This is a genomic window from Cryobacterium sp. TMB1-7 (assembly GCF_004402435.1).
Classification (GTDB): Bacteria; Actinomycetota; Actinomycetes; order Actinomycetales; family Microbacteriaceae; genus Cryobacterium; species Cryobacterium zongtaii.
Genome location: NZ_SOFZ01000034.1, coordinates 54453 through 109629, shown reverse-complemented (window position 1 = coordinate 109629; position 55177 = coordinate 54453). Strand labels below are relative to the sequence as shown.

At 69.4% G+C, this 55177-nt stretch carries 54 protein-coding genes (2 of these 54 only partly in view); 30 read left to right on the top strand and 24 right to left on the bottom strand.

Annotated elements, in window-relative coordinates; all coding sequences use genetic code 11:
- Together E3O60_RS18330 and E3O60_RS18325 are read left to right on the top strand one after the other, a co-directional pair.
- On the top strand, positions 1-283 hold the final stretch of the coding sequence (locus E3O60_RS18330; protein WP_088455325.1) for an SAF domain-containing protein. The gene continues 374 nt to the left of window position 1, outside the view; only the last 283 of its 657 coding nucleotides appear in the window; its start codon lies off the left edge, out of view; it ends in the stop codon at positions 281-283.
- Between the two features lie 2 nt (positions 284-285).
- Positions 286-1764, top strand: coding sequence for a septum formation inhibitor-activating ATPase (locus E3O60_RS18325; RefSeq protein WP_134498908.1), 1479 nt, complete (start codon positions 286-288; stop codon positions 1762-1764).
- Here the strand turns inward: E3O60_RS18325 and E3O60_RS18320 are convergent.
- Complete coding sequence (locus E3O60_RS18320) at positions 1752-3434, bottom strand: DUF5671 domain-containing protein (RefSeq protein WP_166789030.1); 1683 nt, start codon at positions 3432-3434, stop codon at positions 1752-1754. The two genes, E3O60_RS18325 and E3O60_RS18320, sit on opposite strands and share 13 nt — an antisense overlap.
- 5 nt (positions 3435-3439) lie before the next feature.
- Positions 3440-3943, bottom strand: coding sequence for a hypothetical protein (locus E3O60_RS18315; RefSeq protein ID WP_134498904.1), 504 nt, complete (start codon positions 3941-3943; stop codon positions 3440-3442).
- A 49-nt stretch (positions 3944-3992) separates the two neighbouring features.
- Between E3O60_RS18315 and E3O60_RS18310 the strand changes: the two genes are divergently transcribed.
- The gene (locus tag E3O60_RS18310; RefSeq protein ID WP_088455328.1) at positions 3993-5486 is read left to right on the top strand and encodes a sensor histidine kinase; all 1494 of its coding nucleotides are present in this window, start codon (positions 3993-3995) and stop codon (positions 5484-5486) included.
- Positions 5487-5575: 89 nt separating this feature from the next.
- On the opposite strand, the gene E3O60_RS18305 is transcribed toward E3O60_RS18310, so the two are convergent.
- Positions 5576-5824: a WhiB family transcriptional regulator gene (locus tag E3O60_RS18305; RefSeq protein WP_035837005.1), complete on the bottom strand. Its 249-nt coding sequence runs from the start codon at positions 5822-5824 to the stop codon at positions 5576-5578.
- A gap of 182 nt (positions 5825-6006) precedes the next feature.
- Between E3O60_RS18305 and E3O60_RS18300 the strand changes: the two genes are divergently transcribed.
- Entirely contained in the window at positions 6007-6444 is a 438-nt protein-coding gene (locus E3O60_RS18300) for a hypothetical protein (RefSeq protein ID WP_241993312.1), read from the top strand.
- Here the strand turns inward: E3O60_RS18300 and bcp are convergent, their stop codons facing one another.
- From bcp to aroA, 3 genes are read right to left on the bottom strand one after another with little or no spacing between them, the layout of a single operon-like run.
- Positions 6445-6918 (bottom strand): thioredoxin-dependent thiol peroxidase, encoded by a 474-nt coding sequence (gene bcp, locus E3O60_RS18295; RefSeq protein ID WP_134407779.1) that lies wholly within the window; start codon positions 6916-6918, stop codon positions 6445-6447.
- A gap of 17 nt (positions 6919-6935) precedes the next feature.
- The gene (gene rsgA, locus E3O60_RS18290; RefSeq protein ID WP_088455330.1) at positions 6936-8000 is read right to left on the bottom strand and encodes a ribosome small subunit-dependent GTPase A; all 1065 of its coding nucleotides are present in this window, start codon (positions 7998-8000) and stop codon (positions 6936-6938) included.
- A 10-nt stretch (positions 8001-8010) separates the two neighbouring features.
- Positions 8011-9372 (bottom strand): 3-phosphoshikimate 1-carboxyvinyltransferase, encoded by a 1362-nt coding sequence (gene aroA / locus E3O60_RS18285; RefSeq protein WP_134498902.1) that lies wholly within the window; start codon positions 9370-9372, stop codon positions 8011-8013.
- Positions 9373-9497: 125 nt separating this feature from the next.
- On the opposite strand from aroA, the gene E3O60_RS18280 reads away from it, so the two are divergent.
- Together E3O60_RS18280 and E3O60_RS18275 are read left to right on the top strand one after the other, a co-directional pair.
- The gene (locus tag E3O60_RS18280) at positions 9498-10112 is read left to right on the top strand and encodes a sigma-70 family RNA polymerase sigma factor (RefSeq protein ID WP_240632378.1); all 615 of its coding nucleotides are present in this window, start codon (positions 9498-9500) and stop codon (positions 10110-10112) included.
- Positions 10109-10351 carry a zf-HC2 domain-containing protein gene (locus E3O60_RS18275; protein ID WP_088455333.1) on the top strand — a complete coding sequence of 81 codons (243 nt, stop codon included), beginning with the start codon at positions 10109-10111 and terminating at the stop codon, positions 10349-10351. Before E3O60_RS18280 ends, E3O60_RS18275 begins: the two co-directional genes overlap by 4 nt.
- 11 nt (positions 10352-10362) lie before the next feature.
- Here the strand turns inward: E3O60_RS18275 and E3O60_RS18270 are convergent, their stop codons facing one another.
- The gene (locus E3O60_RS18270; RefSeq protein WP_088455334.1) at positions 10363-10692 is read right to left on the bottom strand and encodes a hypothetical protein; all 330 of its coding nucleotides are present in this window, start codon (positions 10690-10692) and stop codon (positions 10363-10365) included.
- A gap of 160 nt (positions 10693-10852) precedes the next feature.
- Here E3O60_RS18270 and E3O60_RS18265 point away from each other — a divergent pair, with 160 nt between their 5' ends.
- The 3 genes from E3O60_RS18265 (at position 10853) to E3O60_RS18255 (ending at position 14022) form a co-directional block, all read left to right on the top strand.
- Complete coding sequence (locus tag E3O60_RS18265; RefSeq protein WP_088455335.1) at positions 10853-11308, top strand: Asp23/Gls24 family envelope stress response protein; 456 nt, start codon at positions 10853-10855, stop codon at positions 11306-11308.
- Between the two features lie 103 nt (positions 11309-11411).
- Entirely contained in the window at positions 11412-11675 is a 264-nt protein-coding gene (locus E3O60_RS18260; protein WP_088455336.1) for a GlsB/YeaQ/YmgE family stress response membrane protein, read from the top strand.
- A 142-nt stretch (positions 11676-11817) separates the two neighbouring features.
- The gene (locus E3O60_RS18255; RefSeq protein ID WP_134498921.1) at positions 11818-14022 is read left to right on the top strand and encodes an MMPL family transporter; all 2205 of its coding nucleotides are present in this window, start codon (positions 11818-11820) and stop codon (positions 14020-14022) included.
- A gap of 61 nt (positions 14023-14083) precedes the next feature.
- On the opposite strand, the gene E3O60_RS18250 is transcribed toward E3O60_RS18255, so the two are convergent.
- Positions 14084-17887: a multifunctional oxoglutarate decarboxylase/oxoglutarate dehydrogenase thiamine pyrophosphate-binding subunit/dihydrolipoyllysine-residue succinyltransferase subunit gene (locus E3O60_RS18250; RefSeq protein WP_088455338.1), complete on the bottom strand. Its 3804-nt coding sequence runs from the start codon at positions 17885-17887 to the stop codon at positions 14084-14086.
- 134 nt (positions 17888-18021) lie between these two features.
- Here E3O60_RS18250 and E3O60_RS18245 point away from each other — a divergent pair, with 134 nt between their 5' ends.
- The 3 genes from E3O60_RS18245 (at position 18022) to E3O60_RS18235 (ending at position 22046) form a co-directional block, all read left to right on the top strand.
- Positions 18022-19461: a GuaB1 family IMP dehydrogenase-related protein gene (locus E3O60_RS18245; RefSeq protein ID WP_134498900.1), complete on the top strand. Its 1440-nt coding sequence runs from the start codon at positions 18022-18024 to the stop codon at positions 19459-19461.
- Positions 19462-19611: 150 nt separating this feature from the next.
- Positions 19612-20982 (top strand): hemolysin family protein, encoded by a 1371-nt coding sequence (locus tag E3O60_RS18240; RefSeq protein ID WP_134498919.1) that lies wholly within the window; start codon positions 19612-19614, stop codon positions 20980-20982.
- Complete coding sequence (locus E3O60_RS18235; RefSeq protein ID WP_103430718.1) at positions 20979-22046, top strand: hemolysin family protein; 1068 nt, start codon at positions 20979-20981, stop codon at positions 22044-22046. The genes E3O60_RS18240 and E3O60_RS18235 overlap by 4 nt, the downstream gene beginning before the upstream one ends.
- A 3-nt stretch (positions 22047-22049) precedes the next feature.
- On the opposite strand, the gene E3O60_RS18230 is transcribed toward E3O60_RS18235, so the two are convergent.
- On the bottom strand, positions 22050-22901 hold the full coding sequence (locus tag E3O60_RS18230; RefSeq protein WP_088455341.1) for a Cof-type HAD-IIB family hydrolase: 852 nt from the start codon (positions 22899-22901) through the stop codon (positions 22050-22052).
- 105 nt (positions 22902-23006) lie between these two features.
- Here E3O60_RS18230 and E3O60_RS18225 point away from each other — a divergent pair, with 105 nt between their 5' ends.
- Positions 23007-23384 (top strand): VOC family protein, encoded by a 378-nt coding sequence (locus tag E3O60_RS18225; RefSeq protein ID WP_088455342.1) that lies wholly within the window; start codon positions 23007-23009, stop codon positions 23382-23384.
- Positions 23385-23388: 4 nt separating this feature from the next.
- Here the strand turns inward: E3O60_RS18225 and E3O60_RS18220 are convergent, their stop codons facing one another.
- Positions 23389-24525: an NADH:flavin oxidoreductase/NADH oxidase gene (locus E3O60_RS18220; RefSeq protein WP_241979874.1), complete on the bottom strand. Its 1137-nt coding sequence runs from the start codon at positions 24523-24525 to the stop codon at positions 23389-23391.
- A 22-nt stretch (positions 24526-24547) separates the two neighbouring features.
- On the opposite strand from E3O60_RS18220, the gene E3O60_RS18215 reads away from it, so the two are divergent.
- Genes E3O60_RS18215 through E3O60_RS18200 form a run of 4 tightly spaced genes read left to right on the top strand, consistent with a single transcriptional unit; the run spans position 24548 to position 28334 of the window.
- Entirely contained in the window at positions 24548-25390 is an 843-nt protein-coding gene (locus E3O60_RS18215; RefSeq protein ID WP_088455343.1) for an ADP/ATP-dependent (S)-NAD(P)H-hydrate dehydratase, read from the top strand.
- A gap of 31 nt (positions 25391-25421) precedes the next feature.
- Positions 25422-26684: a glycosyltransferase 87 family protein gene (locus E3O60_RS18210; protein ID WP_088455344.1), complete on the top strand. Its 1263-nt coding sequence runs from the start codon at positions 25422-25424 to the stop codon at positions 26682-26684.
- Positions 26685-26686: 2 nt separating this feature from the next.
- Positions 26687-26998, top strand: a complete 312-nt coding sequence (locus E3O60_RS18205; RefSeq protein WP_088455345.1) for a thiamine-binding protein — start codon at positions 26687-26689, stop codon at positions 26996-26998.
- Between the two features lie 58 nt (positions 26999-27056).
- Entirely contained in the window at positions 27057-28334 is a 1278-nt protein-coding gene (locus E3O60_RS18200) for an MFS transporter (protein WP_088455346.1), read from the top strand.
- 28 nt (positions 28335-28362) lie between these two features.
- Here the strand turns inward: E3O60_RS18200 and E3O60_RS18195 are convergent, their stop codons facing one another.
- The 8 genes from E3O60_RS18195 to E3O60_RS18160 form a co-directional block, all read right to left on the bottom strand.
- Entirely contained in the window at positions 28363-29034 is a 672-nt protein-coding gene (locus tag E3O60_RS18195) for a response regulator transcription factor (RefSeq protein WP_255416771.1), read from the bottom strand.
- Between the two features lie 55 nt (positions 29035-29089).
- On the bottom strand, positions 29090-30370 hold the full coding sequence (locus tag E3O60_RS18190) for a hypothetical protein (RefSeq protein WP_134498899.1): 1281 nt from the start codon (positions 30368-30370) through the stop codon (positions 29090-29092).
- A complete protein-coding gene (locus E3O60_RS18185) occupies positions 30367-31536 on the bottom strand; it encodes a sensor histidine kinase (protein WP_088455349.1) in 1170 nt (389 codons plus the stop codon). The genes E3O60_RS18190 and E3O60_RS18185 overlap by 4 nt, the downstream gene beginning before the upstream one ends.
- Positions 31537-31594: 58 nt before the next feature.
- The gene (locus tag E3O60_RS18180; RefSeq protein ID WP_198415737.1) at positions 31595-32272 is read right to left on the bottom strand and encodes a hypothetical protein; all 678 of its coding nucleotides are present in this window, start codon (positions 32270-32272) and stop codon (positions 31595-31597) included.
- Complete coding sequence (locus tag E3O60_RS18175; protein ID WP_134498897.1) at positions 32259-33731, bottom strand: DUF4389 domain-containing protein; 1473 nt, start codon at positions 33729-33731, stop codon at positions 32259-32261. Before E3O60_RS18175 ends, E3O60_RS18180 begins: the two co-directional genes overlap by 14 nt.
- Before the next feature lie 47 nt (positions 33732-33778).
- Positions 33779-34972, bottom strand: coding sequence for a homoserine O-acetyltransferase (locus E3O60_RS18170; protein ID WP_134407775.1), 1194 nt, complete (start codon positions 34970-34972; stop codon positions 33779-33781).
- Positions 34973-35047: 75 nt separating this feature from the next.
- Positions 35048-36376: a bifunctional o-acetylhomoserine/o-acetylserine sulfhydrylase gene (locus E3O60_RS18165; protein ID WP_088455352.1), complete on the bottom strand. Its 1329-nt coding sequence runs from the start codon at positions 36374-36376 to the stop codon at positions 35048-35050.
- Positions 36377-36508: 132 nt separating this feature from the next.
- Positions 36509-37624 (bottom strand): acyltransferase family protein, encoded by a 1116-nt coding sequence (locus tag E3O60_RS18160; RefSeq protein ID WP_088457879.1) that lies wholly within the window; start codon positions 37622-37624, stop codon positions 36509-36511.
- 29 nt (positions 37625-37653) lie between these two features.
- Here E3O60_RS18160 and E3O60_RS18155 point away from each other — a divergent pair, with 29 nt between their 5' ends.
- Positions 37654-38457: an SDR family NAD(P)-dependent oxidoreductase gene (locus E3O60_RS18155; protein ID WP_088455353.1), complete on the top strand. Its 804-nt coding sequence runs from the start codon at positions 37654-37656 to the stop codon at positions 38455-38457.
- 116 nt (positions 38458-38573) lie between these two features.
- On the opposite strand, the gene E3O60_RS18150 is transcribed toward E3O60_RS18155, so the two are convergent.
- From E3O60_RS18150 to E3O60_RS18140, 3 genes are read right to left on the bottom strand one after another with little or no spacing between them, the layout of a single operon-like run.
- Entirely contained in the window at positions 38574-40208 is a 1635-nt protein-coding gene (locus tag E3O60_RS18150; RefSeq protein ID WP_241993311.1) for a cation acetate symporter, read from the bottom strand.
- Positions 40205-40552 (bottom strand): DUF485 domain-containing protein, encoded by a 348-nt coding sequence (locus E3O60_RS18145; protein WP_088455355.1) that lies wholly within the window; start codon positions 40550-40552, stop codon positions 40205-40207. Before E3O60_RS18145 ends, E3O60_RS18150 begins: the two co-directional genes overlap by 4 nt.
- Before the next feature lie 33 nt (positions 40553-40585).
- Positions 40586-42541 carry an AMP-binding protein gene (locus tag E3O60_RS18140; protein WP_134480457.1) on the bottom strand — a complete coding sequence of 652 codons (1956 nt, stop codon included), beginning with the start codon at positions 42539-42541 and terminating at the stop codon, positions 40586-40588.
- A gap of 89 nt (positions 42542-42630) precedes the next feature.
- Between E3O60_RS18140 and E3O60_RS18135 the strand changes: the two genes are divergently transcribed.
- The 5 genes from E3O60_RS18135 (at position 42631) to E3O60_RS18115 (ending at position 47920) form a co-directional block, all read left to right on the top strand.
- Entirely contained in the window at positions 42631-43314 is a 684-nt protein-coding gene (locus E3O60_RS18135) for a GntR family transcriptional regulator (RefSeq protein WP_240632381.1), read from the top strand.
- Between the two features lie 27 nt (positions 43315-43341).
- The gene (locus E3O60_RS18130; RefSeq protein WP_103479673.1) at positions 43342-44877 is read left to right on the top strand and encodes an MmgE/PrpD family protein; all 1536 of its coding nucleotides are present in this window, start codon (positions 43342-43344) and stop codon (positions 44875-44877) included.
- Positions 44877-45785 (top strand): methylisocitrate lyase, encoded by a 909-nt coding sequence (gene prpB, locus E3O60_RS18125; RefSeq protein ID WP_088455358.1) that lies wholly within the window; start codon positions 44877-44879, stop codon positions 45783-45785. The genes E3O60_RS18130 and prpB overlap by 1 nt, the downstream gene beginning before the upstream one ends.
- Positions 45786-45854: 69 nt before the next feature.
- Positions 45855-47045, top strand: a complete 1191-nt coding sequence (locus E3O60_RS18120) for a bifunctional 2-methylcitrate synthase/citrate synthase (RefSeq protein WP_088455359.1) — start codon at positions 45855-45857, stop codon at positions 47043-47045.
- A 29-nt stretch (positions 47046-47074) separates the two neighbouring features.
- Entirely contained in the window at positions 47075-47920 is an 846-nt protein-coding gene (locus tag E3O60_RS18115) for an NAD-dependent epimerase/dehydratase family protein (RefSeq protein ID WP_088455360.1), read from the top strand.
- On the opposite strand, the gene E3O60_RS18110 is transcribed toward E3O60_RS18115, so the two are convergent.
- Positions 47853-48461 (bottom strand): MOSC domain-containing protein, encoded by a 609-nt coding sequence (locus tag E3O60_RS18110; protein WP_241993310.1) that lies wholly within the window; start codon positions 48459-48461, stop codon positions 47853-47855. The two genes, E3O60_RS18115 and E3O60_RS18110, sit on opposite strands and share 68 nt — an antisense overlap.
- Positions 48462-48468: 7 nt before the next feature.
- A complete protein-coding gene (locus tag E3O60_RS18105) occupies positions 48469-48735 on the bottom strand; it encodes a hypothetical protein (protein WP_088455361.1) in 267 nt (88 codons plus the stop codon).
- Between the two features lie 88 nt (positions 48736-48823).
- Between E3O60_RS18105 and E3O60_RS18100 the strand changes: the two genes are divergently transcribed.
- Genes E3O60_RS18100 through E3O60_RS18085 form a run of 4 tightly spaced genes read left to right on the top strand, consistent with a single transcriptional unit; the run spans position 48824 to position 51418 of the window.
- A complete protein-coding gene (locus tag E3O60_RS18100; RefSeq protein WP_088455362.1) occupies positions 48824-49363 on the top strand; it encodes a phosphoribosyltransferase in 540 nt (179 codons plus the stop codon).
- Entirely contained in the window at positions 49360-50091 is a 732-nt protein-coding gene (locus tag E3O60_RS18095; RefSeq protein ID WP_088455363.1) for a Type 1 glutamine amidotransferase-like domain-containing protein, read from the top strand. The genes E3O60_RS18100 and E3O60_RS18095 overlap by 4 nt, the downstream gene beginning before the upstream one ends.
- 3 nt (positions 50092-50094) lie before the next feature.
- Positions 50095-50814, top strand: a complete 720-nt coding sequence (locus E3O60_RS18090) for a uracil-DNA glycosylase (protein ID WP_134498895.1) — start codon at positions 50095-50097, stop codon at positions 50812-50814.
- A gap of 25 nt (positions 50815-50839) precedes the next feature.
- Positions 50840-51418 (top strand): GNAT family N-acetyltransferase, encoded by a 579-nt coding sequence (locus tag E3O60_RS18085; protein ID WP_088455365.1) that lies wholly within the window; start codon positions 50840-50842, stop codon positions 51416-51418.
- A 14-nt stretch (positions 51419-51432) separates the two neighbouring features.
- Here the strand turns inward: E3O60_RS18085 and E3O60_RS18080 are convergent, their stop codons facing one another.
- Positions 51433-52257, bottom strand: a complete 825-nt coding sequence (locus E3O60_RS18080; RefSeq protein WP_241993309.1) for an SDR family oxidoreductase — start codon at positions 52255-52257, stop codon at positions 51433-51435.
- Positions 52258-52312: 55 nt separating this feature from the next.
- Here E3O60_RS18080 and E3O60_RS18075 point away from each other — a divergent pair, with 55 nt between their 5' ends.
- The 3 genes from E3O60_RS18075 to E3O60_RS18065 all read left to right on the top strand — a co-directional run.
- Entirely contained in the window at positions 52313-53740 is a 1428-nt protein-coding gene (locus E3O60_RS18075) for an amidase (protein ID WP_134498893.1), read from the top strand.
- Between the two features lie 64 nt (positions 53741-53804).
- Positions 53805-54284, top strand: a complete 480-nt coding sequence (locus tag E3O60_RS18070) for a Fur family transcriptional regulator (protein ID WP_103479667.1) — start codon at positions 53805-53807, stop codon at positions 54282-54284.
- Positions 54285-54322: 38 nt separating this feature from the next.
- Positions 54323-55177, top strand: partial view of a catalase gene (locus tag E3O60_RS18065; RefSeq protein ID WP_103479666.1) — the 5' portion only. 648 nt of this gene lie beyond the right edge of the window; 855 of the gene's 1503 nt are visible here — the first part of the coding sequence; it begins with the start codon at positions 54323-54325; its stop codon lies off the right edge, out of view.

Here is a 55177-nt window from a genome sequence, read left to right as displayed (position 1 = left end):
CCTCGACCTGCGCGGGAGGCTGTCGACGAGCCTGGCGGCCGGGTCCGTCGTGGATGTGTGGTCAGCCGGCGAGGTCGAGAGCGGCCTGTTCGGCCCTCCGGCCGTCCTCGTCGGTCGGGCGGCCATCGTGCGCATCCTGGAGCCGTCCGGACTGATCCAGTCCGGTGACGGCCGAGCCGTGGAGGTGCTGGTGCCCAAGGACAAGGTCGCGGCGGTGCTGGAGGCGATTGCCAACGACGAGGCGCTGTCCCTCGTGGCCGTGAACGCCCCGATCGGAGGCTGACGATGACGCTGCTAGCCCTGGCCCTGGACCGGGAGACCGAGGACCGGCTGCTCGCCGACATCATCGAGCACGGGCACGTTATCGTCGCCCGGCCGGCGAACGTGCGCGAACTGCTCGCCGCGATCGACCGGCACGACCCAGAGGCGCTGATAGTGGGAGCAACGGCCGGCACCCTGACCATCGAGGTGCTCGCGGCCAGCGACGCGAACGGCATCCGCGTCGTCGCCCTCGCCGCGACGGAAGCGGAGCGCCGCTACGCCGCCGAGCTCGGCCTGCACGAGGTCGTCGACGCCGAGGCCGCCTGGGCCGAAATCGAACGCGTGCTGACGGAGGGCGGCGATATCCCGCTGCGCATCGACGATGGCCCACCGCCCGACGCCGTCCCTCCCGTACTGCCCCGACGGTCCGGCTCCGGACGACGGGCGAAAGAGGGCCGGCGAGCCGATCGGCCGGAGGCGCGTCGGGCCCGCCGCCGACCCAGGGCCGAGACCCCCACCGCCGACTCCGCGGCCGGCGACCCGTACGCATCCGACCCGTACGCATCCGACGCATTCGAGTCGGACCCGCACGCGTTCACCGACGACGTCACCGCGGGACTCACCGGATCGGGCACCGTGATCGCTGTGTGGGGTCCGGCCGGGGCTCCCGGCCGCACCACCCTGGCCATCAACATCGCGGCCGAGATCGCGGCCGCGGGTCACACCGTGGTGCTGGCGGACGTCGACACCTACAGCGGTTCGATAGCGCCGAGCCTGGGCCTCCTCGATGAGGCGCCTGGATTCGCGGCGGCCTGCCGACTGTCCGGTTCCGACACCCTCACGCCGGTCGAACTGGAACGCATCGCCCACCGCTACAACTCGCCACGGGGTGCCTTCTGGGTGTTGACCGGGATCGGACGACCGTCCAGGTGGCCCGAGTTGTCGGCGGAACGGGTCAGCGGCACGATCTCGGCGTTGCGGCGCTGGGCCGACTACGTGGTGCTCGACACGGGGTTCAGTCTGGAGAGCGACGAGGAGATCTCGAGCGACCTGTTCGCGCCCCGCCGCAACGCGGCGACACTGGCCGCCCTGGGGATCGCCGACCGGGTGGTGGCCTGCGGTCTGGCCGACCCTGTGGGCATGGCCAGGTTCCTGCGCGCCTGGAGCGATCTCACCGACGTGATCAGCACCCATCGGGTGTACGTCGTGATGAACAGGGTGCGCTCCAGCGCCGTCGGCCCGGCTCCCGCCGCCCAGGTGAGCAGTGCGCTGCGGCGGTTCGGCGGCATCGATGCGGCCGTTCTGGTGCCGCATGACCAGGCCGGGGTTGATGCCGCTGTGCTGTCCGGGCGCACCCTGCGGGACGCGGCGCCGCGGTCACCGGCCAGGTTGGGCATCCTCGCCCTCGTCCGCGACGAACTGCTGCCGGCCCCGGATGCCCACCCCGCCCGGCGGCCGTGGCGCCGGGTCTTCGCCTGGCGGCGAACGGCTCAGGCCACCTGAGCCGCCGCCACCGGGATCACCGTGAGTGTGCCGTCGACGCCGACTATCAACAGGACCCTGTCGCCGCTGACGCCGTGCAGGGCCTGCTCGACGTGCGCCGGATTCGGCAACACCGCGGTCCCGCCGGCCCGCTGCCAATAGACCACGGGTGCGCCGGTGAGTCGGCGCAGATGCGTCACGACGGGCTCCGCGCCGGGACCCATGACCAGCACCAGCTCGCCGACCACCCCGGCCGGCGGGGCGGCCGGGGCGCTGGCAGGCGGAGCCGGGGGAGCGGTTGCGGCGGTCGCGGCTCGGTCCTGGCGCCAGACCGTGAAGTGATATCCCGCCACCAGAGCGGTGGCCGCGAGCAATCCGAGGGGCGCTCGGATACGGTCCAGGAGTCCGGGGTCGCCGGCCAGAACGGTGTCGAAGAGCCGGAAGCCGATGACCAGGAGTGTGATCAGGGCGACGATGGCGCTGATGCCGAATACCACCACGAGATAGACGCTGCGGCCGGCGGAACGGCGAGGGTCGGCCGCCGGCCCGGTGGCCGGCCGCCAGGTGAGCCACCACACCGGCCCGCCGACCAGCAGCGAGCTGATGCCGCCGAGCAGCAGGGTGCGGGGGTCCGACCCGGACAGCGGAGTGGTCGCGGTGGCCAGGAGCGCGTTCACGATGACTCCGAGCCCGGTCGCGGCGGCGACCAGCGAGATTCCGCTGGTCACGAGGGTGCTCGCCTGGCGCACAGCGGCGGTCCGCCGACGCACCACCCCGCGGTGATAGACCCAGATCAGGCCGCCGACGAGGGCTGCAGCAATCGCCGGCCCCAGCGGCTCACACACCACCGCAACAGCGTCGGTGCGGTCGACGGCCAGCCGTAGCAGCACGAACACGACGGTGCCGGTACCGGTCAGGGTCAGCAGGGCACCACCCAGGATGCCGACGCCGACCAGGGCCACCCCGGCCAGGGTGGTCCCGGCGGTGCGGCCACCGTCGCGGCGCCAGTGCCACCACCAGACCAGAGCGCCGCCGGCCGCCCAGACCAGGGCCTGCACGGCACCGGTCCACCAGGGCGACCCCACTGACCCGGCCGCACCATCCGTGCCCAGCCCGACGGCGAGGGCCTCGTCCACGAGCATCGTGAGCGCAGTCACCGCGCCGCCGGCCCCGATCACCAGCCCGAACGTGCCGCCGAGCACCGCGGCGGTGCCGGGCAACCGAGTGGGCCGCCGGTCGGTTCGGCGCAGCACAAACCCGTGCCCGGCCCACACGCCCGCCCAGACCAGACCCGTCGCCGTCTCGGCTGTGACGGCCTCAGCGGTCACGGCGGCGGCGACGGCGCTCAGCAGCGCCGTGGCTGAAACGACCAGGGCGAGGGTGCCCATGCCCACCAGGTACAACGCCCAGGCCAGCGACGCCCGCTCCGGCGGATCGGCCAGGCGGCGCCAGGCGAACCAGCCCAGAACCGCCGCCAACGGTCCAGCGATCAGGGTGAAGGTCAGCGACACCGCGAGGCCGACGGTGTCGGTGCCGGCGAGCTGCTCACCGGTGACCACGTCGAACAGCCGGCCCAACAGGTCGCTCACACCGCTCGCCGTGAGCACCACCAGCACGAAGAGGATCGTGTACACCACGACCCTGCGCACGATCGGTGCGGCACCTGGACGCGGCGAGGTCGCCGCCGTCATCGCGGTCACGGGGTGTCTCCCTGGCTGCGGGGCGGGCACACGGTGAGTCGCCACGGCGCCTCGTCGATGAGCCAGTCTTCGTCGACCCGCACCAGCTCGAAGGCCTCCTCTGCTTCATACTCCGACGACCCGAACGGGCCGCTGCCGTACGAGGTGATGATCAGCACCCGCACGTCGGCGGTCGAGCCTCGTTCGGTGGTGTCGACGAGGTTGATCCGGATGTCGTCGGTGGCCGACGAGTCCGCCGCGGTCTCCCCGCTGTCGCAGTCCGCCAGTGCGGCAGCGCTCAGGTAGCGGGCCGCGCTCGTCTCATCGCCGTCCAACACCGCCGTCGAATATCGCTGCACCACCCCGCCGGGCGTGCCGGCGTCGAGGAGGGCGGGCTCGCTCCGGGTGAACACCACGACGAGAGCCACCGCGACGAGAAGGATGATCAGGCCCAGGACCACCCAGAGCGCCGGGTCTCGCCGGGCGGGCGATGCGGGAGTCGGAGGAACAGCAGAGGTCATATCGAGAGCATGGCGTATCCGCCGCTGCGGCACCACATAGGCTGGTCACGTGTCGACGCTCAGTGATCTCGTACTTGCCCAAGGCCGCAACAGCGCGGAGGACGTCGATTGGCTGCACATGCTGGTCTCCGACGGCCAGCTGCTGGCCGACCTCGCCTTCGCCGACATCGTCGTGTGGGTGCCGACGCTCGGTGGCAGCTTCGTCGCCGTCGCCCACGCCCGGCCGTCCAGCGCCGCCACCCTGTTCTACCGGGACTTCGTGGGCCAGGAGATCAAGGCCGAATGGCGCAAGCAGGTGACCGAGGCCTTCGACACCGCGAAGATCATCGACACCACGGCGCCGGACTGGTACGAGGAGACCCCCACCAGGGTGAGGGCCATCCCGGTGCGCCGCCGCATCAGTTCCAGCGGCGCCGAGATCACTCCGGAGCCCATCGCCGTACTCACCCGGCACACCAACCTCAGCGAGACGCGCACCCCCGGCCGTCAGGAGCTGACCTTCAACGACTGCGCGAACGACCTGTTCGCCATGATCGCTTCCGGCGACTTCCCCGACCTGGGTGCCCCGACCGGTCCTCGGCGCGGCGCCCCCCGGGCGTCGGATGGCCTGATCCGGCTGGATCTGGACGGCGTCACCACTTTCGCCAGCCCCAACGCGCTCTCCGCGTTCAACCGGATGGGCTTCGCCGACGAACTCGAGGGCGAGTCGCTGGCCGAGGTGACGACGAGCCTGCTCTCCGGCAAGGCCGTGGTCGACGAGTCCCTGCCCCTGGTTGTGACCGGCCGGGCCCCGTGGCGCACCGACATCGAGGCCCGAGGGGTGACGGTGTCGCTGCGCGCCATCCCGATCCGCAACCGGGGCGAACGGATCGGCGCCATCGTGCTCTCCCGCGATGTGACCGAGCTGCGGCACCAGGAGCGCGAGCTGATCACCAAGGATGCCACCATCCGGGAGATCCACCACCGGGTCAAGAACAACCTGCAGACCGTGGCGTCGCTGCTGCGCATCCAGGCGCGGCGCACCCACTCCGACACCGCCCGCGAGGCCCTCAACCAGGCCATGCGCCGGGTGGCGGCCATCGCCGTCGTGCACGACACCCTGTCCTCGGGCCTGAGCCAGAACGTGGACTTCGACGCCGTGTTCGACAGGGTACTGCTGCTGATCGCCGAAGTGGCCTCCGCGCACAACACCACGGCGCACCCGAAGTCGTCCGGCAGCTTCGGCATCCTGCCCAGCGCCTACGCCACCCCGCTGGCCCTGGCACTGACCGAGCTCGTCACCAACGCCGTCGAGCACGGACTCGCCGGCCGGGAGGGCGAGGTCGCCATCGAGGCCGAGCGCAACGAGGAGACCCTCACCGTGCGCGTCCGTGACAACGGTTCGGGGATGCCGGAGGGCAAGGTCGGATCCGGGCTCGGCACCCAGATCGTCCGCACGCTCATTCAGGGTGAGCTCAGCGGCACGATCGACTGGCACACCATGATGGACAGCGGCACAGAAGTCACCATCGAGATCCCGCTGCGCTTCATGGAATTCGACTGATCGAATCAACCGGCGGCACCGCGTCGCGATACAACAAAACGGGCGAGCAGCCGAAGCTGCTCGCCCGTTCAGAAGCTAGAGGAGAGGCTCTAAGAGGCGCGGCGTGCGCGGGCGGCGCGGCGCTTGAGGGCGCGGCGCTCGTCTTCGCTGAGGCCGCCCCAGACGCCGGAATCCTGCCCGGTCTCGAGAGCGTACTGAAGGCAAACCTCCGTGACGTTGCAGCGGGCACAAACGGATTTGGCCTTCTCGATCTGGTCGACTGCGGGACCAGTGTTACCGACCGGGAAGAAAAGTTCCGGGTCAGCGGTAAGGCAGGCTGCTTTATCGCGCCAATCCATAGGGGTGCTCCTTTATTGCGGGGGGATGCCTGGCCGATCGGCCGAAGATGCGGGGATGCCCAGGTTGCAGGAAGGTCAGATCTGCGAAGAGATCTGCTCACCACCCTGTGAGCGTCAACCGGGCCTTAAATATGGTCCCATAATAGGGATGTCAAATCAATAGTTTTGTATGGGATATCGCTGTGAGACAACCGTTCGACCCCAGCCAGGACGGCCTGGACGCGCCCAGGCCGGCCCGTCGGTCCCGCGCGCTCATCGCGCTGGTGCTGCTCCTGGCCGCCGAAGCCGCCCTGCTCTGGGCGGCCGTGCTGTGGCTGATCCTGGAGCTGCTGACCGATCAGCCCGCCTCCTTCGCCAGCGCACTGGCGATTCTGGTGCTCACCATCGTCGCCGCGGTCTGGGTGTCGGCCATCACCGTCGGCGCGCTCCGCGGGCGTTCCTGGATCCGGGCGGCGGCCGTGACCTGGCAGCTGGTTCAGGTCTTCGTCGCCATCGGCTGTTTTCAGGGCCTGTACGCCAGGCCGGACCTCGGCTGGGCGCTGCTCATCCCGTCGGTGCTCGTGATCGTGCTGCTGTTGACCCGCAGCGTGGTCGAGGCCACGAGGCGCCGCGAGCCCTAGTTAGATCCCGAGCTTCTTGCGCAGGCTGGCAACGTGGCCGGTGGCCTTCACGTTGTAGAGGGCCAGTGTCACCAGACCGGCTTCATCGATCACGAAGGTCGAGCGCAGCACGCCCGTGACGATTTTGCCGTAGAGGTTCTTCTCTCCCCAGGCGCCGTAGGCGCGGTGAACGGCGAGGTCCTCGTCGCTGAGCAGCGGGAAGGTGAGGTGATCCTTTTCGGCGAAGGTCGCCAGCTTCGCCATGGTGTCCTTGGACAGGCCGAGCACCTGGTAGCCGGCTGCGGCGAGCGAGCCCAGGCTGTCGCGGAAGTCGCAGGCCTGGGTGGTGCAGCCCGGGGTCATGGCGGCCGGGTAGAAGTACACCACGACCTTCTGGCCGCGGTAGGAGGCCAGGCTGACCGAGGCGCCGTCCTGGTCGGTGAGGGTGAAGTCTGGGGCCGTGTCGCCGGCTGCGAGCCGCGTGGAATCCGTCATGGAACCCACGCTACCGGTCAGTTCTCACCCGGGCGGTGCGCCGGCGCGGCCGCGAAGGTGGCCAGGAGGCGCTGGAGCGAGTCCAGGCGGGCCTTCCCGGTGTCGCCCAGGGTCCCGGCAGCCACGGCCTCGTTGATGGCGCAGTCCGGCGAGCTGGGCAGGTGCGTGCAGCCGCGCGGGCACTTCTCGGCGATGGTGGCCAGGTCGGTGAAGGCGCGCAGGATGTTGTCGGTGTTGATGTGGCCCAGGCCGAAGGAGCGCACGCCGGGGGTGTCGATGACCCAGCCGCGTCCGGCCTCCGTTTCGAGCCGCAGCGAGATCGTCGACGAGGAGGTGTGCCGGCCGCGGCCGGTGACGGTGTTGACCACGCCGACGGCGCGGTGCGCGTCGGGCACGAGGGCGTTCACCAGGGTGGACTTGCCCACGCCGGAGTGGCCCACGAAGACGGTGTCGTGGCCGACCAGCGCCGCGGAGATTTCCTCGAGGGGCATGGCGTCGTCGCGGCTCTGGAACACGGGCAGGTCCAGGCCGGCGAAGTTGTTCAGGAACTCGGCGGGGTCGGCGAGGTCGGTCTTGGTGATGCAGAGGATGGGGGAGACCCCGGCGTCGTAGGCGGCGACGAGGTAGCGGTCGACGAGACGGATGCGCGGTTCCGGGTTGGCCGCGGCCACCACGATGAGCATTTGGTCGGCGTTGGCCACGATCACGCGCTCCACGGCGTCGGTGTCGTCGGCGCTCCGGCGCAACAGGGTCTCGCGGGCCACGATGCGCACGATGCGGGACAGGCTGCCCGCGGCGCCGGTGGTGTCGCCGACGATGTCGACGCGGTCGCCGGTGACGACGGCGTGCTTGCGCAACTCGCTGGCGCGCGCGGCGGTGACCCGGCGTTCGGTGGGTTCGTTCTCGTCGAGCATCACCGTGTAACGACCGCGGTCGACGGAGAGGATGCGTCCGGTCAGGGCGTCGCCGTGCTCCGGCCGGGTCTTGGTGCGCGGTTTGGTGCCCTTACGGCCCGGGCGAATCCGCACGCTCGATTCGTCGAACTCCGGCTCATCGTCATCCGGGCTCGACCACCAGGTCATTCTGTGCCCGTCACGAAGCGACCGGCCCGGACACCAGGCCGTGCCACAGCTCGGCGAACTGCGGGAGGGTCTTCGCCGTCGTGCCGATGTTCTCCACCTCGACACCCGCGACGACCAGCCCGAGCAGCGCTCCGGTGGTGGCCATCCGGTGGTCGTCGTAGCTGTGCCAGGTGCCGCCGTGCAACGGCCGCGGCTCGATGGCGAGTCCGTCCGGCAGTTCGGTGACGTGGCCGCCGAGATTGTTGATCTCCGTCGCCAGGGCGGCGAGCCTGTCGGTCTCGTGGTGGCGGATGTGGCCGATGCCGGTGATGGTGCTCGGGGAGTCGGCCAGGGCGGCCAGGCCCACCAGGGTGGGGGCCAGCTCGCCGCCGGTGGACAGGTCGAGGTCCACCCCGGTGATCCGGCCGGTGCCGGTGACCCTGAGCCTGTCGCCGTCGACGGTGACGGTGGCGCCGAAGCGCGGCAGCAGTTCGGCCAGGTGGGCGCCCACCTGGGTGGTCGTGGTCGGCCAGCCCGTGATGGTGACGCTGCCGCCGGCGACCAGAGCCGCGGCCAGGAACGGGGCGGCGTTGGAGAGGTCGGGTTCGATGTCGACCTCGGTGCCGCGGATCGGACCCGGTTCGACACACCAGACGCCGACCTCGGGGCTGGTGACGGTGACGCCGCGCTGCGCAAGGGTGTGAATGGTCATCTCGATGTGCGGCAGGCTCGGCAGGCGCTCGCCGGAGTGGCGCAGCCGCAGGCCGTTGGTGAAGCGGGGGGCCGCGAGCAGCAGGCCGGACACGAACTGGCTGGAGGAGGACGCGTCGATGGTCACCTCGCCACCGTCCAGGCCGCCGGTGCCGTGCACCGTGAACGGCAGGGCACCGCGACCGTCGTCGTTGATGTCGGCGCCCAGCGCGCGCAATGAACTGATCGTGGTCTTCATAGGTCGGCGTTTGGCGCCGGCGTCACCGTCGAAGGTGGTCGGGCCCAGCGCGAGCGCGGCGACCGGCGGCAGGAACCGCATCACGGTGCCGGCCAGACCGCAGTCGATCGTGGTGGAACCGAACAGCTCGCCGGGCGTGATGCGCAGGTCGGGGCCATATTCGCCGTCACCGTCGACGGACTCGATGGTTGTGCCGAGCTGCCGCAGCGCGGCAACCATGAGGTCGCTGTCCCGCGAGTGCAGCGGGGCGCGCAGCACCGAGGGCGCGTCGGCCAGGGCAGCCAGGACGAGTTCACGGTTGGTCAGCGACTTGGAGCCGGGCAGCGACAGGGTTGCCGTCAGCGCTCGCGGCGCGACGGGGGCCGCCCACAGGGCATCCGTCTCTTCGGGCGAATTGTCGCCGTATGGATCGAACTCCGGCTTGGAATATCTCGAGATCAACATCGGTTATCAGAATAGTCGGGATTGCCGATACACAGTGAGGCACAGGAGGTCACGTGAGCGCATCCACGCTTATGGAACGCACGGCCGCGACGCCCAGTGGCGTCGACGGCTTAGAATTGCCCGTGATGACAACAGATACAACTGCCACGCGGGACCTGTTCGAAGCACAGGCCATGCCGTTCATCGACCAGCTCTACGCAGCGGCGATGCGGATGACACGGAACCCCTCTGACGCCCAGGACCTCGTGCAGGAAACCTTCGTCAAGGCGTTTGCGTCGTTCAAGCAGTTCGAGCAGGGCACCAACCTCAAGGCGTGGTTGTACCGGATCCTCACGAACACCTTCATCAACACCTATCGCAAGAAGCAGCGTGAGCCCTACCAGGGCACCATCGACGACCTCGAGGACTGGCAGCTGGGCGGCGCGGAATCCACGACGGCGACGTCGAGCCGCTCCGCGGAAGCCGAAGCGATCGACCACCTGCCCGACAGCGCCGTCAAGGACGCCCTCCAATCGATCCCGGAGGACTTCCGCCTGGCGGTGTACTTCGCCGACGTCGAAGGCTTCTCCTACCAGGAGATCGCCGAAATCATGAAGACCCCCATCGGAACGGTGATGAGTCGCCTGCACCGTGGCCGCCGCCTGCTGCGCGAGCTGCTGGCCGGTTACGCCCTCGAGCGCGGACTCGGCACCGGCCAGAGCGCACCGATCAAGAAGACATCCGGGAGCACAGGAAAATGACCGATTGCGGTTGCGAGAAGGCCAAGGCCGAACTCGAAGAGTATCTGCACAACGAACTCCGCAAGGAGGACGCCATCGACATCCGGGAGCACCTGGAGCACTGCCCGGACTGTCGCAGCGAACACCACGTCGGGCGCACCCTCACCGAGGTGATGCAGCGGGCCTGCAAGGAGACCGCTCCCGAGGACCTGCGCGATCAGGTCTTGCTGCGGCTGCGTGCCATCCAGTCAGCGCACTGACGGCAGGCGCACTAGCCGATCCGCGCCACCTTCACTTCGATCGTCGTCACGGCAGGGTCGCCTGACTCGACGAAGTACTCCTCGATGGTGTCGTAGACCCTGCGGCAGACCTCCGTCGCCGCGTCAGCGTCCGCGATGCCGATGGCGACGGATGCCGTGACGCCCTCGTCCGTCTCGGTCAGTGTGACGAATTCCGGAGCCGTCGGCTTCGCCGTGATCGCCCCGACAACCTGGTGCACCACGGTGGCCACGATGGGCGCTGCCGGGTAGAGTTCGTCAACGCCCGGAACCTGTTCGACGGCTGCGGCCAGCTCCTCGGTCGGCTTCGTGGATGTGCTCATGACATCTCCAGTCTCGGGGGAGCGGGTGGTACCAGATCAGTGTAGATCTTCGGCGCTGAAAAAACTTTCCTGCGAATCCGTGACGAATCGAGCGTGGGCCGCGTCGTAACTTAGACGATGCAATTTCTGCCCTCATCGAGGACTACCAAGGAGTTTCCAGATGTTCAGTAGCACCCCCGAGCAGCCGACCTCGGCCACCACCCTGCCGGCCAACGCCGGCGAGGTGACCGACGGTGCTGTCGACAGGGTGGGGCAGGGCGTCACGACCATCAAGGACAGCGTCATCGCCAAGGTGGCCGGTCTGGCCGTGCGCGAGGTAGCGGGCGTGCACTCCCTGGGCAGCGTGCCGACCAGGGCCCTCGGTGCGATCCTCGACGCCATCAGCAGTGCCGACGTCAACCCCGGCATCTCCGTCACGGTGAGCGACGACGACGTCGCCGTCGAAATCGTGCTCGTCGCCGACTATCCGGTGCCCCTGACGGCTCTCGCCGATCAGGTCCGCGCCGCGACGACGCGAGCCATCGAAGGTTTGGTGGGAATCGCGGTGTCAACCGTGAACGTGACCATCACAGACATTTACGTGGCCAAGGAACCCGAAGACAATGACGTCGCTTAGGTTCCCGGCCGCGTAATCAAGCCGGCTCGCAAGAGCCCGGTCGGACATGCACAGCACGTCCGAAACACCAGCAGTACCCACACCAACAGAAATGAGACACTCCATGGGGTTTTTCGGATTCCTTCTTCTCGGCCTCCTCGCGGGCGCCATCGCCAAGCTGATCCTCCCGGGCAACCAGGGTGGCGGATGGTTCATCACCCTTCTGCTCGGCGTTGTCGGCGCACTGCTCGGCGGATTCCTCGGTAGCGCCCTCTTCGGCGCACCGCTTGAAGACTTCTTCTCCATCCAGACGTGGCTTCTCGCCATCGGCGGATCCATCATCGTTCTGCTCATCTACGGCTTCGCCGTGGGCCGTCGCAAGGCGTAACAGCAGCGGGGTCTCCCCGGAGTGGAAAGGCGGCACTCGCACCCACAGGGTGCGGGTGCCGCCTTTTTCGATTTCCCGGTCACGATCTTCCAACTTTCGGACGACGCAGCGGTTTGCACGCTCGCCTACGCTCGGGACTGTGATGAAGACGACTGACCCCGCACCGCACTCAGACCCGGAGCGCCGGACCAGACGGACCGGCTCCGGCAGCCGGGTGCCGCTCTGGCTGCGCATCCTGATACCCACGATTTTGATCCTGGTCTGGTTCGTCATGTTCGGTGCCGGCGGGGCGTCGTTCGGCCGGATCAGTGACGTGTCCACCAACGACCAGGTGCAGCAGCTGCCGGCCAGCGCCGACGCCACCAAGGTGCAGGCGTTGCAGGCCGAGTTCCGGGGGGATGACGTGCTGCCCGGTGTGCTGATCTACGAACGCTCCGGCGGACTCACCGAGGCCGACCAGGCCGCGATCACCGACCAGATCGCCGACCTGGCCCAGCTGGACGGCGTCGTCACCGAAAGCGTGTCGCCGGCGATCTTCTCCGAGGACGGGGAAGCGGCCGAGGCGATCCTCACCCTCGACACCGCCATCACCCCGGCCGACACCGTCGAGTCGATCCGCGCCTACCTCGCCGAGAACCCCATCGAGGGCGTCGATACCTATGTCACCGGACCGGCGGGCCTGATCGCCGACCTCACCGGTGCGTTCGCCGGCATCGACGGCATCCTGCTGCTCACCGCCCTCGCGGCCGTGCTGGTGATCCTCGTGATCGTCTACAGATCGCCGCTGCTGCCCGTCATCGTGTTGTTCACCAGCCTCGCGGCGCTCTGCGCCTCGGTGCTCGTGGTCGTCGCGCTGGCCAGCGCAGATGTGCTGATCCTGACCGGACAGACGCAGGGCATCCTGTTCATCCTCGTGATCGGGGCAGCGACGGACTATTCGCTGCTCTACGTCGCCAGGTTCCGCGAAGCCCTGCGGGACCACGAGAAGAAGTGGGATGCGACGCTCGTCGCCCTGCGCGGTTCGTTCGAGCCGATCCTGGCCGCCGGCGGCACCGTGATCGTGGGTCTGCTGTGCCTGCTGTTCAGCGACCTGAACTCCAACAAGGCCCTCGGCCCGGTCGCCGCGATCGGTATCGGCTTCGCCCTCCTGGCCGCACTGACCCTGCTGCCGGCGCTGATGCTCTGGGCCGGCCGTGCCGCGTTCTGGCCGGTGCGCCCGAAACTCGGCTCCGCCCACCCCGGCCTCGACGGCGACAACGCGAAGGGGGCCTGGCCGTGGCTGGCCAGGCTGATCAGCCGCCGGGCCCGGCTCATCTGGGTCGCAAGCACGCTCCTTCTCGCCGTCGCCGCCATCGGCGCGTTCCAGTTCAAGGCGGATGGCGTTTCACAGAGCGAATTCGTACTCGGCACCTCAGAGGCCCGGGACGGCCAGGCCGTGGTCGGGGAGCACTTCCCCGGCGGATCCGGCACCCCCGCCGTCATCATCGGCCCGGAGTCGGAGCTGCAGGCGATGACCGATGTGCTGCTCGCCAACGGCGGTGTCGATTCCGTCACCGTGCTCTCCGAGGAGTCCGTCAGCGGCACCCTGCCGGTGACCGGCGACGGTGTGCAGGCGTTCGGCCCTCCGGGCACCCCGGTGGGCGAGCCGACGGTGATCGATGGCGACGTGATGCTGCAGGCGACCCTCACCGACGTGGGCGACTCCGCCCCGGCCGAAGCCACGGTTCGCGAGCTCCGGGTGGCCCTGGACGACGTGGCCGGCACCGTGCTGGTTGGCGGCACCACGGCCATCGCCGTGGACACCACCGACACGGCCATCCATGACCGTAACCTGATCATCCCGATCATCCTCGGCGTGATCCTGGTGATCCTGATGCTGTTGCTGCGCTCGATCCTCGCGCCGGTGCTGCTGATAGCCACGGTCGTGCTCTCGTTCGCCGCCGCGCTCGGTGTGGCGTCGTGGGTCTTCGACGGCCTGCTCGGGTTCCCCGGCGCTGACCCGGTTGTTCCGCTGTACGGATTCGTCTTCCTGGTGGCCCTCGGGATCGACTACAACATCTTCCTGATGACCAGGGTGCGAGAAGAGTCCATCCGATTCGGGACCCGGACCGGGATCCTGCGCGGACTCGTCGCCACGGGCGGGGTGATCACGTCGGCCGGTCTGGTGCTCGCCGCCACGTTCGCCGCGCTGGGCGTGCTGCCGATCCTGTTCCTGGCCCAGCTCGCGTTCATCGTCGCGTTCGGGGTGCTGCTGGACACCTTCGTGGTGCGCTCGCTGCTGGTGCCGGCCCTGGCCCACGACATCGGCCCGAAGATCTGGTGGCCGAGCAAGCTCGCCAAGTCCTGACCGCCTCGTACGAAGAAGGGCCGCACCCTGGCGGGTGCGGCCCTTCTTCGTGTGCGTTGCGTTAGAGGGTGAGTGCGCTCTTGAGCAGCTCGGTCTGTTCCGCGGCGTGACGCTTGGCCGAACCGGCGGCGGGAGACGCGGACGCGGCCCGCGAGAACAGGCGGATCGGGCGCGTGCCGAGCTTGTTCGTCTGCAGGTAGAAGAACGGCCAGGCACCCTGGTTCTCCGGCTCGTCCTGCACCCAGGCCAGTTCGGCGTTCGGGTACTGCTCGGCGACCTGCTTCAGTTCGGCGCCGGGCAGCGGGTAGAACTGCTCCAGGCGCACCAGGGCGATCTCGGGGTTCGGGTTCTTCTCCAGGTCGGCCAGCAGGTCGTAGTACAGCTTGCCGGCCATGAACAGCACCCTCTTGACGGCGGCCTTGTCCTGGATCCGCGCATCGTCGATCACCGGTTCGAACTTGCCGCTGGTGAAGTCGGCGACCGGGCTGGTCGCTCCGCGCAGGCGCAGCATCGACTTCGGTGTGAAGACGATCAGCGGGCGACGCGGACGCATGTACGCCTGGCGGCGCAGCAGGTGGAAGTACGACGCCGGCGTCGACGGGCGGGCGACGGTCATGTTGTTCTCGGCGCACATCTGCAGGTACCGCTCGATCCGGGCGGACGAGTGGTCGGGGCCCTGACCCTCGTAGCCGTGCGGGAGCAGCAGCACAACGCTGGAACGCTGGCCCCACTTCTGCTCGGCCGAGGAGATGAACTCGTCGATGATGGTCTGGGCGCCGTTCGCGAAGTCACCGAACTGGGCCTCCCAGAGCACGAGGGCATCGGCCCGCTCCACGGAGTAACCGTATTCGAAGCCCATCGCCGCGTATTCGCTGAGCAGGGTGTCGTAGATCCAGAACCTGGCCTGGTTCTCGCTGAGATTTGCCAGCGGCAACCACTCCTGGCCGTTCATCCGGTCGTGCAGCACCGCGTGACGCTGCACGAAGGTGCCGCGGCGGGCATCCTGGCCGGCGAACCGCACCGGAGTGCCCTCCAGCAGCACCGACCCGAGCGCGAGCAGTTCGCCGAAGCTCCAGTCGATGTTGCCGTTGCGGCTCATATCGAGGCGCTTCTGCAGCAGCTGCTGCAGCTTGTTGTGCACGGTGAACCCGGCCGGCTTGTTGTTGAAAGTGTCGCCGATGAGGTGCACGACGCTTTCGGGCACCCCGGTGGTCTCGGGTTCACCGACGGCGTCGTCAGGGGCACCGTGGCCGGCGAGTCCGCGGGCCGCCGCGGCCGCTTCGCCGGGCGTGATGATCGGGATCGACGAGGTCTGGGCGGCGTGCGTTTCCAGGAACGCCCGTTCCAGGCGGTCCTGGAAGTCGGCGTGGGCCGCTTCGAACTCCGCCTGGGTGATGTCGCCGCGTCCGACCAGCGCCTCGGTGTAGAGCTTCCGCACGCTGCGCTTGGCCTCGATGAGGTTGTACATCAACGGCTGCGTCATCGAGGGGTCGTCGCCCTCGTTGTGGCCGCGTCGGCGGTAGCAGACGAGGTCGATCACGACGTCGCGCTTGAATTCCTGCCGGTACGCGAACGCCAGTTCGGCGACCCGCACGACGGCTTCGGGGTCGTCGCCGTTCACGTGGAAGATCGGGGCCTGGATGGTCTTGGCCACGTCGGTGGAGTACACCGAGGTGCGGCCCTCACCGGGAGGCGTGGTGAAGCCGACCTGGTTGTTGACGACGAGGTGGATGGTGCCGCCGGTGCGGTAGCCGCGCAGCTGAGACATCTGCAAGGTCTCGAGCACCACGCCCTGGCCGGCCATGGCGGCGTCGCCGTGCACCAGGACGGGCAGGGTGGAGAACGTGCCGATGGGCTTGCGGTCCTGCTTGGCGCGCACGATGCCCTCGAGCACACCGTCGACGGCCTCGAGGTGGGACGGGTTGGCGGCCAGGTACACGGCCACCTCCTCGCCGTTGGTGCCGCGGAAGGTGCCCTCGGTGCCGAGGTGGTACTTGACGTCGCCGGAGCCCTGCACGCTGCGGGGGTCCTGGGTGCCCTCGAACTCGCGGAAGATCTGGCCGTAGGTCTTGCCGGCGATGTTGGTGAGCACGTTCAAGCGGCCGCGGTGGGCCATGCCGATGCAGACCTCGTCGAGGCCGGCCTCCGCGGAGCCCTGCAGGATCGCGTCGAGCAGCGCGATAGTGGACTCGCCGCCCTCGAGGCTGAAGCGTTTCTGGCCGACGTACTTGGTCTGCAGGAACGTCTCGAACGCCTCGGCCTCGTTGAGCTTGCCGAGAATGCGCATCTGCTCGTCGTGGGTGGGCTTGACGTAGGTCTTCTCCATTTTCTCCTGCACCCACTTGCGCTGGGCCGGGTCCTGGATGTGCATGTACTCGATGCCCGTCGTGCGGCAATACGAGTCCCGCAGCACGCCGAGGATGTCGCGCAGTAGCATCGTGCGCTTGGTGCCGAAACCACCGGTGATGAACTCGCGGTCCAGGTCCCAGAAGGTGAGGCCGTGGCTGGCGATGTCCAGGTCAGGGTGGGTGCGCTGCTGGTACTCGAGCGGGTCGATGTCGGCCATCAGGTGGCCGCGCACGCGGTAGGCGTTGATCAGTTCCTGCACGCGGGCGGTCTTGTCGACGGCGCTGGCCAGGTCGACGCTGATGTCGGGGGCCCAGTGGATGGGGTCGTACGGGATCCGGATCGCGGCGAAGATGTCTTCGTAGAAGTTGTGCTGGCCGATGAGCAGCTCGTGCACGATCTTGAGGAACTCACCCGAGCCGGCACCTTGGATGACCCGGTGGTCGTAGGTGCTGGTGAGGGTGATGGTCTTGGAGATGGCCAGGCTGGTGAGCGTCTTGACGCTCGCGCCCATGAACTCGGCCGGGTAGTCGAGCGCGCCCGCGCCGATGATGCAGCCCTGGCCCTTCATCAACCGCGGCACCGAGTGCACGGTGCCGATGCCGCCGGGGTTGGTCAGTGACACCGTGGCGCCGGAGAAGTCGTCGGCGGTGAGCTTGCCCTTGCGGGCGCGGCCGACCAGGTCTTCGTAGCTGGTCAGGTACTCGCCGAAGGTCATGGTGTCGGCCCGCTTGATGGCCGGGACCATCAGCGAGCGGGTGCCGTCGGGCTTGGGTAGGTCGATTGCGATGCCCAGTCCCACGTGGGCGGGGGCGATCACCGAGGGCTTGCCGTCCTGCTCGTCGTAGTAGACGTTCTGGCTGGGGAACATCTTGAGCGCCCGGATCAGTGCCCACCCGATCAGGTGGGTGAACGACACCTTGCCGCCGCGGGCCCGCTTCATGTGGTTGTTGATCACGATGCGGTTGTCGATGAGGAGCTTCGCCGGGATGGTGCGCACGCTCGTCGCGGTGGGCACGGTGAGGCTGGTGGCCATGTTGGCCGCGAGGCTCTTGGCCATGCCGCGGAGCGGGGTGACGACATCCTGCGGGGGAGTGGGCGCGACGGCGGAGACCACGGGCTGTGGGGTGGTGATCGGGGCGTCGGCGGGAACCGGCTCCGGCTTGGGGGCGATCGACGTGGTGCGGGCCGTGCGCGGGCCGCCGAGAACGGGGATCGGCGCGGTGATCGGGTGCGCTTCGGCCGTCGGCGTCGCGGGTTCCTCTGCCAGCGGGGGAACCTCTGCGGCGGCGGGGGCGATGCTCGAGGCAGCACCCTCGGAGGCCGGGGCGTCCTGCTCTGCCTGCTTCGGCGCCGTTGCACTCTGGTGGTAACTGTCCAGAATCGGCCACCAGGCCCGATCCACCGAGTTCTTGTCGATGAGGTAACGTTCGTAAAATTCGTCTACGAGCCATTCGTTGGCTCCGAATTCAGCAGAGGCCGTTTCTTCGGACCCACCGCCGGTCAACTGGTTCGACACAGCTGATCGCCCACTCTCTTCGTTGATTCTGATTGTCCATGGCGATCACAACCGCCGGGTCAGTGTGTTGATATCAAGACTAATCCCATCGAGGTGCTGCACCGGTACGGCTTGGGAGGACTAGCGTTAAAAACATGCAGTTCTATGGAGCGGTTCCCCGCCACGATTTGACCTATTCCGACGTCTTCCTGGTGCCCAGCCAGTCTGCGATCAGCAGTCGGCTCGACGTGTCCCTCGCGCCGGGAGACGGCACCGCGGCCACGATCCCGATCGTCTCGGCCAATATGAACTCGGTGACCGGTCCCCGGCTGGCGGCATCTCTCGCCCGGCGTGGCGGCCTCGGCGTGTTGCCGCAGGACATGCACCTGCAGGACCTGGATGCGGCCATCCGCTGGGTGAAGTCGCAGCCCGTGCAGTACGACACCCCGTTCGTGTTCGCCCCCGACGCCACCGTGGCCGACGCGCTGCGCCAGGTCCCGCCGGTCACCGGTCAGGGCCTGGTCATCCACGACGGTGACGATGCCTACCTGGGCTGCATCGACGCGGCCAGGCTCGCCTCGGCGTTACCGGACGCCCGCCTGGGCGATCTGCTGCACGGCCCGCTCACCTCCCTCGACGCCGAAGACATCGACGGGCCGCGCAGCGCTTTCGACGTGATGACGGCCGCCGACCTCGACTTCGCGCCGGTGTTGCTGCGCGGCAAGCTGATCGGCACGCTCAGCCGCAAGAGCGCCCTGCGCTCCACGCTGTACCAGCCGGCCGTGGATGCGTCCGGCCGGCTCCTCGTCGCCGCCGCCGTCGGGATCAACGGCGACGTCGCCGCCAAGGCCCGCGCGCTCGCCGCCGCCGGCGTCGACGTGCTCGTGCTCGACACCGCGCACGGCCACCAGGCCGGCATGATCCGCGCGCTGCGCACGGTTTCGGAGCTCAAGCTCGGCATCCCCATCGTGGCCGGCAATGTGGTCACCGCCGACGCCGTCGAGCACCTCGTCGGCGCCGGGGCGAACATCATCAAGGTGGGCGTCGGGCCCGGCGCCATGTGCACCACCCGGATGATGACGGCCGTGGGGCGCCCGCAGTTCTCCGCCGTGATCGAGACCGCCGAAGCCGCCGGCAAGCTCGGCGCACACGTCTGGGCGGATGGCGGGGTGCGCTACCCGCGCGACGTGGCGCTCGCGCTCGCCGCCGGGGCCGCGTCGGTGATGATCGGGTCCTGGTTCGCGGGCACCATCGAAGCGCCGGGCACCCTGGACACGGACGCATCCGGCGCCCTCTACAAGGAGAGCTGGGGCATGGCATCGACCAAGGCCGTGCAGCAGCGCTTCGACAGGCTCGACGCCTACGAACTGGCCCGCAAAACCCTGTTCGCCGAGGGCATCTCGTCCTCGAAGATCTACCTGGACCCGTTGCGTCCCTCGCTCGAAGACCTGCTCGACATGATCACCTCCGGGGTGCGCAGCTCGTTCACCTACGCGGGGGCGGCCAGCGTGGCCGAATTCCACGACCGGGCGAAGGTCGGAATCCAGTCCGCAGCCGGCTACGAAGAGGGCAAGGCGCTCGTGGTTTCCTGGTAACGCAGGCGTGTTACCGCGCAGGCAGCCCCGGTATAGCAGGCAGCCCCGGTATAGTTGACCCTCTAATGGACGACCCCCCTTCTGCGAATTCACCCGACCATAAACCCTCGCCCGTGACCCGCGGCGGTGCTGCCCGTGTATGAGTGGATCATGCTCGGGATCGGCCTGATCCTGACCCTGGGCACGGGCCTGTTCGTGGCCAGCGAATTCGCGCTGGTCAACCTCGACCGATCCGACCTCGAGGCACGCCGCGACCGCGGGGAAACCCGCCTGGCGATGACCATCGCCGCGCTCAAGATCACCTCGACGCACCTCTCCAGCGCCCAGCTGGGTATCACCCTGACGACCCTGCTCACCGGGTATGCGCTGGAGCCCGCGATCAGTTCCCTGCTCGCGGGACCGCTGGGCCTCGTCGGCATCCCCGAGCCCGCGGTGCCGGTGGTGGGATCGGCCGTCGCCATCGTGCTCGCGACCCTGGTCTCGATGATCGTCGGTGAGCTCGTGCCCAAGAACTTCGCCCTGGCGCTGCCGATCCAGACCGCCAAGGTCGTCATCCCGTTCCAGACCGTGTTCACCACGGTGTTCAAGCCCGCGGTGACCGTGCTGAATGAAAGCGCCAACGGCCTCCTCCGGATGGTCGGCATCGAACCCAAGGAAGAGATCTCCGGGGCCCGCACTGCCGAGGAACTCTCCTCGCTCGTGCGCCGGTCCGCCAGCGCCGGCCTGCTCGAGGCCGACACGGCGACCCTGCTGCACCGCACCCTGCTGTTCTCCGGGCACACCGCATCCGACGTGATGACCCCCCGCCCCCGGCTCGCCAGCATTCAGCGCAACGCCAGCGCGCAGGCCGTCATCGACCTCACCAGGCAGACCGGCTACTCCCGCTTCCCCGTCATCGACGAGAGCGCCGACGACGTCGTCGGCATCGTCCACGTCAAGCAGGCCGTGGCCGTACCACGCAAACGACGCTCGGACGTGCCGGTGTCGGCCCTGCAGTCTGAAGCGCTGCGCGTGCCGGAGACCATGAAGCTCGACGGGTTACTCGGCGAGCTGCGGGGCCGCGGCTTCCAGATGGCCGTCGTCGTCGACGAATACGGCGGAACCGCCGGCGTCGTCACCCTGGAGGACCTGGTGGAGGAACTCGTCGGCGAGGTCGCCGACGAGCACGACCGCACCAGGGCCGGCATCGTGCGCTCGCAGGGCTCCCTGACCTTCCCCGGCATGCTGCGGCCGGACGAGCTGCACGAGCGGGCCGGCCTGACCGTGCCAGAGGACGGCCCATACGAGACCGTCGCCGGCTACGTGATGAGCGAACTCGGCCGGCTGCCCGTCGTCGGCGACCTCGTGCGCATCGCCACCGGTGAACTGCGGGTGGAACGGCTCGACGGCCGTCGCATCGACCGTTTGCGCTACACCCCTGACCCTGTCGAACCCGGCGCGTCCGCGACCGGCGCCGTGCGCACCATCCAGAAGGCACCAGTGACCACTTCATCACAGACCAAGCGGGTGAGCGGCCGATGAACGACTGGGCCGGACTCGGCTGGCTGTTCGTGCTGCTGCTCGGCAACGCGTTCTTCGTCGCCGCCGAATTCGCCGTGATCTCAGCGCGCCGCTCCCAGATCGAACCCCTCGCGGAGGCCGGCAAGCGCAGCGCCAAGACCGCGCTGTGGGCCATGGAGCATGCCACGCTGATGCTGGCGACCTCCCAGCTGGGCATCACGGTGTGCTCGCTGCTGATCCTGAACGTGTCGGAGCCGGCGATCCACCACCTGCTGGAGATCCCGCTGAAGCTCACCGGGCTCCCCGAGGAGGCCATCGGCACCATCGCGTTCATCATGGCGCTGCTCATAGTGTCGTACCTGCACGTCGTCTTCGGCGAGATGGTGCCCAAGAACCTCTCATTCTCGATCCCCGACCAGGCCGTCCTGATCCTGGCCCCGCCGCTGGTGTTCTTCGGCCGCCTCGTCAAGCCCGTCATCGTTGCCCTGAACTCCACCGCCAACGGCGTGCTGCGCTTGTTCGGTGTTGCACCCAAGAACGAGGCTACGAGCACTTACACTCTCGACGAGGTGGCAACCATCGTCACGCAGTCCACCAGGGAGGGCGTGCTCAGCGACGACTCCGGCGCGCTGTCGGCGGCGTTCGAGTTCACCACCAAGACGGCCAAGGACATCGCCGTGCCGCTGGACCAGCTGGTCACCCTGCCGGAATCGGCCACCCCCGCCGACGTGGAGAAGGCCGTCACCCGGCACGGATTCTCGCGCTACGTGCTCGACTACGAATCCGGCGAGCCCAGCGGTTACATTCACCTCAAGGACGTGCTCGGCCTGGACGTCGACCCGGTCGACCCCGTCGACACCGGCAGGACCGGCTACACCGACCCGATCCCGGCCAAGCTGATCCGCCAACTGGTGTCGATCTTCGAGGACACCGACCTCGAGGATGCCCTGGCCACCATGCGCCGCTCCGGCGCACACCTGGCCCGCACCTTCACCGTCACCGGCGACGCCACCGGAGTGCTGTTCCTGGAGGACATCATCGAGGAGCTCGTCGGCGAAGTGCAGGACGCCACCCGCCGGCTCTAGGTGTCAGGCCGTTGCCAGCGCCGGCAACGCCGCGAGGATGCTCGTGATGACGCCCTCATCCAGGTTCGACGGAGCCTGGTGCCTGGCCCGCGCGCGGATGCTCGGGTGGCCGTTGGCGACGGCATAGGAGTGCCCGGCGGCGTCGAGCATCTCGGCGTCGTTCAGGTAATCGCCGAAGGCCATGGTCTGCTCCCGGCTGATGCCCAGGTGCTGCTGCAGACGGATGAGCGCCGTGCCCTTGTTGGCTCCCGGCCGCATGACGTCGACCCAGTTGGCGCCGGAGACGACAACATCGGCGGCCAGGTCGAGGGCGCGAACGGCCGGTCCGGTGCGGGTCTCGGCGCGGCCGGCGTCGAAAATCGCCAGTTTGAGCACGTCATCGTCCGCGGCGGCCACCGTGACATCGGCGACCGTTGCCAGGGCCGCGTAGTACGGACGCACCTGCGCGACGAAAGCCTCATCGGTCCGTTCGATGTACGCGGACCTGGCCCCGCACACCACGATGCCCAGGTCGGCGCCGGCGGCGGCCTGGGCCCGCACCCACTCGACGACCGGGGCGATGATCGATCCGACGACGGGTTCGATGGCGATGCTGACGCCGTCCCGCACAATGTTGGTGCCGTTCTCGGCGATGTAGACCAGCCCGTCCCGGTCGCCGAAGACGGCCTGCAGCGTCTGGTACTGACGCCCGCTTGCCGGGGAGAACAGGATCCCGGCCGCCAGGATGCTCTCCAGCAGCGGCCAGAAGCGCCCGGGGACCGCTCCGTCGGCGTCGAGCAGGGTGCCGTCCATGTCGCTGGCGATCAGGCGGATGTCGGTCGGCCGGCTGGTGGCGGTCTCACTCGGGTGGGTCATTCGGTCCAGCCTAGTTCTTCTCGCCCGGCGACGACCGGGCCCCCTCGTGGGCCCGGGGCACCCGGCGTACCCTGACAGGCATAGCTGGAAAGCGAGGACACACTCATGTTGAGTCAACTGGAAACCGTGGCGGTCCTGCCCGCCAGGGACATCAAGCGGGCCCGGTCCTTTTACACCGACAAGCTCGGCCTGGAGCCCACCGACGTCCGCGAGGGCGAGATGCGCTTCCGCACCCCCTCCGGCGGGTCGGTGCTGGTGTACGAAACCGAGAACGCGGGCACGGCCAAGAACACGGCCCTGATCTGGATGGCCGACGACGTCGACGCCGAGGTCGCCCGGCTGAGGGAGGCGGGCGTGGTGTTCGAGGAGTACGACCTGCCCGGCCTGAAAACCGAGAACGGCATTGCCACCACCGACCAGGAACGTGCCGCCTGGTTCAAGGACTCGGAGGGCAACATCCTCTGCGTCGCCCAGGAGGTATAGGTCGCTAGACCGCCGGCCAGGCTGCCCTGGCGTACTGGCCGGGCCAGTAGTCCAGTGGCACGCCCAGCTCGGCGGCGGCGCGGAGGGCGAAGTGCGGGTCGCGAAGGAACTCGCGGCCGAGCATGACGGCATCCGCCGCGCCGGAGGCAACGATCTCGTTAGCGTGTGCGGCCGTCGTGATGAGCCCGACGGCGTTGACCGGTACGGCGGCAGTGTCCTTGACGAATTGCGCCAGGGGAACCTGGTACCCGGGGGTCAGGGGAATCTGCACGCCGGTGACGTTGCCGCCGGAGGACACGTCGAAGAAGTCGGCCCCGGCCTGGGCGGCCCACCCGGCGACGACGGCGGTCTCCTCCACACTCCAACCGTCGACTGTGTAGTCGGTTGCGGAGAACCGCACCAGTAGCGGAACACTCTCGCCGACCTCGGCCCGGACGGCCTTCACCACGCGCAGGAGCAGGCGGGCCCGGTTCTCCAGTGAGCCGCCGAACTCGTCGGTGCGCAGATTGCTCAGCGGGGACAGGAACTGGTGCAACAGGTAGCCGTGGGCGGCGTGCAGTTCCAGGACGTCGAAGCCGGCGACGATGGCGCGTCGAGCGGCCGTGACGAAGTCGGCGACGACGGTATCGATGCCCGCGTGGTCGAGTGCCATCGGTGCCGCGTAGCCGGGGAAGGCGATGGCGGAGGGCCCCAGCGTCGGCCAGCCGCCCTGGTCGGCGGGCACGCTGCCGTGCAGGCTGGTGCCCCAGGCCGGCCAGGTGGACGCCTTCCGGCCGGCGTGGGCAAGCTGGATGCCGGCGGTGGCGCCCTGCCTGTGCAGATAGTCGACGATGTGCGCCCAGGCGGACGCCTGGGTGTCGTTCCAGATCCCGGTGTCCCGGTCGGTGATGCGGCCCTCCGGGCTGACGGCGGTGGCCTCGGTGACGATCAGCCCGGCGCCGCCCGCGGCCATCGAGCCCAGGTGCACCAGGTGCCAGTCGGTCGGCACGCCGTCCCGCTCGATGACGGAGTACTGGCACATCGGCGCGACCCAGAGCCGGTTGCGAATGACAACCTCGCGCAGGCTGATCGGGTCGAACAGGGAGACCGCCGCGGCGGAATCGGCTGCGGCGGGGGCGAGGACGGTGCTGATATCGGACACCGAAACAACCTATCGTGAGTGCATGGCGAAACCTCGACGATGGCTGGAATGGGAGGCCGCCCAGGCCCGCGACTGGATCGCGGTGCCGCAGGCGACCGATGACAAGTACAGCCGCGGCGTGCTGGGCGTACGCACGGGTTCCACCGAGTACCCGGGCGCGGCGGTGCTCGGTGTGGAAGCCGCGAGCCGCACCGGGGTGGGCATGCTGCGCTACCTCGGTCCCCGCCGGGTCGGGACCCTCGTGATGCAGCGCCGTCCGGAGGTGGTGACGGTCGACGGCCGGGTGCAGGCCTGGCTGCTCGGCTCGGGCATGGACGCCGGCAGCCGCAGCCCGGAGACCACCAAACAGCTGCAGAAGGCGCTCCGTCAGGGTCTGCCGACGGTGCTCGACGCCGGCGCGCTCGATTTGGTCGGTGCCGGCACCGGCCCCCGGCTGATCACCCCGCACTACCGGGAACTGGCCGCTCTGCTGGGCCGGTCCGGCGAGAATGTCACCGTCGACGACATCGCCGGTGAGCCGGGGGAGTGGGCGATCCGCGCCGCCGTCCTGCTCGATGTCACGGTGCTGGTGAAGGGCAGCGTCACCCATCTGGCCTCACCGTCCGGTATCCGCCTGACGGTATCCGGCGCCCCCGCCTGGCTGGCGACGGCCGGTTCCGGTGACGTGCTGGCCGGCATCCTCGGTGCCCTGCTGGCCACGAACAGCGCGCGTATCCAGGCGGATGCCGACGCGCTCGCCGCGCTCGCCGCCACGGCCGCATTCGTGCACGCGGCGGCGGCGCACCGGGCGTCCGGCGGTGGCCCGATCGTGGCGCTCGACGTTGCCCAGGCCGTTCCGCCGACGATCGCGGCGCTGCTGGCCTGACCCGCCGCAGTGGAGTGTGCCACAGTGGAGCGTGCCTGAATTCCTGCGCCGCCCCGCCCTGCTGTGGTGCGGCTTCGCGATCGTGCACGCGGTGCTCATCGCTCTGAACCTCAGCGGCATCGGCTGGCCACTCGGCGACGTGGAACGGGTGTACCTGGGTTGGGCCGAGGCCACGACATCCGGCGCCGTCAGCCTGGGCATCAACACCGACTTCGTCTACCCGATCCTGGCCCTCGCCCCGATTCTCGCATCGCTGGTCTTCGGCGCCGGGCCGTACGCGCTCACCTGGCTCGGCCTGGTGACCGTGCTCAACGGGGTCGCCTTCGCCGCGCTCACCGGTCGCCGGCCGGGTCCGGCGGCAGCCCTGGCCGCCTGGTGGTGGCTGCTGTTCCTGCTGCTGCTGGGCCCCATCGCGTTGGCCAGGATCGACTCCGTGACCGTACCGCTGGCGATTCTGGGCCTGCTCTGGCTGCGCCGCCGGCCGTTCTGGGGAGCGGTGCTCCTGACCGTCGCCACCTGGGTCAAGGTCTGGCCGGTCGCGGCGATCATCGCGCTGGTGGTGGCCTCGAGGCGGCGCTGGCAGGTGCTGGCCGCCTTCGCCGGCACCTCCGCGCTGATCATCGGAGCGGCCCTCGCCGCCGGCAGCGGGGTCACGATCCTCAGCTTCGTGACCGAGCAGACCAACCGGGGGATCCAGATCGAGGCGCCGGTGGCGTCCTGGTGGTTGTGGCAGTCGGCCCTGGGCATCCCCGGCGCCGTCGTGTACTACGACCAGCAGATCCTGACCTACCAGGTGATCGGTGCGGGCACCGACCTGGCGGCGGCGGTGCTGACCCCGCTTCTGGCACTCTGCGTCGGCGTGGTGCTGCTATTGGGCTGGCGCGCCCAACGCGCCGGTGCATCGGCCGACCTGCTGTTCCCGCCGCTGCTGCTGGCCCTGGTGCTCACCCTGATCGCGGTCAACAAGGTGGGCTCGCCGCAGTTCATCACCTGGCTGGCCGCCCCGCTGATCCTCGGCCTGGTCTCGTCCTGGCGAGCCTGGCGGGGCCCGGCGCTCACGGCCCTCGCGATGGCGGCGCTCACCCAGATCGTCTACCCGTACTTCTACAACGACCTGCTGGCCACCACCCCGGCCATGGTGCTGATCCTGTCGGTGCGCAACCTCCTGGAGCTGGTGCTGCTGGGCTGGATGCTCGTTCGCATCTGGCGGCTCGGCGCCGCCTCCGCAACACTGTCAGAGAGCACCGCCGCCAGTCCCGGTGCCACAGCGCATCGCCCTATCCTCAAGGAGTAGTCATGCTCGTCGCATTCTCGGTCGCCCCCTCCGGCGGCCCCACCGATTCGGTGCACGATGCCGTCGCCGCTGCGGTGAAAGTCGTCCGCGAATCGGGCCTGCCCAACCACACCGATTCGATGTTCACCACCATCGAAGGCGATTGGGACGAGGTCTTCGCCGTCGTCAAGGCGGCGACGGATGCCGTCGGCGCGTTCGGCTCCCGGGTGTCGCTGGTGCTCAAGGCCGACATCCGCCCCGGCTATTCCGGTGAGCTCACCGCCAAGCTGGACCGCCTCGAGGCGGCTATGGACGAGGCCGGCGGAGCATCCTGACACCGGCCTGGCGCCGCCGCGTCACCGTCCAGACACGACCGCCCCGTAGTCTGGATTGATGCCCTCACTCTCTGACGGGTCGACGCGCCTGTCGCCGACCCGCGTTCGCCTCGCCCTCCTGGCTCTCGCCCTCGGCGGCTTCGCGATCGGCGCCACCGAGTTCGTCGCCATGGGGCTGCTGCCCAATCTGGCCGCCGACCTGCTGCCCGGCCTCTACGCGTCGTCGCCGGATGCCGCCAACGCCCAGGTCGGCTGGCTCATCTCCGCATACGCTCTCGGTGTCGTCGTCGGGGCGCCCACGATCGCCGCGGCCGCGGCCCGGTGGCCACGCAAACAGCTGCTGCTCGTTCTGCTGGCCTGCTTCACCCTGGCCACCATCGCTTCCGCGCTGCTGCCGACCTTCGGCCTGGTGCTGGTGGCCCGATTCGTCGCCGCCCTGCCGCACGGCGCCTATTTCGGCATCGCGTCGCTGGTCGCCGCCGAGCTGATGGGCCCGGGCAAGCGGGCACGCGGTGTCGCGATCGTGCTCTCCGGCCTCACCATCGCCAACGTCATCGGCGTGCCCTCGATCACCTGGCTCGGCCAGGTTGCGGGCTGGCGGGTCGCCTACATAGCCGTGGCTGCCCTCTTCGCGGTGACCTTCGTCGCCGTGATCGTGGCCGTGCCGTTCCAGGCCGGGAACCCCGGCGCCACCATGCGCAACGAGCTGCGCGCCTTCGGGCGCCTGCAGGTCTGGTTCGCGCTCCTGATCGGCGCCGTCGGGTTCGGCGGTCTGTTCGCCGTCTACACCTACGTGGCCCCGCTGGTGATCGAGGTCACCGGGCTGCCCGCTCTCGCGGTGCCGCTGGTGCTCGTCGTGGTGGGCCTGGGAATGACCGTGGGCAACTTCGCCGGCGGCGTGTTCGCCGACCGCAGTGTGCGGCGCAGCATGTACGCCTTCTTCGCCATCATGCTCGCGGCCCTGCTGCTGCTTGCCTTCTCCGCGCAGCACCTGGCCGGGCTGCTGACCGGGGTGTTCCTGGTCGGCGCGTCGGCGGCGGCGCTGTCGCCGACCATTCAGACCCGGCTGATGGATGTCGCACACGATAGCCAGTCGATCGCCGCGGCCCTCAACCACTCGGCGCTCAACCTCGGCAACGCGCTCGGCGCGTTTCTGGGCGGCATCGTCATCGCGGGCGGGCTGGGCTATCTCGCCCCGATCTGGGTCGGGTTCGGCCTGAGCGTGGTGGGGTTGGCGCTGGCCGTGGTCACCTTCGCGATCGACAGGGTCCGTCGCAAGCGGGGTCAGCACGTACCGTACGGCACCGCACTGATCACGGTGGTCGGCACGGACTGAGCGCCGCGCCGACCCGGCCAGTGGCGTTCTAGTCGGACTGCAGCAGGATGCCGTCGTGGATGGCGCGCTTCCGTAGGGCTACCTTGGTTCCGACATCAAAACCGGCAAGACGGTACTTCTCGCGGATCCGCTTGAGGTACGACTTCGCCGTCTCCTCGGAGATGCCCAGCTGGTGGGCGACCGCCTTGACCGGCTCACCGGCTCCGTACAACGCCATCACCCGGCGTTCCTGGGCGCTCAGCCGCGGCGAGCTGCCGGCGGCTCCGGCGTGCAGGGCGAGGTCGAGTTCGGCGGAGATGTAGGATTCTCCGACGTTCGCGGCGTGGATGGCTTCAACGATGGTGCTGGCCTCCTCGGTCTTGACGAGGTAGCCGAGAGCGCCGGCGGCGAGGGCCTCGCGCACAAGAGCCGGTTCGGAGTAGGTGCTCATCAGCACGGTCTTCACCCCGGCCGTCTTGAGGGTGGAGATCTTCAGCGAGACCGGGATGTTGTCCTTGAGGTCCAGGTCGAGCAGCACCACATCGACCGGGAACTCCGGGTGGGTGAGAAGCTCGGGCCAGGTGGTCACGGCGGCCACCATGTTGATGTCGTCCGCGGCGCCTCTGATCCACTCCGTCAGCGCTCCCAGGAGCATCCGGTGGTCGTCGACCAGGGCCAACCGGATGGGATTGTCGATGAGCGTCGCTGCTGTGTTCGTCACTGCTACCTCCTGTTGCATTTTTCCCTGTCGGAGCATCCCGGGCCAACCGGCCCGGTCACGCGTCCGCAGGATTGTCAATACTGCATTCGATGTCGACGTGGAGATGTCCACTGCGCACCGAATCGATATGAGGGCCCACTACTCGGATAGCTTGCCATGTCTCCGGGTCCACCCGTCGACGAGGCACCCCCTCGATGATCATTTTGATCGGAAACCGAAGCATTTCACCGATAATATGGCCGTTGGTACGGCCAAAAGGTCCGAAAACCAGCGAAACCGTCGGTTCGGCACCGTCGGTGTCGCTGATCAGGAGCCAGATGGCCAGCAACAGCGCATCGCGCTGAGTCGGCGAGAGCTGACCGGCCAACCCTGACGGGTCATCGAGATTGACGGCGGGGCCGAGGAACTCGGATTCGGTGAGGGCGTGGTATAGCCAGGTCTCCCGGCGGCCCTCGATGAGGTGCAGTCGTAGCTGGGTGGCGAGCATCGCCGCCGCCGCCGACTTCGTCGAACTGAGCGGCAGGGCGGTGCGTCCGGTGGCGACGTCGTCGAGCAGGGTTTCGGCGTCGAGGTCGATGCGGGCCAGCTCCTCGGATGCGAGCATGCCCACGGCGGAGGACGGCTGGCTGATGGTGCTCTGCACGAGCACCAGGTCCAACTCACGCTGCACGATGCGGCGGAAACCTCGCACGACCGACGCCCCGATCAGCGGCGGCAACACGCACAGGCCGATGGTCAGGATGGCCGGCGCCATCAGCTCGGGGTCGTAGCGTGCCGCGGTGACCGAGCCCGCCGCGATCACGGCGCCGAGGACCAGCGTCGCGGCAACGATCTCCCGTCCGCGCCGCACCGAGACCAGCACGGCAAGCAGGGCGCCGACGGCGGCGGCGGCGGTGGGATAGGTGCCCGCTGCGGTGCCCTGACCGTACCCGGCCAGGTCGAGCCCGACGACGACCTCGCCCAGGGCAAGCACGGCGAGGAACAACCAGGTCGGCATCCGGTCGGGCAGCCTGTTGACGAGGATCAGCGTCACGACGGCCGCGAGCAGCAGAACGATCCAGGCCGCCAGGGTCGGCAACGGGTTCGGATATCGCTCCCACTGGCTCGCGAACCGCCACAGCAGGAACACGGCGAAGAACCCGCTGCTCAGGGAGATGCCGAAGCCGAGGTGGCGGCTACCGAGCCCGGTGCGGTTGGCCAGGGTGGTTTGAACGGTGCGCTGCGGCCGGCGAAAGGTGCGGCGTCGCTCGTCGCGTTGGTCGTCGAGCAACTGCTTGTGCGCTCGGGCCGACGAGCTGCCGGAGTGCGGCGGTGCCGGGGTCGCCGCCGATGTCACTTGGGCACCTCGAGCACGACGGTGGTGCCAGAGCCCGGGGAGGAGAACAGGCGTGCGCTGCCGCCGACGTCGCGAAGGCGGGCCACGACGGACTCGGCGAACCCGAGCCGTTCGGTGCCGACGGCGCTGAGGTCGAACCCCCGACCGGCATCCGTCACCATGGCGCGCACCGTCGTGTCGTCGTCGGAGATCGTGACGTCGGCCCTGGTGACGCCGGAGTGCCTGCGCACGTTTTCGAGGCACTCGCCGAGGGCGAGAAGGAACGAGTCGAGAACGTCGCTGGGCAGCAGCACCTGGCCGCTGCCGTGCCAGTCGACCTCGAGTCCCATCCGGCCGAAACGCTGCTTCACCGACTCGAGGGTGCTGCCGAGCATCGACGTGTTGGACGGTTCCAGCGTGTAGACCCCGGAACGGCTGGGGGTGGGCAGCGCGCCCAGACGTAGCTGGCGGAGCAGACGGGCGTCATCGCCGGATTGTTGTCGCAGAGCGGCGGGGCTGACGCCCACACCCGAATGCGCCAGGAGGGTGAGGGTGGCCAGCACGGTGTCGTGGAGCAACCTGGCGCCCTGCCGGCGTTGCGCTTCGAGTTCGCTGGCATGACGTTCGGCCTGGTGGGCGCGCCCGATCGCGGCGACCCGCTGCAGCACCCGGGGCACGCTCTGCGCAATCCACCAGCCGCCCAGGGACAGGGCGGCCCAGCCGCACACGGTCAGGACCAGGGGCAGCACCGACCCGCCAGACGAGATGGTGACGAACGCCACCCCGGCCACGGTCATGCCGAACGACCCGAACAGGATGAGCTGGCGTCCGGGGCCGACGACGAGCACCGGCGCGACACAGCTGGCCGCGCCGGCAGCCAGGGTGGCGATCAGGGCCTCCTCGACGGGGTTGAGACCGACATCAATCCTGGTGGCCAGCCCGACGACGAGGATGACGGCGTTGCTCAGCAGCACGATGCACACCGCCCAACGGAGTGCGCCGCTCTGACCGAGGACGTATTGGCACCCGACCATCAACAGGATCAGGGACCCGGCGAACAGGACCACGGGCGTATCGAGCCCGCCCGGCACGGCCAGGTAGGCCAGCGACGTCACCGAAGCGGTCAGCCCGGTTATCCGGGCGGTGCGACGAAGGACGCGATCACGCTCTCTGGCAATACGTGGCATGGCTGCAGTACTCCTCATGAGTGCCCTATCCGTCACCTTATCGGCCCCGGTGGCGGATTTACGGCTGTTGACGTGGACTTTCTTTCCGGCGCAGAAGCAGGTGCAGAACCACGCCGCTGACCAGGGCCATGGCCACCGCCATGAACATCCCGGCGAGAACCCCGATGAGCAGGATGAGCGCGCCGGGCTGGCCCGGCTGCCACAGCGGTGTGGCCACGGCGAAGAACACGGCCAGGCCGGCGCCCCAGGCGGCGGCGCTGCCGAGTATCCACCAGCCGGCACCCCTGAGGTGCCGACGGAGCTCGAACCACTGGGCGAAGCCGAGGGCGCACAGCAGCACAGTGGCGAGCAGGATTCCGGCGGTGAATTGGGCTGCTGCCGGCCAGCGCTGCCAGACCTCGGCCCACTCGGCGGGCAACAGCCCGATGAACCAGGCCGCGGCGCCGGCGATGGCCGTGGCGCCGACCCAGCGGCGGCGGTTCAGTGCCGGCACCCGGCTGCGGAGCACGGTCGCCTGCGTCCAGCCGAGCACGGTGCCTTCGGCAGCGCCGGCGAAGATCAACGCCGGCGCCAGCACGGATGAAGAACCGGCGAAGGTCAGCTGGGCCAGGGCCGGGACGAGGAACCCGACGCTTTCGCCGAGGCTGACCCACAGCAGCCAATTGCGTAGGAACCTGTCGGCACGATCGGGACCGCTGCGGGGCCGGGGGCCGGGGAGCGGCCTATCGACCGTCATGGGAAGCGACGGGGGCGGCCGGTGCGGGTGGTCCAGCCACGGCGGAGCCTGGATCGAGCGGGCCCTGATCGAGCCGGAACGGCGGGTACTCGTCGCGCATCAGCGCGGCATAGACGATCACCCTGTACAGCCAGCGGTTCAGTCCGATGATCAGATCGAAAATCCCGCGCCGGTAGCGTCCGCTGAAGAGCAGGATCACGGCGCCGATGAGGACCAGGATGCCCAGCAGCGAGAAACCGGTGCTGGTGGCGGTGGTCCAGCCGTTGTTGCCGCTCGCGGTCCAGCCCCAGCTGCCGCCGGTGAGGATCGCCACGATGAACAGGTGGGGAATCACCAGGAGCCACCACTTGACCAGGACCAGTCGGTGCGAGAGCCGGGCCGGATAGTCCACCTCGAGGTCGGCCGGATAGTCGGTGGCGGCGAGGGTGAACGGCGGGTACCTGTCGGTGCCGAGCGCGGAGTACGAGTAGAAACTCACCCGCCAGTTCCAGCGCAGCACGCCGACGCTGTAGTTGAAGATCGCCCGCGGGTAACGTCCGGTGAACAGGATGGCGAACCCGGCCACGATCGTGCCGATCCAGAGCCCGAACCAGAGGAAGAACAGCACGATGACGTGCGGGATGACCAGGATCCACTTGACCAGCCACAGCGCCCGCGAGACGTCGGGGTCGAGCCATCCGTTCAGCCGTGCGGGATAGTCGGCGCCCGGCCTGTCGGGATCGGCGCCGGGCTGCCCGGTCGCACCGCCCGGTGCTGGCGTGGCGCCGCTGCGGCTGGAGGGCGCCGGACCGTTGCGGCCCAGGCCGATCACACCGAGGATCACCAGGATCAGCCCGATCACCAGGGTGATGATGCCGACCAGCAGCAGGGTGATCGCCGCGGGCGCCAGGAGACCTGAGCGCACACCGGCACTGACCTGCACGGCGACCGGGCTGCTGCCGTCGGCATTCATCACCACGACGGCCCAGGCCCCGGGCTGCACCGGCCAGGTGATCTCCTGGCTGCCGGGCCCGACTGCGCTGACGGTCCAGAAGTCCTGTTCGGCGGGCGGTTCGGGCCGGTCTGAGCCGGGAATGTCTGCATACCGCGCGCGGAGCGGCGTGGATTCGATGCCGCGCACCTCGGTGTGTGCCACGTTCGCCAAGTAGCTGTCGACGTCGGCCTGCGGCGCGATCCCGAGAAACACCGGGTCGTCGTTGGCTCCCGTCGCCACCAACCGGATCCTGGCGATGTCCAGGTTCAGCGGCGGGGTCGTTCCCGTGGTCGTGACGGGACCGAGCGGAGGACTGGTCAGTGCGTAGGAGTTGGTGACGAGGGGCACCGTGCGGGTGGAGAAGTAGCCGTTTTCACCCTGCACGCCGGCGGCGACGGCGGCAACGGTGCCGGTGGCGGTCAGTCCGAAGCCGATCAGGGTCAGGATCGTGCCGATCAGCAACATGATGAGCGGGCCGGGTTTCATGGCGCCAGAGTTCTCCCGAACGCACTGCGTGTCAACCCTTCCGCGGTTCAGCCGAGCAGCCACCGGAGCTGGTCGCCGATGGCCTGGTCCTCGATGAGGAATCCGTCGTGACCGTAGCCGGACTCGATCACCACGGGGTCGCCGCCGCTCCCCAGTCCGGCCGCGATGACACGCTGGCCGTCCAGGGGGAAGAGCCTGTCGCTGTCGATGCCGACGACGAGGGTGCGGGCCGTGATGCGGGCCAGTGCGGCGTCGACTCCGCCCCGGCCACGTCCGATGTCGTGGGAGTTCATCGCCTCGACCAGGGTGATGTAGCTGTTCGCGTCGAACCGCCGGGTGAACTTGTTGCCGTGGAAGTCGAGGTAGGACTCCACGGCGAACCGGCCGTGCCCGCCCAGCGGGGTGATGTCGCTCTGCCAGCTGCGCTCGAACCGGGAGTTGAGTTCCGACGGGCTGCGGTAATTGAGCAGCGCCATCCGCCTGGCCAGGGCGAGGCCGCGGCTCGGGCCATCGCCGGGCTCGGCGTCGTAGTAGTCGCCCGCACGAAAGAGCGGGTCGGTGCGGATGGCCTCGATCTGCACCGAATTGAGGGCGATCTGGTCGGCCGTCGTGACCGGCGGGGCGGCCAGGATGCCCAGCCGGGTCACCCGGCCGGGGTGTTCGATGCCCCATTCCAGCACGTGCATGCCGCCCATGGAACCGCCGACGATCCCGGCCCAGCGTTCGACGCCGATCCGGTCGCTGAAGACCACCTGCGCCGCCACCTGATCGCGGATGCTCAGGTACGGGAACCGGGGGCCCCACTCGGAGCCGTCCGGCGCGAGGGACGCCGGGCCGGTGCTGCCCTGGCAGCCGCCGAGCATGTTCGGCGCCACCACGAACCACCGGTCGGTGTCGATCGCGAGGCCCCGGCCGACGATGCCGCTCCACCAGCCGGCGGTCGGATGCCCGGCCGCCGGCGGGCCGACGACGTGGCTGTCCCCGGTGAGAGCGTGCAGCACCAGAACTGCGTTGTCGCCGGCCGGATTCAGCTCGCCCCAGCTCTCGTAGGCGATCCGCACGCCGGCCAGGTGCCCGCCCGCCTCGAGGTCGAGGGCGCCGATGTCCACGAACCGGCGGCCGCCCACAGGGTCACCGTCACGCCAGGCGCCCGTGACGGGCGGTTTACCCAGCAGCGAGCGCGCCTGCGCGTCGGTGACCAGGCTGGACGGGACGGTGTCCGCGGAGTATTGCCATTCCATACGGCTCCATTGTGGCCATGTTCGGCCGTGGCCGCCGATTGTTACGTCATGCGGGCGGGTGAACGTCGGCGAGCTCTACGCGTTCGCGCGGGATGCCGCGACCACGGCGCGGGCGGCGGCCAGGCCGGCCTCGAGGTCGGCCTGCAGGTCGATGACGTTCTCGATGCCCAGCGACAGGCGCACCAGGCCCGGCGTGACGCCCGCGGTGAGCTGCTGCTCCGGGGTGAGCTGGGCGTGCGTGGTCGACGCCGGGTGGATCACCAGCGAGCGCACATCACCGATGTTGGCCAGGTGGCTGAACAGGCTGAGGTTGTCCACCAACGCGCGCCCGGCATCCACCCCGCCCTTGAGCTCGAACGACAGCACCGCGCCCACGCCCAGCGGGGCGTACTTGTTGGCGGCCGCGTACCAGGGGCTGGACGGCAGTCCCGCGTAGTTGACCGACGCGATGTCGGGGTGGCTCTCGAGGAACTCCGCGATGGTCTGCGCGTTGGACACGTGCCGCTCGATGCGGAGGCTCAGCGTCTCGATGCCCTGGATGAGCTGCCAGGCGCTCGCCGGGGCGATGGCGCTGCCGAGGTCGCGCAGCAACTGCACGCGGGCCTTGATGATGAACGCGAGGGCGTCGCCGACCGCGGTGGTATAGCTGGCGCCGTGGTAGGACGGGTCCGGTTCGGTCAGGCCGGGGAACTTCTCGACGTTGGCCGACCACTCGAACAGGCCGCCGTCGACGACGACGCCGCCGATGATGGTGCCGTGGCCGCCGAGGAACTTGGTGGCCGAATGCACGATGATGTCGGCGCCGTGTTCGAACGGGCGGATCAGGTACGGCGTCGCGATGGTGTTGTCGACGATCAGCGGCACCCCGTTGGTGTGCGCGACCTCGGCGACCAGCGCGATGTCGAGCACGTTGATCTTGGGGTTGCCGATGGTCTCGGCGAAGAACAGCTTGGTATTGGGCCGCACCGCTCTGGCCCACTCCGCGGCGTCGTCCTGGTCTTCGACGAAGGTGGTCTCGATGCCGAGCTTCTTGAGGGTGTACTTGAAGAGGTTGTAGGTGCCCCCGTAAATGGAGCTCGACGACACGATGTGGTCGCCGGCCTGGGCGATGTTGAGCACAGCGAAGGTCGACGCCGCCTGGCCGGAGGCCACCAGCAGGGCGCCGGTGCCGCCTTCGAGGGCGGCGACCCGTTCCTCGACCACGGCCTGGGTCGGGTTCTGGATGCGGGTGTAGATGTTGCCGAACTCTGCCAGCGCGAACAGGTTCTGGGCGTGTTCGGCGTTGTTGAAGACGTAGGAGGTGGTCTGGTAGATCGGCGTGGCCCGCGCGTTGGTCACCGGGTCTGGGCGGGCCCCGGAGTGGACCTGCTTGGTTTCGAACTTCCAGTCTGCGGAATCGCTCATGGGTCGGTCTCCCTGTTCGTGGTCGGGCCGGCAAGCCCGAGGAATCTACAGCGGCGGAACCAGACGCTCCGTTGCTCTGCTGCAACCATAGGCAGGGCTATGCCGCGCGACAACGGTTCGCGAAACACTACGTCATCTGCTGCCGGGCCCGTGCGGCAGTACGATGGTGCCCGTGTGGGTGGACGGCTCCTGCCTGAACAGCCAACGCAGTCGCGGTTCCACCAGCGGCCGGAAGACGCGCCTCACGACGGGCAACGACAGCACCACCGAGATCAGGATGGCCAGCAGGATCACGGCCGGCAGCACCCAGGGCTGCTGCGGACCGTCGAGCACCCCGGTTTCCCGCAGCGGGTAGAGCAGGAAGGTGTGCAGCAGGTAGATGTACATGGTCGCGGCGCCCAGCGGTGTGAACCAGGTCGCCCGGCGCGGCATCAGCATGAGGAAGGCCAGGATGAACAGGAACGACGCCATCATCAGGCCCAGCCGGATGACCCCGGCCCAGAACTGGTCGTAGCCGAACTGCCAGTACGCCTCGTCGTACAGGGTGAAGCTCCGCAGCCGCAGGTCCCGCACGCCGATGATATTGACGGTGACGGCCAGGGCGAGGGCGCCGAAGAGGGCGATCGCGCCGGAACGCCAGCGCCAGACCGCGGCCGGGCGCAGGTGCATCCACCGGGCGGTGAGCGGCCACTGGCGCAGTTTCCAGCCGAACACGAAGAACGGCAGCAGCCCCAGCGTGCGTGACAACGAGAAGGTGCTGTCGATGTCACCGACGTAGCCGGCGCCCACCGAGATGGCGATGCTGATCAGCAGCGGATACCGCATCAGAACCAGGTAGGGCAGCGCCACCCGCCAGATGGCCAGGGCGATCAGGAACCAGAGCGTCCAGGACGGGGTCGAGTAGTCCACCTTGAGGGTGCCGCTGAGCGCCCACTCCACCAGCGTCCAGATGCTTTCGAAGATCAGGTACGGGAAGACGACGTCGGTGATCAACCGGTGCATCTGGCGGGGGCCCGGCGGTCCCGACTTGGCGAAGTAGCCGCTGACGGCCACGAAAACCGGAACGTGGAACGCGTAGATGAACAGGTAGACGCCGTAGGCGGTGTCGGATTCGCCGATCAGCTTAAGGATCGCGTGACCGATCACCATCAGGGTGATGGCGATCCAGCGGGCGTTGTCCCACAGCGGTACGCGGCGCTTCGGCTTGTGCGGGCCGGCGTGGTGCGGGGTCTCTGTCGGCGAACTCATCGGGTCCATTCTCCGGGCAGAATGGGGCAATGGGCAAAAAAAGAGTCGTGGTCACTGGTGCGAGTTCGGGAATCGGAGCGGCGACGGTGCGCCTGTTCCGGGAGCACGACTGGGATGTGGTGGGCGTGGCCCGCCGGGCCGACAGGCTCGAGACGCTGGCCCAGGAGACCGGCGCGGCGGTGTTCGCCGCCGACCTCACCGTGCAGGCCGACGTCGACGCGTTGCGGGACTACCTCGCCGCCTCCGGCCCGGTGAATGCTCTGGTCAACAACGCCGGAGGCGCCAAGGGGCTCGACTCCGTCGAGGCCGGGTCGATCGACGACTGGGCCTGGATGTACGAGATCAACGTGCTCGCGCTGAAACGGGTCACCACCGCCCTGCTGCCGCTGCTGCGCGCCTCGATCGCCGCCGCAACGGATGCCGCGGCCGCCGGCGCTGCCGCGTCCGCCGACATCGTCAACATCACCTCGACCGCCGGGCACACGGCGTACATCGGCGGCGGCGGCTACAACGCCGCCAAGTTCGCCGCGCACGCCCTGACCGAGGTGCTGCGCTTGGAGCTCAGCGGCGAACCGATCCGGGTGATCGAGATCGCGCCCGGCATGGTGCAGACCGACGAATTCGGTCTGGTGCGCTTCGGCGGCGACCCCGAGAAGGCGGCCGCCGCCTACACCAACGTGGTGCACCCGCTCGTGGCCGACGACGTCGCCGCCACCATCCTGGCCGCCGTCGAACTGCCCGCGCACGTGAACCTGGACCTCGTCGTGGTCAAACCCGTCGCCCAGGCCTCCACCACCTTGGTCGCCCGCGGCCCGCTGCTGCCCCGCGTCTAAACCCACACCGGCCCCAACTGTTGCCCGAACGGACAATTGCGCCCGGCGTACCGGGCGCAATCGTCCGCATCGGCCACAGTCGCGGCCGCGGGAAGGGGAGCGGGAGGGGAGCGGGGCTAGTGCTCGGTCGCCTTCTCGGCGCCGAACCCGGTGAGGGAGCGCACCGCCATCTCTGCAGCCAGCTTGGGGTCCTCCCGGCGGGTGCTGGTGACCGAGCCGAGCCAGCCGAGGAAGAAGCCCAGCGGGATCGAGATGATGCCCGGGTTGTTCAGCGGGTAGATCGCGAAGTCCACACCCTCACCGAACATCGAGGTGGGTGTGCCGGAGAACACCGGCGAGAACACGATCAGCAGAATCGCCGACCCCAACCCGCCGTACATGCTCCACAGGGCCCCGCGGGTGGTGAAACCGCGCCAGAACAGCGAGTACAGGATGGTGGGCAGGTTGGCGCTCGCCGCGACGGCGAAGGCCAGCGCCACCAGGAAGGCGATGTTCTGCCCCTGCACGCCGATGCCGCCGGCGATGGCGAGGATGCCGATCACCACGACGGTGCGCCGGGCGATCTTGACCTCGCCGTCCGGGTCACCCTTGCCCTTCTTGATCACGCTGGCGTAGATGTCGTGCGCGAACGAGGTGGCCGCGGTGATGGTGAGACCGGCGACCACGGCGAGGATGGTGGCGAACGCGATGGCCGAGATGAAGCCCAGCAGCAGCGGGCCGCCCAGCGCCAGCGACAGCAGCGGCGCCGCGGAGTTCACTCCGCCGGGCGAGGCGAGAATGGTGTCCGCACCCACCAGGGCCGCGGCGCCGAAGCCGAGCACCAGCGTGAACAGGTAGAACGCCCCGATCAGGAAGATCGCCCAGACCACCGAGCGTCGGGCCTCCTTGGCGCTGGGCACCGTGTAGAAGCGCATCAGCACGTGCGGCAGGCCCGCGGTGCCGAGCACCAGGGCGATGGCCAGGGAGATGAAGTCCAGCGGGTTGCCGCCGTACTGCAGGCCGGGCGCGAGGATCGACTCCGCCGGGGTGACCGAGGCGTTCGCGACGGCGGCATCGAGCAGGGTGGACAGGTTGAACCCGTTGATCACCAGCACCCACACCGTCATGGCGCCAGCGCCGATGATGAGCAGGAACGCCTTGACGATCTGCACCCAGGTGGTGCCCTTCATGCCGCCGATCAGCACGTACATGATCATCAGCCCGCCGACCACCGTCACCACAATGGATTGGCCGAGCTTGTCGTTGATGCCCAACAACAGCGAGACGAGCCCGCCGGCGCCGGCCATCTGCGCGAGCAGGTAGAAGAAGCACACCGCCAGGGTGGTGGTGGCCGCGGCGACGCGCACCGGCCGTTGGGCCAGCCGGAAGGAGAGCACATCCGCCATGGTGAACTTGCCGGTGTTGCGCATCAGCTCGGCCACCAGCAGCAGGGCCACCAGCCAGGCCACCAGGAAGCCGATCGAGTAGAGGAACCCGTCGTAGCCGTTCACGGCGATGGCGCCGACGATGCCGAGGAACGATGCCGCCGAGAGGTAGTCGCCGGCGATCGCGAAGCCGTTCTGGGGCCCGGTGAAGGAGCGACCGCCGGTGTAGTAATCGGCGGCGGTGCGGTTGTTGCGGCCGGCCCGGATCACGATCACCAGGGTGACGGCCACGAAGGCCAGGAAGATCGAGATGTTCAGGACCGGGTTGTTCTCCGTGGGCTCGACCGCTGCGGCGACAGCGGTCAGGCTCATTGCCAGGGCGCTCATGCGGCGACCTTCGCTTCGAGCTCGGCGCGGAGCTCTGCGCCCAGCGGGTCGAGCACCCGGTTGGAGAAGGCGACATACCAGATGGTGATGGCGAACGTCGTGACGAACTGGCCGAGGCCGAGCACCAGGCCCAGGTTGATGCTGCCGAAGACCGGCCGCGCCATCACATCGGGCAGGTAGGCCGCCACCAGCACGTACGCGAAGTACCAGACCAGGAAGAACACCGCCATCGGCACCACGAACCTCCGGCGCCGGCGTTGCAGGTTGACGAAGCGGTCGCTGGTCTCGAAGGCGACATAGTCGATCGAGTCCTCCGGCCTGGTGTCGTTCAGTGATTCCTTCATGGGGCTCCTTTGCTCCGGTGAGATGGGTGGATGTTAGTCGGTTGGTGGGGGCCGGACAGCAAGGGCGAGCGCGTCGAGCACGGCGGGGTCTTCGATGGTGGGCGGGACCTTGTACGGCTCGCCGTCGACGATCTGGCGGATGGTCTTGCGCAGGATCTTGCCTGAGCGGGTCTTGGGCAGCCGGTCCAGGATTCTCACGTCGCGGAACGCCGCCACCGGGCCGATGTGCTCCCGCACCAGGTTGACCAGCTCGGCCGTGAGCAGATCGTGGTCGACCACCGCGCCGGCCTTGAGGGTGACGAAACCGGCCGCCCGCTGGCCCTTGAGCGCGTCGTGCACACCGAGCACGGCGCATTCCGCAACGGCCGGATGCCGGGTGAGCACCTCCTCGAGGGACCCTGTGGAGAGCCGGTGGCCGGCGACGTTGATCACGTCGTCGGTACGGCCCATCACGTAGAGATAGCCGTCGGCGTCGAGGTGCCCGGAGTCCCCGGTGGCGTAGTAACCGGGGAAGGCGGTGAGGTAGGCGTCGACGAAGCGGTCGGCGCCGCCCCAGATGCCCAGCAGGGAGCCCGGCGGCAGCGGCAGCCGGATGACGATGTTGCCGTCCTTGCCCGGCTTGGTGATGGGTGCGCCCTTCGAATCGAGAATCGCGATGTCGTAGCCGGGCACCGGCACCGCGGTGGAGCCGGGTTTGGTGGGCAGCTCCTGGATTCCGCGCGGGTTGGCGCAGATGGCCCAGCCGGTCTCGGTCTGCCACCAGTGGTCGACGACCGGGCAGTGCAGGCCGTCGTTGACCCAGTGGAAGGTCTCCGGGTCGAGCCGTTCACCGGCCAGGAACAGCGCGGTGAGGCTGGACACGTCGTGGCGGGCCAGCTCGGTCAGGTCGGGGTCGACCCGGCGGATGGCCCGGATGGCCGTGGGCGCGGTGAACAACACGTTCACCCTGTAGTCCGCCACGACGCGCCAGAAGGCGCCGGCATCCGGGGTGCCGATGGGCTTGCCCTCGTAGATGATCGTGGTGGCGCCGGCCAGCAGCGGTGCGTAGACGATGTAGGAGTGGCCGACCACCCAGCCGACGTCCGACGCCGCCCAGAACACGTCGTCGGGCCCGATGTCGTAGATGCCCCGCATAGACCAGGTCAGCGCAACGGCGTGACCGCCGTTGTCGCGGATGATGCCCTTCGGGTTTCCGGTGGTGCCGGAGGTATAGAGGATGTAGAGCGGGTCGGTGCTTGCGACGGTGACCGGGTCGGCCGGGGTGGCGGCGGCCTCCGCGTCCGCCCAGTCCAGCCAACGCACGGCGGCATCGTCGGCGGGGTCCCCGGCGTAGTCGGCGGCAGATCCGTCGATCGTGGCACGGTCGCGCACGATGACGGTGTGCACCGAGCCGGCGCTGAGCTCGAGCGCCTTCTGCACCAAGGGGAGATACGGCACCGCCTTGCCGGGCTCCAGGCCGCCGGAGGCCGTGACGATCACCGCGGGCCGGGCATCGTCGATGCGCACGGCGAGCTCGCTGGCCGCGAAGCCGCCGAACACCACCGAATGCACGGCCCCGATCCGGGCGCAGGCGAGCATCGCCACGACGGCCTCGGGGATCATCGGCAGGTACACGATGACCCTGTCGCCCCGGCCCACGCCATTGGCCCGCAGCACCCCGGCGAACCTGGCGACCCGGTCGAGCAGGTCGCGGTAGCTCAGCCGGATGCGGGTGCCCGTCATCGCGGAGTCGTAGATCAGCGCCGTGTGATCGCCGCGGCCGGCCAGGACGTGCCGGTCGAGGGCGTTGTAGCTGGTGTTGAGGGTGCCGTCCGCGAACCAGGAGTAGTCAGTGGGGGAGCGCTCTGTCAGCGCCGTGGTCGGCGCGCTGACCCAATCGACGAGCCCGGCGGCCTGCAGCCAGAAGTCATCGCGCTCGTCGATGCTCCGCCGCCAGACATCGCGGTAGCCCTGGGGGGTCGTGCGAGTGGTTCCAGTGTCTTCGATCATGGTGCGAACCTCTCCATTGAAGCTCTCATGTATACACAAGGTGCGGTTAGTCTTGCACACGCCGGGCAATAGGGGAATAGAATGCGCGTGTGTATACAGAGACCGTGAAATCCGCACCGGAGCGGGCGAGCGACCGGGCCTACAGGGTGTTGCGTGACGAGATCCTCGACGGAGTCCTGCCGGCAGGCACGGTGCTGCTCGAGGTGGAACAGGCCGCCAGGCTCGGCGTCTCCCGCACCCCGCTGCGCTCCGCCGTGGCGCGGCTCGTGGCCGCCGGTCTCGTCGCCGGCCGCAGCGGCCGGGGCTTCTCGGTCACCGAGATGTCGGTCGAGTCGATCAACGATCTCTACGAGCTGCGCGAGGCCCTCGAGGAGCGGGCCGCGACGCTGGCCGCGCGCCGCGATGACCGCACCGCGTTCGGGATGCTGCGCGACCGGTTCGTCGCCGCCCCGGCCCTGCTCGATGCGGGCGAAGACGGCATCCACGAGTACTACGCGCTGATCGACGAGTTCGACGCCGCCATCGACGCCGCCGTCGACAACTCCTTCCTGGTGGGCGCCCTGGTCACCGTGCGCACCCACCTGGCCCGCATCCGCCGGGTGGCCAGGGGAAACCCGGTGCGGCTGCGGGCCGCCGCGGCCGAACACCTGTTGATCCTCGACGCGATCATCCACGGCGACGCTGCGCTCGCCGCGCACGCCACCCACGTGCACCTGCATCTCAGCCTCGCGAGTGTGCTCGCGGTGCTCGAGGCCACCGAAACGACCTCCTGACCTCCCCGATTCGAAAGGACCACCCTCGTGCAGACAACCTCCGTGCGCGTGCACCCCAGCGAGAACAGCCCCGCCAAGACCGACCAGCTGGCCTGGAAGATCGCCGCCTGCGCGGCAGACCCGGTCCCGGTCGACGACGATGTCACCGAGATGATCATCAACCGGGTGATCGACAACGCCGCCGTCGCCGCGGCCTCGCTGACCCGTGCCGCCGTCGCCGCCGCCCGGTCGCAGGCGCTGGCGCATCCCCGGTCGACCGGCGGCGACGGCGCCACGGTGTTCGGCCCGTCCGACACCGAGAGGGTCTCGCCGGAGTGGGCGGCCTGGGCCAACGGGGTGGCCGTGCGGGAACTGGACTACCACGACACCTTCCTCGCCGCCGAGTACTCGCACCCCGGCGACAACATCCCGCCGCTCATCGCCGTCGCCCAGCACCTGGCCGCCCGCCGCGGCCTCACCGGAGGCGACCTGGTGCGCGGCATCGCGACGGGCTACGAGGTGCAGATCGACCTGGCCCGCTCGATCAGCCTGCACAAGCACAAGATCGACCACGTCGCCCACCTGGGCCCGTCGGCCGCGGCCGGCCTCGGCACCCTGCTGGGCCTGGACCCCGACACGATCTTCCAGGCCGTCGGCCAGGCCCTGCACACCACCACGGCCACCCGGCAGTCCCGCAAGGGCGAAATCTCCTCCTGGAAGGCATACGCTCCCGCGTTCGCCGGCAAGATGGCCGTCGAGGCCGTCGACCGGGCCATGCGCGGCCAGACCAGCCCCACCCCGATCTACGAGGGTGAGGACGGCGTGATCGCCTGGCTGCTCGACGGACCGGATGCCGCTTACGACGTAGCCCTGCCGGCCGCGGGTGAGCCCAAACGGGCGATCCTGGACAGCTTCACCAAGGAGCACTCCGCGGAGTACCAGGCCCAGGCGCTCATCGACCTGGCCCGGAAGCTGCACCGCGAGCACCCCGAAATCCTGGTGCCCGGCGCGGTGGCGAGCATCGTCATCCACACCTCACACCACACCCACAACGTGATCGGCTCCGGAGCCAACGACCCACAGAAGTACGACCCGCTGGCCAGCCGGGAAACCCTGGACCACTCGGTGCCGTACATCTTCACCGTCGCGCTCCAGGACGGCTCCTGGCATCACGAGGACTCCTACCGGCCCGAGCGCGCCGGCCGGGCCGACACCGTGGCCCTGTGGAACACGGTCAGCACGAGCGAAGATGCCGAGTGGACCCGCCGGTACCACTCCAGCGACCCCGCCGAGAAGGCGTTCGGCGGCCGTGTCGAGATCCTGCTGGCCGACGGCAGCCGTCTGGTCGACGAGCTGGCCGTCGCGGATGCGCATCCGCTCGGCGCCCGCCCGTTCGTGCGCGCCGACTACGTCGCCAAGTTCCGGCTGCTCGCCGCGAACGCCCTGGAGCCGGCCGAGATCGAGCGGTTCCTGGACCTCGCCCAGCGGCTGCCGGAGCTGACCGCTGCCGAACTCGGCGGCCTCACCCTGGTGGCCCGCCCCGGCCTCCTCGAACCGCTGCCCAGCCTGAACGGAATCTTCTGATGCTCTACTCCGGACTCACCCCCGCCGCCAAGCGCGCGCAACTCCGCGCCGACCTCGCCGGCGGCGAGCTGCTGCGTTTCCCCGGCGCGTTCAACCCGCTCAGCGCCAAACTGATCCAGGCCAAGGGATTCGAGGGCGTCTACATCTCCGGTGCCGTGCTCGCCGCCGACCTCGGTCTGCCCGACATCGGTTTGACCACTCTCACCGAGGTCGCCGGCCGCAGTCAGCAGATCTCCCGGATGACCGACCTGCCCACCCTCGTCGACGCCGACACCGGCTTCGGCGAGCCGATGAATGTGGCCCGCACCGTGCAGACCCTCGAGGATGCCGGCGTGGCCGGCCTGCACATCGAGGACCAGGTCAACCCCAAACGCTGCGGGCACCTGGACGGCAAGCAGGTCGTCGACACCGACACGGCCCTCAAGCGCATCCGCGCGGCCGTCGACGCCCGGCGGGATGCGAACCTGCTCGTGATGGCGCGCACCGACATCCGCGCCGTCGACGGGCTGGCCGCAGCGATCGACCGGGCCAAGGCGCTGGTGGATGCCGGCGCCGACGCGATCTTCCCCGAGGCCATGGGCACCCTGGCCGAATTCGAAGCCATCCGGGCGGCGGTGGACGTGCCGATCCTGGCCAATATGACCGAGTTCGGCAAGAGCGAACTCTTCAGGGTCGACCAGCTCGCCGACGTGGGCATCAACCTGGTGATCTTCCCGGTGTCGCTGCTGCGCCTGGCGATGGGCGCAGCCGTTGCGGGCCTGGACACCATCCTCGCCGAGGGCTCGTTGACCAGCCGGCTGCCGGACATGCAAACCCGCGCCGAGCTCTACCGGCTGCTGGACTACGAGGCTTACAATCGCTTCGATTCGGGGATTTTCAACTTCACTCTGAGCGGTCACGACGGCTAGCCCAGCACCACAACGGCACCACGAAGCAGTACCAGCACGGCCAAGTACCTCAGGACGCAAAGGAGCGAAATGACTATCAACCAGCCCACCCACACGGCCCCGGTACAACAGCCGGTCGTGCCGGAGATCCACCGCGGCCTGGCCGGGGTGGTGGCCGATACGACGGCGGTGTCCAGGGTCAACCCCGACTCCAACTCGCTGCTCTACCGCGGCTACCCGGTGCAGGAACTGGCCGCGCAGAAGAGCTTCGAAGAGGTCGCCTACCTGCTCTGGCACGGCGAGCTGCCGGACGATGTGCAACTGGCCGCATTCGAGGTCGCCGAGCGGTCACTCCGGCGCCTGGATCACTCGGTGCGCCGGGTGATCGACGAGATCCCCACCTCCGCCGATCCGATGGACGTGGTGCGCACCGCCGTGAGCGTGATCGGCGCCAACGACCTGAGCACCCCGGACTCGTCGGTGGAGGCCAACCTGGCCAAGTCGTTGCGCCTGTTCGCGCAGCTGCCGGCGATCGTCTCGTACGATCAGCGCCGCCGGCACGGCCTCGACCTCGTCGAACCCCGCGACGACCTCGGTTATTCGGCGAACTTCCTCTACATGACTTTCGGCGAGGTGCAGGAGGTCGAGGTCGTCGAAGCCTTCGACGTGTCGATGATCATGTACGCCGAGCACTCCTTCAACGCGTCCACGTTCACGGCCCGGGTGATCACCTCCACCCTCTCCGACCTCTACTCCGCCGTGACCGGGGCGATTGGGGCGCTCAAGGGCCCGTTGCACGGCGGCGCGAACGAGGCCGTGATGCACATCTTCAGCGAGATCGGCCTGGGCGACGGGTCGGCGGAGCGCGCCGAACTCTGGCTGGAGGACACCCTCGCGCATAAGCGCAAGGTGATGGGCTTCGGCCACCGGGTGTACAAACACGGCGACTCCAGGGTGCCCACCATGCACGCGGCGCTGCTCACCCTGATCGACCACTTCGACCGGCCCGACCTGCTCGACCTCTACGAATCGCTCGCCGACGGCATGAAGACCCGCACCGGCATCCTGCCCAACCTGGACTACCCGGCCGGCCCGGCGTACCACCTGATGGGTTTCGACACCGCCAGCTTCACGCCGATCTTCGTCGCCGCCCGGGTGACCGGCTGGACCGCGCACATCATGGAACAACTGGCCGCGAACGCGCTGATCCGGCCGCTGTCGTTCTACAACGGCACGCCGGAACGCCACGTTCCGCCGGCGGCCGACGGCGACGTGCTCTGACGCCGCGCGAGCCGCTCCATACTGGAGTCATGACTGTACTGATAGCCGGATGCGGCGACCTCGGCACCGAGGTGGGCCTCCGCCTGGTCGCCCTCGGCCAACGAGTGGTGGGAGTGCGCCGCCAGGCCGGGGTGCTCCCGGTCGCCCTCAACGGGCAGTCCGTCGACCTGAGCCGCGAGCGGCCCGAGGTGCCGGCGGACACCGAGATCGTGATCGTGACCGTCGCCGCGGGCAACCCAGACCCCGCGGTGTACCGGGCCGCGTATGTGACCGGCCTGGCCAACCTCCTCGACGCCCTCGACGCGACCGGGGTCACCCCGCGCCGGTTCCTGCTGGTGTCCTCCACCGCGGTGTACGACGTGAACGACGGCAGCACTGTCGACGAGGAGACCCCGGCGGCCCCGGGACCGGGCACCGACTCGATCCTGCTCGAGGCCGAGCAGCTGCTGCGCAGCCGGATCCCGGCCGCCGTCGTGCTGCGCCTGGGCGGCATTTACGGCCCCGGCCGGGAGCGCCTGATCAGGCAGGTCCGCGAGGGGCGGGCGACGATTGCCGCGCGCGGCCGTCTCAGTAACCGGATCCACCGCGACGACGCCGCGGCCATGATCGTGCACCTGGTCTGTCGGGACACGGCGCCCGACCCGCTCTACCTCGGCGTCGACTCGACGCCGGTGCCCGCCACCGAGGTGCTGGATTTCCTCGCCGACGAACTCGGCCTGCCCCACCCGGAGATCGTCGAGACCGGCGGCCGCCGCGGCGGCGACAAACGCGTGAGCAACCGTCGAATCCTCGAGACCGGGTTCAGCTTCACCTATCCGAGCTACCGGGAGGGTTACCGGGCCGTGCTGGCCGGCCAGGCGGTTCGGCACCCGTAAGCCCCACACCGGTCAGGGGGCTGGTGCAGCGCAGCCGGGCGGGCCCGAGCCGCAGCATCCCGTCGGTCAGCGGTTCGCAGCGCATGCCGCCGCGGCCCCGCAGGGCCCGGTGCGCGCCGGGAGCCAGCACCACGTCCATCCAGGCGCACGGGTTCGCCGGCCGGTTGACCAGGAACTCGACCGGGCCGTCGCCGGTGTCGAGCGAGAACGTGGCGCCGCGCAGAGAGTCGATATCCACCCCGCGCAGCAGGACGTTGCGCCGGGTGGCGGCCGGGTCCAGAGTGCGCGGCAGGCCGAGGTCATCCGCCACCTGCGCCAGAACGTCGGCGTTCATCACGGTGACCGACGCGTGTACGTGCGCCGGTTTGGCGAAGTGCCGGTCGCCCACGATGCCCAGGCCCGCCCGCAGGCGGACGCTGGGGTGGCTCTCCGCGCCGACCATCGGCAGCGGCCCGTCGGCCGGGCGCCCCTCGTAGCGGTGCACGGGGGAGGCCAGGAGCAGCACGATCTCCACCTCGGCGCTGTGCGGCAGAAGGCTCACAAGACGGTTACGGCGCCATCCCGGACTCGACCGGCACGAATTCCACGTTGTTGGTGGGGTGCACGGTCTTCGCCGGCGCGCGGGAAAAGCCCTTGGCATCCAGGCGGTTCTCGGCGCGGAAGGTAGCCAGCGCCGTGTCGTACAGGTCGTTCAGCCGAGCGCCGGTGTACTCGCCGGTCGTGCCGTCGGTAAAGAGAATCGCGATGGGGGTCTTGCTGGGGAAGTGGCGGTTCATGCGGATGAAACCGTGGGCGTCCTGGTGCAGTGTGATCATGGGTCAATTCTCCTGTAACCGGGGCGCCGCCGCGGAACCGGGCCCTTCGGCCGCGCACTGCGGCCGCCCGAGGTTCTACCATTGACAAATGCAACCCGACCAGCAGCAAACCGCGCCCCCCGCCACCATCGACCCGCCGCGCGAGGTGCTGGAGTGGACCGACTTCGCCGACGCCTCCAGGTCGCTGGCCTCGACGGTGCTGGCCAGCGGCTTCCAGCCCGATGTCGTGATCGCCATCGCCCGCGGCGGACTGCTGCTCGCCGGAGCCATCTCCTACGCCCTCGGCACCAAGAACTGCGGCTCCATCAACGTCGAGTTCTACAGCGGCATCGACGAGCGCCTGCCCGAGCCCGTGCTGTCCGGCCCGATGCTCGACGCCCCGGCCCTCGCGGGCCTGCGGGTGCTGCTGGTCGACGACGTCTCCGACTCCGGCCACACCCTCGCCCTCGTGGTCGGCATCCTCAAGGAATCGGCCGGTGAGGTGCGCTCCGCCACCCTGTACACCAAGCCGCGCACCGTGCACGTGCCCGACTTCACCTGGCGCGAGACCGACGGCTGGATCGTCTTCCCCTGGTCGTCGCTCCCGCCCGTCACGGCCACCCCGCTCACCTCGGTGGTCGACGCATGAGCATCCACCTCGTCGGCGGCGGCTGGGCCCCCGAAAACGACACCGAGAACGACGCGGCGGTCTTCGGGCCGTTCCTGGCCGAGGCCGCCCTGCGGGCCACCGCCGCCGGCCGCACCGACCCGCGGATCGCGATCATCGTGGTACGGAACGGCGACGGCGACGACCACGCCGCCAAACTCGTCGCCGCGCTCGAAGCAGCCGGCCCGCTTGACCCCGTCATCACGTCGCTGGCCCTCGATGGCCTGGCGACCCTGCTGGCGGTGGCGGATGCCGACGGCATCGTCATCGGCGGCGGCCTCACCCCCGCCTATCTCACGGCCGTCGCGCCCATCGCCGGTGAGATCCGCCGCCAGGTGGCCGCCGGCATCCCGTACCTGGGCTACTCCGCCGGCGCGATGATCGCGGCCGAGCGAGCCCTGCTCGGCGGCTGGCGCATCGGCGGCGTGCCGGTGAGCCCGCAGGAAGCCTCGGAAGACCTCGACGAGATCACCATCGAGAACGGCATCGGCCTGCTCGACGTGACCGTCGACGTGCACGTCGCCCAGTGGGGCACCCTGAGCCGCATGGTCGCCGCCACCGAGGCCGGACTCATCCGCGGCGGCCTCGCCGTGGACGAGGGCACCGTGCTGATCGTGGGCCAGGGCACCCTCGGCGTGGCCGGCGCCGGCAGTGTCTGGACCGTCAGCGAATCCGAGGGCGGGGTGCTGGTGAGCACCTTCGGCGCCTAGCGGATGGCAGAACCCGCGCTGATCGCGGCGCCGATCGACCCCGGTTGGGCGCGCGCCTTCGGCGTCCCCGGCGCGGGGGATGCGCCGGTCGATGTGAACACCGTGGACCCGTTCGCGGCCCCGCTCGCCTTCGCGCGGGCCGACGCCGCGGCCGGCGAACGGGTGCTGCCCGCGCCGGAGCACATCCTGCGGGCCTTCCGGCAGCCGTTCGCCGACGTGCGGGTACTCATCGTGGGCCAGGACCCGTACCCGACCCCAGGGCATCCGGTGGGCCTGGCCTTCTCGGTGGCCGCTGAGGTGCGCCCGGTGCCGCGGAGCCTGGGCAACATCTTCACCGAGCTGCACGACGACCTCGCTCTGCCGACCCCGGCCACCGGCGACCTCACCCCCTGGACCCGGCATGGCGTGCTGCTGCTCAACCGGGTGCTCACGGTGCGGGCCGGCGCCGCGGGCTCGCACCGGCGACACGGCTGGGAGGCCGTGACCGAGCAGGCCATCCGGGCGCTGGCCGCCCGCGGCACGCCGCTGGTCGCCATCCTCTGGGGCAAGGACGCCGAAAACCTCGCCCCGCTACTGGGAGACACCCCCACCATCGTCTCCGCGCATCCGAGCCCGCTGTCGGCCCGACGTGGATTCACCGGATCGCGCCCGTTCAGCCGGGCGAACGCGCTGCTGGCCGCGCAGGGCGCCGCGCCCATCGACTGGTCGCTGACGGTAGCCTGAACAGCATGTGGAGAGGACCCGTCCGGTGTTAGAAGAGGAATACCAGCCCCGTCGGCGGCTGCCGCGTCACCTGTCTCCGGCGCCGGCGCCCGAGGCGCCGTTCGAGTACGCGCTGCGCGACGCGGTGGAGACCGACCTGCCCCATATTCAGGAGATCTACAACTATTACGTCGCGAACAGCACCGTCACCTTCGACGAGGATGCAATGACGCTTGCCGAATGGCGCGACAAGTTCCACTACCTGGCCAAGCTCGGCATGCCGTTCATCGTCGCCGAGTCCCCTGCCGGCCAGCTGCTCGGTTACGCCCTGGTGAGCCCGTGGAAGCAGAAGAAGGCTTACAGGTTCACCGTCGAGAACTCCATCTACCTCGGTGCCGCCTCCACCGGCAAGGGGCTGGGCCGGGTTCTGCTGGCCGAACTCATCGAGCGGTCCAGGGCCGCCGGCCTCAAGGAGATCATCGCCGTGATCGCCGACCAGGGCGCCGACGCCTCGATCAAGCTGCACCAGGACTTCGGTTTTGAGGAGATCGGCCGGATGGGCAAGGTCGGCTTCAAGTTCGAGCGTTGGCTGGGCACCGTGCTGCTTCAGAAGAGCCTGAAGTAGCGGCAGCCGGCAACTCAGCGGCGCGACAACCGCCCGGTCACCGTCACCACGGCGCGCCGGGGTGCCGTTCCGGCCAGCCAGGCGACGACCCGGTTCTGGCCGCCGACGACGGTGTGCGGGGGAGTCGTGGCCGCGTCGAGAGCGGCGAAGGCCGTGTGCATCACCTCGTCGACGCTCATCAGACGCCGCGGCCCGTCCGGTGACCGCCGGGCGACGGCGTAGAACTCGGTCTCGGTGGGGCCGGGGCACACCGCGGTGACCTTGAGGCCGGTGGCCCGTGTCTCGTACCAGAGCGCCTCGGTGAGGCTGAGCACGTAGGCCTTGGCGGCGGCGTACACGGCCAGCCGCGGCACCGGCTGGAACGCCGCGGTGCTGGCCAGGTTCACCAGTGCGGCCCCGTGCGGATGGGCGAGGGCTGCGGCCTGCAGACCGGGCAGGAGGGCGTGGGTGAGCTCCGTCAGCGCCGCCACATTCACGGCGACCTGGTCGTGCACCCGGCCGGCCGGCGCATCCACCAGGGCGCCGAAATGGCCGAAGCCGGCGTTGTTGACCAGGGTGGCCACCCGGATGTCGCGTTCGGTCAGGTCCCGCACCAGCTCGGGTACGGCGCCGGGTTCGGCGAGGTCGAGCGGAATCACCGTCGACACGGTGCCGTATTTCTCGGCCAGGTCCACCGCGAGGGCCTCCAGGCGGTCGAGCCGCCGGGCGGTGAGCACCAGGTCGGCGCCGCGGCGGGCGAGCTCGTGCGCGAAGCCCACCCCCAGCCCGCTGGACGCGCCGGTGACCAGGGCGGTCGTGCCCATCGGGTTGTACAGCGCGGCAGTCTTGGTGCGGGTCATCCTCCGAGGCTACCCTCGCCGGGGTTTCCGGCGCCAGCATGGCTAGGCTCGGGGGATGGCCGACCTCTTCGAACTGACCGCCCTCGACCAGTGGCGGTCGCTGCAGCGGGGCGAGATCAGCCCCACCGACCTCACCGAGCACTACCTGGCCCGCATCGAGCGGCTGAACCCCGGGCTCGGCGCTTTTGTCACCGTGACCGCCGAGGCCGCCCTGGCCAGGGCCCGGTTCGTGGAGAACGAGGTTCCCCGCACCGCACCGCTATGGGGCCTGCCCTTCGGCGACAAAGATCTGCAGCTGCGCGCCGGCGTGCCCGCGCGCCTGGGCTCCCGGCTGATGCGGGACAACGTGCCCGAAACCAGCGACCTGCTCGTGCAGACCCTCGACACCGCCGGTGGAATCAGCCTGGGCAAGACCAACACGCCCGAGTTCGGCCTGCCCTCCTACACCGAGAGCCTGGCTGCCCCGCCGGCCCGCAACCCCTGGAACCCCGCTTTCGGCGCCGGCGGATCCAGCGGCGGCGCCGCGGTGGCCGTGGCCGCCCGGATGCTGCCGTTCGCACCCGGCAGTGACGGCGGCGGCTCGGTGCGGATCCCCGCCGCCGCCTGCGGCCTCGTCGGCCTGAAGCCGTCCCGGGGCCGAATTCCGGCGGCGAGCGGCCTCGACGTGCCCGGCGGACTGCCGGTGGCCGGCCCGCTGGCCCGCACCGTGGCGGATGCGGCCCTGCTGCTGGACGCCATGATCGCGCCGGGCGGCGGCCGGCCGGAGCATCCGTTCTCGGTGCGGGCGCCCGGGGGAGACGAGCAGCTGCTCGGCGCCGCCATCCGCGGTGAGGGCCGGTACCAGCTGGGCGTGATGACCACCTCGGCCTGGGACGACGCCTACGAGATCAGCCTGGCTCCGGAGGCCCTGGCCGCGCTCACCTCGGCCGTGGACGGCTTCGCGGCGATGGGGCACGGCATCGAACAAACCGCCCTCACGGCAGACCCGAGCTACGCGCCGGCCTTCCGGGCGCTGTGGCAGCTCAGCGCGGCCCGGATCCCCGCCGAAACCCCGGAGCAGGAGGCCCTGCTCGAACCCCTCACCCGGTGGCTGATGCACCGCGGCCGTTCGCTGACCGGCAGCGCCGTGGCCGAGGCGCTGAGCACCCTGGCCGCCTACGAGCGCTCGTTCATCCGTCAGCTGGCCCGCTTCGACGCCGTGCTCACGCCCGCGCTGGCGCTGACCCCGCGACCTGTGGGCTGGTACGACGCCACGGATGGCGAACGCAACTTCGCCCAGCAGGTGCAGTACACGCCGTTCACCTCGATGGTGAATGTCTGCGGCCTGCCGGCCATCACCCTGCCCGTCGCGCAGACCGCCGACGGGCTGCCGATGGGTGTTCAACTGATCGGCCGGCCGGGCGGCGAGGCCACCCTGCTGGCGCTCGGGGCGCAACTGGAGCGCAGGCTCCGCTGGCAGGACCGGGTGCCGGCCGGCCTGTGACCGGCGTGTCTTGTTTTGAGTGATTCAAAACAACTGCTAGCGTGAGGGCATGCACAGACACGGAATGGACGACCAGGCGATACCAGCCGCCCTCGACCACGCCGCCGACCATGCCGCCGAGATTCGCGCTGCGGGACTGAAGGTCACCGCACCCCGGCTGGCCGTGCTTGGCGGGCTCGCCGCGTCTCCGCACGCCACCGCCGACCAGCTCTTCGAGGCCGTCAGCCGGCAACTGCCCGGCACCTCCCTGCAGGCGGTCTACGGTGTGCTCGGCGCCTTCAACACCGCCGGTCTGGTGCGCCGCATCGAACCGGCCGGCTCCGCCGCGCTGTTCGAGCGCCGGGTGGGCGACAACCACCACCACATCGTCTGCACGAACTGCCACAGCGTTCGCGACGTGGAGTGCGTGACCGGCGAAGCTCCCTGCCTGACCCCGTCTGACACCGCCGGCTTCGTCGTGCAGACCGCCGAGGTCACCTTCTGGGGTCTCTGCCCGGACTGCCAGACCGGCACGACGCTCCCCTCGACATCCACCGACTTCTAAACGACGCGAACGACCAGCACATGACACGAAGGAGCACCATGACAACACTGCCCCCCACCACCACCCAGACCGGAACCCCGGTTCCCAGCGACGAGCACTCCCTCACCGCCGGCGCCGACGGCGTCACCGCCCTGCACGACCGCTACCTGGTCGAGAAGCTCGCGCAGTTCAACCGCGAGCGCATCCCGGAGCGCATCGTGCACGCCAAGGGCGGCGGAGCGCACGGCGTTTTCGAAGTCACCGGTGACGTGTCCGCATACACCCGCGCGGCGCTGTTCCAGCCCGGCGCGCGCACCGACACCCTGCAGCGCTTCTCCAGCGTCGCCGGCGAGCAGGGCAGCCCGGACACCTGGCGCGACGTGCGCGGCTTCTCGGTGAAGTTCTACACCCAGGAGGGCAACTACGACATCGTCGGAAACAACACCCCGGTGTTCTTCATCCGCGACGGCATCAAGTTCCCCGACTTCATCCACTCGCAGAAGCGCCTGCCCGGCTCCGGCCTCCGCGACGCCGACATGCAGTGGGACTTCTGGACCCTCTCGCCCGAGTCCGCCCACCAGGTGACCTACCTGATGGGCGACCGCGGCCTGCCGCGGTCCTGGCGCACCATGCCCGGCTTCGGCTCGCACACCTACCAGTGGATCAACGCCGCCGGTGAGCGCTTCTGGGTGAAGTACCACTTCACCTCCAACCAGGGCAACATCGAGATGGAAGGCGCAGAAGCCGAGCTCATCGCCGGCGCCGACGCCGATTACTACCGGCGCGACCTCTACGAAGCCATCGACGCCGGCGACTTCCCGTCCTGGGACGTGCACGTGCAGGTCATGCCCTACGAAGAGGGCAAGACCTACAGGTTCAACCCGTTCGACCTCACCAAGGTCTGGCCGCACGCG

What these genes read in the sequence shown, in the direction of transcription:
- E3O60_RS18325 (WP_134498908.1), top strand. Translation starts at nt 286, where the DNA reads ATGACGCTGCTAGCCCTGGCCCTGGACCGGGAGACCGAGGACCGGCTG.
- E3O60_RS18255 (WP_134498921.1), top strand. Translation starts at nt 11,818, where the DNA reads ATGAAGACGACTGACCCCGCACCGCACTCAGACCCGGAGCGCCGGACC.
- E3O60_RS18075 (WP_134498893.1), top strand. Translation starts at nt 52,313, where the DNA reads ATGGCCGACCTCTTCGAACTGACCGCCCTCGACCAGTGGCGGTCGCTG.
- E3O60_RS18170 (WP_134407775.1), bottom strand. Translation starts at nt 34,972, where the DNA reads ATGGAATGGCAATACTCCGCGGACACCGTCCCGTCCAGCCTGGTCACC.
- E3O60_RS18185 (WP_088455349.1), bottom strand. Translation starts at nt 31,536, where the DNA reads ATGCCACGTATTGCCAGAGAGCGTGATCGCGTCCTTCGTCGCACCGCC.
- E3O60_RS18095 (WP_088455363.1), top strand. Translation starts at nt 49,360, where the DNA reads ATGAGCATCCACCTCGTCGGCGGCGGCTGGGCCCCCGAAAACGACACC.
- E3O60_RS18200 (WP_088455346.1), top strand. Translation starts at nt 27,057, where the DNA reads ATGCCCTCACTCTCTGACGGGTCGACGCGCCTGTCGCCGACCCGCGTT.
- aroA (WP_134498902.1), bottom strand. Translation starts at nt 9,372, where the DNA reads ATGTTGATCTCGAGATATTCCAAGCCGGAGTTCGATCCATACGGCGAC.
- E3O60_RS18150 (WP_241993311.1), bottom strand. Translation starts at nt 40,208, where the DNA reads ATGAGCGCCCTGGCAATGAGCCTGACCGCTGTCGCCGCAGCGGTCGAG.
- E3O60_RS18235 (WP_103430718.1), top strand. Translation starts at nt 20,979, where the DNA reads ATGAACGACTGGGCCGGACTCGGCTGGCTGTTCGTGCTGCTGCTCGGC.
- E3O60_RS18270 (WP_088455334.1), bottom strand. Translation starts at nt 10,692, where the DNA reads ATGAGCACATCCACGAAGCCGACCGAGGAGCTGGCCGCAGCCGTCGAA.
- E3O60_RS18215 (WP_088455343.1), top strand. Translation starts at nt 24,548, where the DNA reads ATGGCGAAACCTCGACGATGGCTGGAATGGGAGGCCGCCCAGGCCCGC.
- E3O60_RS18120 (WP_088455359.1), top strand. Translation starts at nt 45,855, where the DNA reads ATGACTATCAACCAGCCCACCCACACGGCCCCGGTACAACAGCCGGTC.
- E3O60_RS18240 (WP_134498919.1), top strand. Translation starts at nt 19,612, where the DNA reads ATGCTCGGGATCGGCCTGATCCTGACCCTGGGCACGGGCCTGTTCGTG.
- E3O60_RS18080 (WP_241993309.1), bottom strand. Translation starts at nt 52,257, where the DNA reads ATGACCCGCACCAAGACTGCCGCGCTGTACAACCCGATGGGCACGACC.
- bcp (WP_134407779.1), bottom strand. Translation starts at nt 6,918, where the DNA reads ATGACGGATTCCACGCGGCTCGCAGCCGGCGACACGGCCCCAGACTTC.
- E3O60_RS18100 (WP_088455362.1), top strand. Translation starts at nt 48,824, where the DNA reads ATGCAACCCGACCAGCAGCAAACCGCGCCCCCCGCCACCATCGACCCG.
- E3O60_RS18155 (WP_088455353.1), top strand. Translation starts at nt 37,654, where the DNA reads ATGGGCAAAAAAAGAGTCGTGGTCACTGGTGCGAGTTCGGGAATCGGA.
- E3O60_RS18160 (WP_088457879.1), bottom strand. Translation starts at nt 37,624, where the DNA reads ATGAGTTCGCCGACAGAGACCCCGCACCACGCCGGCCCGCACAAGCCG.
- E3O60_RS18280 (WP_240632378.1), top strand. Translation starts at nt 9,498, where the DNA reads ATGACAACAGATACAACTGCCACGCGGGACCTGTTCGAAGCACAGGCC.
- E3O60_RS18265 (WP_088455335.1), top strand. Translation starts at nt 10,853, where the DNA reads ATGTTCAGTAGCACCCCCGAGCAGCCGACCTCGGCCACCACCCTGCCG.
- E3O60_RS18275 (WP_088455333.1), top strand. Translation starts at nt 10,109, where the DNA reads ATGACCGATTGCGGTTGCGAGAAGGCCAAGGCCGAACTCGAAGAGTAT.
- E3O60_RS18180 (WP_198415737.1), bottom strand. Translation starts at nt 32,272, where the DNA reads ATGACGGTCGATAGGCCGCTCCCCGGCCCCCGGCCCCGCAGCGGTCCC.
- E3O60_RS18260 (WP_088455336.1), top strand. Translation starts at nt 11,412, where the DNA reads ATGGGGTTTTTCGGATTCCTTCTTCTCGGCCTCCTCGCGGGCGCCATC.
- E3O60_RS18245 (WP_134498900.1), top strand. Translation starts at nt 18,022, where the DNA reads ATGCAGTTCTATGGAGCGGTTCCCCGCCACGATTTGACCTATTCCGAC.
- E3O60_RS18230 (WP_088455341.1), bottom strand. Translation starts at nt 22,901, where the DNA reads ATGACCCACCCGAGTGAGACCGCCACCAGCCGGCCGACCGACATCCGC.
- prpB (WP_088455358.1), top strand. Translation starts at nt 44,877, where the DNA reads ATGCTCTACTCCGGACTCACCCCCGCCGCCAAGCGCGCGCAACTCCGC.
- E3O60_RS18070 (WP_103479667.1), top strand. Translation starts at nt 53,805, where the DNA reads ATGGACGACCAGGCGATACCAGCCGCCCTCGACCACGCCGCCGACCAT.
- E3O60_RS18175 (WP_134498897.1), bottom strand. Translation starts at nt 33,731, where the DNA reads ATGAAACCCGGCCCGCTCATCATGTTGCTGATCGGCACGATCCTGACC.
- E3O60_RS18145 (WP_088455355.1), bottom strand. Translation starts at nt 40,552, where the DNA reads ATGAAGGAATCACTGAACGACACCAGGCCGGAGGACTCGATCGACTAT.
- E3O60_RS18320 (WP_166789030.1), bottom strand. Translation starts at nt 3,434, where the DNA reads ATGACGGCGGCGACCTCGCCGCGTCCAGGTGCCGCACCGATCGTGCGC.
- E3O60_RS18305 (WP_035837005.1), bottom strand. Translation starts at nt 5,824, where the DNA reads ATGGATTGGCGCGATAAAGCAGCCTGCCTTACCGCTGACCCGGAACTT.
- E3O60_RS18105 (WP_088455361.1), bottom strand. Translation starts at nt 48,735, where the DNA reads ATGATCACACTGCACCAGGACGCCCACGGTTTCATCCGCATGAACCGC.
- E3O60_RS18115 (WP_088455360.1), top strand. Translation starts at nt 47,075, where the DNA reads ATGACTGTACTGATAGCCGGATGCGGCGACCTCGGCACCGAGGTGGGC.
- E3O60_RS18315 (WP_134498904.1), bottom strand. Translation starts at nt 3,943, where the DNA reads ATGACCTCTGCTGTTCCTCCGACTCCCGCATCGCCCGCCCGGCGAGAC.
- E3O60_RS18090 (WP_134498895.1), top strand. Translation starts at nt 50,095, where the DNA reads ATGGCAGAACCCGCGCTGATCGCGGCGCCGATCGACCCCGGTTGGGCG.
- E3O60_RS18225 (WP_088455342.1), top strand. Translation starts at nt 23,007, where the DNA reads ATGTTGAGTCAACTGGAAACCGTGGCGGTCCTGCCCGCCAGGGACATC.
- E3O60_RS18140 (WP_134480457.1), bottom strand. Translation starts at nt 42,541, where the DNA reads ATGATCGAAGACACTGGAACCACTCGCACGACCCCCCAGGGCTACCGC.
- E3O60_RS18205 (WP_088455345.1), top strand. Translation starts at nt 26,687, where the DNA reads ATGCTCGTCGCATTCTCGGTCGCCCCCTCCGGCGGCCCCACCGATTCG.
- rsgA (WP_088455330.1), bottom strand. Translation starts at nt 8,000, where the DNA reads ATGACCTGGTGGTCGAGCCCGGATGACGATGAGCCGGAGTTCGACGAA.
- E3O60_RS18165 (WP_088455352.1), bottom strand. Translation starts at nt 36,376, where the DNA reads ATGAGCGATTCCGCAGACTGGAAGTTCGAAACCAAGCAGGTCCACTCC.